Origin of the sequence: Pseudomonas spelaei (assembly GCF_009724245.1) — a bacterium.
Classification (GTDB): Bacteria; Pseudomonadota; Gammaproteobacteria; order Pseudomonadales; family Pseudomonadaceae; genus Aquipseudomonas; species Aquipseudomonas spelaei.
In genome coordinates this window covers 1-57,671 of sequence record NZ_WNNK01000009.1, presented here as the reverse complement: position 1 = coordinate 57,671, position 57,671 = coordinate 1, and the positions used below count along the sequence as shown (strand labels likewise).

At 60.4% G+C, this 57,671-nt stretch carries 47 protein-coding genes (1 of these 47 running past the window's edge); 18 read left to right on the top strand and 29 right to left on the bottom strand.

Annotation, left to right across the window (positions count from 1 at the left end; all coding sequences use genetic code 11):
- From GNF76_RS12435 to lpxC, 11 genes are all read left to right on the top strand, one after another.
- On the top strand, positions 1-779 hold the 3' portion of the coding sequence (locus tag GNF76_RS12435; RefSeq protein ID WP_155583453.1) for a UDP-N-acetylmuramoyl-tripeptide--D-alanyl-D-alanine ligase. Its footprint begins 592 nt before the window's first position; 779 of the gene's 1,371 nt are visible here — the last part of the coding sequence; its start codon lies beyond the left edge, outside the window; its stop codon occupies positions 777-779.
- The gene (mraY, locus tag GNF76_RS12430) at positions 779-1,861 is read left to right on the top strand and encodes a phospho-N-acetylmuramoyl-pentapeptide-transferase (protein ID WP_155583452.1); all 1,083 of its coding nucleotides are present in this window, start codon (positions 779-781) and stop codon (positions 1,859-1,861) included. The genes GNF76_RS12435 and mraY overlap by 1 nt, the downstream gene beginning before the upstream one ends.
- A 6-nt stretch (positions 1,862-1,867) precedes the next feature.
- The gene (gene murD, locus GNF76_RS12425) at positions 1,868-3,214 is read left to right on the top strand and encodes a UDP-N-acetylmuramoyl-L-alanine--D-glutamate ligase (RefSeq protein ID WP_178123306.1); all 1,347 of its coding nucleotides are present in this window, start codon (positions 1,868-1,870) and stop codon (positions 3,212-3,214) included.
- Complete coding sequence (ftsW, locus tag GNF76_RS12420) at positions 3,211-4,434, top strand: putative lipid II flippase FtsW (protein ID WP_155583450.1); 1,224 nt, start codon at positions 3,211-3,213, stop codon at positions 4,432-4,434. Before murD ends, ftsW begins: the two co-directional genes overlap by 4 nt.
- A complete protein-coding gene (gene murG, locus GNF76_RS12415; protein ID WP_155583449.1) occupies positions 4,424-5,494 on the top strand; it encodes an undecaprenyldiphospho-muramoylpentapeptide beta-N-acetylglucosaminyltransferase in 1,071 nt (356 codons plus the stop codon). The genes ftsW and murG overlap by 11 nt, the downstream gene beginning before the upstream one ends.
- Entirely contained in the window at positions 5,487-6,932 is a 1,446-nt protein-coding gene (gene murC / locus GNF76_RS12410) for a UDP-N-acetylmuramate--L-alanine ligase (RefSeq protein WP_155583448.1), read from the top strand. The genes murG and murC overlap by 8 nt, the downstream gene beginning before the upstream one ends.
- Positions 6,929-7,885 (top strand): D-alanine--D-alanine ligase, encoded by a 957-nt coding sequence (locus GNF76_RS12405; RefSeq protein WP_155583447.1) that lies wholly within the window; start codon positions 6,929-6,931, stop codon positions 7,883-7,885. The genes murC and GNF76_RS12405 overlap by 4 nt, the downstream gene beginning before the upstream one ends.
- 4 nt (positions 7,886-7,889) lie before the next feature.
- Positions 7,890-8,759 (top strand): cell division protein FtsQ/DivIB, encoded by an 870-nt coding sequence (locus tag GNF76_RS12400; protein ID WP_155583446.1) that lies wholly within the window; start codon positions 7,890-7,892, stop codon positions 8,757-8,759.
- 15 nt (positions 8,760-8,774) lie between these two features.
- On the top strand, positions 8,775-10,037 hold the full coding sequence (gene ftsA / locus GNF76_RS12395) for a cell division protein FtsA (RefSeq protein ID WP_155583445.1): 1,263 nt from the start codon (positions 8,775-8,777) through the stop codon (positions 10,035-10,037).
- 79 nt (positions 10,038-10,116) lie between these two features.
- Complete coding sequence (gene ftsZ / locus GNF76_RS12390; RefSeq protein WP_155583444.1) at positions 10,117-11,304, top strand: cell division protein FtsZ; 1,188 nt, start codon at positions 10,117-10,119, stop codon at positions 11,302-11,304.
- A 112-nt stretch (positions 11,305-11,416) separates the two neighbouring features.
- Positions 11,417-12,328, top strand: coding sequence for a UDP-3-O-acyl-N-acetylglucosamine deacetylase (gene lpxC / locus GNF76_RS12385; protein ID WP_003216227.1), 912 nt, complete (start codon positions 11,417-11,419; stop codon positions 12,326-12,328).
- A 53-nt stretch (positions 12,329-12,381) separates the two neighbouring features.
- Here the strand turns inward: lpxC and GNF76_RS12380 are convergent, their stop codons facing one another.
- From GNF76_RS12380 to GNF76_RS12350, 7 genes are all read right to left on the bottom strand, one after another.
- Positions 12,382-13,884, bottom strand: coding sequence for a sensor domain-containing diguanylate cyclase (locus GNF76_RS12380; RefSeq protein ID WP_155583443.1), 1,503 nt, complete (start codon positions 13,882-13,884; stop codon positions 12,382-12,384).
- A 51-nt stretch (positions 13,885-13,935) separates the two neighbouring features.
- Positions 13,936-15,429 carry a sensor domain-containing diguanylate cyclase gene (locus GNF76_RS12375; RefSeq protein WP_155583442.1) on the bottom strand — a complete coding sequence of 498 codons (1,494 nt, stop codon included), beginning with the start codon at positions 15,427-15,429 and terminating at the stop codon, positions 13,936-13,938.
- Positions 15,430-15,513: 84 nt separating this feature from the next.
- A complete protein-coding gene (locus GNF76_RS12370) occupies positions 15,514-16,836 on the bottom strand; it encodes an OprD family porin (RefSeq protein ID WP_178123305.1) in 1,323 nt (440 codons plus the stop codon).
- Between the two features lie 404 nt (positions 16,837-17,240).
- The gene (locus GNF76_RS12365) at positions 17,241-18,605 is read right to left on the bottom strand and encodes a heavy metal sensor histidine kinase (RefSeq protein WP_178123304.1); all 1,365 of its coding nucleotides are present in this window, start codon (positions 18,603-18,605) and stop codon (positions 17,241-17,243) included.
- The gene (locus tag GNF76_RS12360) at positions 18,595-19,272 is read right to left on the bottom strand and encodes a heavy metal response regulator transcription factor (RefSeq protein ID WP_155583440.1); all 678 of its coding nucleotides are present in this window, start codon (positions 19,270-19,272) and stop codon (positions 18,595-18,597) included. Before GNF76_RS12360 ends, GNF76_RS12365 begins: the two co-directional genes overlap by 11 nt.
- A gap of 9 nt (positions 19,273-19,281) precedes the next feature.
- Positions 19,282-22,377 carry a multidrug efflux RND transporter permease subunit gene (locus GNF76_RS12355; protein ID WP_155583439.1) on the bottom strand — a complete coding sequence of 1,032 codons (3,096 nt, stop codon included), beginning with the start codon at positions 22,375-22,377 and terminating at the stop codon, positions 19,282-19,284.
- Positions 22,374-23,540 carry an efflux RND transporter periplasmic adaptor subunit gene (locus GNF76_RS12350; protein ID WP_155583438.1) on the bottom strand — a complete coding sequence of 389 codons (1,167 nt, stop codon included), beginning with the start codon at positions 23,538-23,540 and terminating at the stop codon, positions 22,374-22,376. The genes GNF76_RS12355 and GNF76_RS12350 overlap by 4 nt, the downstream gene beginning before the upstream one ends.
- A 215-nt stretch (positions 23,541-23,755) precedes the next feature.
- On the opposite strand from GNF76_RS12350, the gene GNF76_RS12345 reads away from it, so the two are divergent.
- A complete protein-coding gene (locus GNF76_RS12345; RefSeq protein ID WP_155583437.1) occupies positions 23,756-23,998 on the top strand; it encodes a hypothetical protein in 243 nt (80 codons plus the stop codon).
- Positions 23,999-24,181: 183 nt separating this feature from the next.
- Complete coding sequence (locus tag GNF76_RS12340; RefSeq protein WP_155583436.1) at positions 24,182-25,420, top strand: transporter substrate-binding domain-containing protein; 1,239 nt, start codon at positions 24,182-24,184, stop codon at positions 25,418-25,420.
- Here the strand turns inward: GNF76_RS12340 and GNF76_RS12335 are convergent.
- The 5 genes from GNF76_RS12335 to GNF76_RS12315 all read right to left on the bottom strand — a co-directional run bounded on the left by GNF76_RS12335 (position 25,398) and on the right by GNF76_RS12315 (position 29,871).
- Entirely contained in the window at positions 25,398-26,141 is a 744-nt protein-coding gene (locus tag GNF76_RS12335; protein ID WP_155583435.1) for a YkgJ family cysteine cluster protein, read from the bottom strand. The genes GNF76_RS12340 and GNF76_RS12335 overlap by 23 nt on opposite strands.
- Before the next feature lie 106 nt (positions 26,142-26,247).
- On the bottom strand, positions 26,248-26,730 hold the full coding sequence (locus GNF76_RS12330; RefSeq protein ID WP_178123303.1) for a GNAT family N-acetyltransferase: 483 nt from the start codon (positions 26,728-26,730) through the stop codon (positions 26,248-26,250).
- Positions 26,731-26,733: 3 nt separating this feature from the next.
- Positions 26,734-27,636, bottom strand: a complete 903-nt coding sequence (locus GNF76_RS12325; protein ID WP_155583434.1) for a chemotaxis protein CheV — start codon at positions 27,634-27,636, stop codon at positions 26,734-26,736.
- Positions 27,637-27,863: 227 nt separating this feature from the next.
- Positions 27,864-28,838, bottom strand: a complete 975-nt coding sequence (locus tag GNF76_RS12320; protein ID WP_155583433.1) for a 2-hydroxyacid dehydrogenase — start codon at positions 28,836-28,838, stop codon at positions 27,864-27,866.
- A gap of 64 nt (positions 28,839-28,902) precedes the next feature.
- Positions 28,903-29,871, bottom strand: coding sequence for a LysR family transcriptional regulator (locus GNF76_RS12315; RefSeq protein ID WP_155583432.1), 969 nt, complete (start codon positions 29,869-29,871; stop codon positions 28,903-28,905).
- A gap of 181 nt (positions 29,872-30,052) precedes the next feature.
- Here GNF76_RS12315 and GNF76_RS12310 point away from each other — a divergent pair, with 181 nt between their 5' ends.
- From GNF76_RS12310 to GNF76_RS12295, 4 genes are read left to right on the top strand one after another with little or no spacing between them, the layout of a single operon-like run.
- Positions 30,053-31,564 (top strand): efflux transporter outer membrane subunit, encoded by a 1,512-nt coding sequence (locus GNF76_RS12310; protein WP_178123302.1) that lies wholly within the window; start codon positions 30,053-30,055, stop codon positions 31,562-31,564.
- A gap of 10 nt (positions 31,565-31,574) precedes the next feature.
- Complete coding sequence (locus GNF76_RS12305) at positions 31,575-33,758, top strand: FUSC family protein (RefSeq protein WP_155583431.1); 2,184 nt, start codon at positions 31,575-31,577, stop codon at positions 33,756-33,758.
- Positions 33,748-33,948: a DUF1656 domain-containing protein gene (locus GNF76_RS12300; RefSeq protein ID WP_155583430.1), complete on the top strand. Its 201-nt coding sequence runs from the start codon at positions 33,748-33,750 to the stop codon at positions 33,946-33,948. Before GNF76_RS12305 ends, GNF76_RS12300 begins: the two co-directional genes overlap by 11 nt.
- Before the next feature lie 10 nt (positions 33,949-33,958).
- Positions 33,959-34,816: an efflux RND transporter periplasmic adaptor subunit gene (locus tag GNF76_RS12295; RefSeq protein WP_155583429.1), complete on the top strand. Its 858-nt coding sequence runs from the start codon at positions 33,959-33,961 to the stop codon at positions 34,814-34,816.
- Positions 34,817-34,960: 144 nt separating this feature from the next.
- Here the strand turns inward: GNF76_RS12295 and GNF76_RS12290 are convergent, their stop codons facing one another.
- Both GNF76_RS12290 and GNF76_RS12285 read right to left on the bottom strand, forming a co-directional pair.
- Positions 34,961-35,362, bottom strand: a complete 402-nt coding sequence (locus GNF76_RS12290) for a DUF4440 domain-containing protein (protein ID WP_155583428.1) — start codon at positions 35,360-35,362, stop codon at positions 34,961-34,963.
- Complete coding sequence (locus GNF76_RS12285) at positions 35,362-36,558, bottom strand: MFS transporter (protein WP_155583427.1); 1,197 nt, start codon at positions 36,556-36,558, stop codon at positions 35,362-35,364. The genes GNF76_RS12290 and GNF76_RS12285 overlap by 1 nt, the downstream gene beginning before the upstream one ends.
- A 111-nt stretch (positions 36,559-36,669) precedes the next feature.
- Here GNF76_RS12285 and GNF76_RS12280 point away from each other — a divergent pair, with 111 nt between their 5' ends.
- Entirely contained in the window at positions 36,670-37,533 is an 864-nt protein-coding gene (locus tag GNF76_RS12280) for a LysR family transcriptional regulator (RefSeq protein WP_155583596.1), read from the top strand.
- Positions 37,534-37,664: 131 nt separating this feature from the next.
- Here GNF76_RS12280 and GNF76_RS12275 read toward each other — a convergent pair whose 3' ends face one another.
- The 15 genes from GNF76_RS12275 to yaaA form a co-directional block, all read right to left on the bottom strand.
- Positions 37,665-38,477 (bottom strand): SDR family oxidoreductase, encoded by an 813-nt coding sequence (locus tag GNF76_RS12275; RefSeq protein WP_155583426.1) that lies wholly within the window; start codon positions 38,475-38,477, stop codon positions 37,665-37,667.
- A 20-nt stretch (positions 38,478-38,497) separates the two neighbouring features.
- Positions 38,498-38,962, bottom strand: coding sequence for a multidrug transporter (locus tag GNF76_RS12270; protein WP_155583425.1), 465 nt, complete (start codon positions 38,960-38,962; stop codon positions 38,498-38,500).
- A 272-nt stretch (positions 38,963-39,234) separates the two neighbouring features.
- Positions 39,235-40,686 (bottom strand): mannose-1-phosphate guanylyltransferase/mannose-6-phosphate isomerase, encoded by a 1,452-nt coding sequence (locus GNF76_RS12265; RefSeq protein ID WP_155583424.1) that lies wholly within the window; start codon positions 40,684-40,686, stop codon positions 39,235-39,237.
- 224 nt (positions 40,687-40,910) lie between these two features.
- Positions 40,911-41,567 carry an alginate O-acetyltransferase AlgF gene (locus GNF76_RS12260; protein WP_155583423.1) on the bottom strand — a complete coding sequence of 219 codons (657 nt, stop codon included), beginning with the start codon at positions 41,565-41,567 and terminating at the stop codon, positions 40,911-40,913.
- 16 nt (positions 41,568-41,583) lie between these two features.
- Entirely contained in the window at positions 41,584-42,756 is a 1,173-nt protein-coding gene (locus GNF76_RS12255; RefSeq protein WP_155583422.1) for an alginate O-acetyltransferase, read from the bottom strand.
- Between the two features lie 10 nt (positions 42,757-42,766).
- Complete coding sequence (locus GNF76_RS12250) at positions 42,767-44,191, bottom strand: MBOAT family O-acyltransferase (protein ID WP_155583421.1); 1,425 nt, start codon at positions 44,189-44,191, stop codon at positions 42,767-42,769.
- A 229-nt stretch (positions 44,192-44,420) separates the two neighbouring features.
- Positions 44,421-45,530, bottom strand: a complete 1,110-nt coding sequence (locus tag GNF76_RS12245) for a mannuronate-specific alginate lyase (RefSeq protein WP_155583420.1) — start codon at positions 45,528-45,530, stop codon at positions 44,421-44,423.
- 8 nt (positions 45,531-45,538) lie between these two features.
- On the bottom strand, positions 45,539-46,987 hold the full coding sequence (locus GNF76_RS12240; RefSeq protein ID WP_155583419.1) for an alginate O-acetyltransferase: 1,449 nt from the start codon (positions 46,985-46,987) through the stop codon (positions 45,539-45,541).
- 11 nt (positions 46,988-46,998) lie between these two features.
- On the bottom strand, positions 46,999-48,591 hold the full coding sequence (algG, locus tag GNF76_RS12235; protein WP_155583418.1) for a mannuronan 5-epimerase AlgG: 1,593 nt from the start codon (positions 48,589-48,591) through the stop codon (positions 46,999-47,001).
- Positions 48,591-50,072 (bottom strand): alginate export family protein, encoded by a 1,482-nt coding sequence (locus GNF76_RS12230; protein WP_155583417.1) that lies wholly within the window; start codon positions 50,070-50,072, stop codon positions 48,591-48,593. Before GNF76_RS12230 ends, algG begins: the two co-directional genes overlap by 1 nt.
- Positions 50,069-51,487: an alginate biosynthesis TPR repeat lipoprotein AlgK gene (algK, locus tag GNF76_RS12225; protein ID WP_178123318.1), complete on the bottom strand. Its 1,419-nt coding sequence runs from the start codon at positions 51,485-51,487 to the stop codon at positions 50,069-50,071. The genes GNF76_RS12230 and algK overlap by 4 nt, the downstream gene beginning before the upstream one ends.
- Before the next feature lie 123 nt (positions 51,488-51,610).
- On the bottom strand, positions 51,611-52,780 hold the full coding sequence (locus GNF76_RS12220; RefSeq protein WP_155583594.1) for an alginate biosynthesis protein Alg44: 1,170 nt from the start codon (positions 52,778-52,780) through the stop codon (positions 51,611-51,613).
- 46 nt (positions 52,781-52,826) lie between these two features.
- Entirely contained in the window at positions 52,827-54,308 is a 1,482-nt protein-coding gene (gene alg8, locus GNF76_RS12215) for a mannuronan synthase (RefSeq protein ID WP_379652627.1), read from the bottom strand.
- 133 nt (positions 54,309-54,441) lie between these two features.
- Positions 54,442-55,758, bottom strand: a complete 1,317-nt coding sequence (locus tag GNF76_RS12210) for a nucleotide sugar dehydrogenase (protein WP_155583415.1) — start codon at positions 55,756-55,758, stop codon at positions 54,442-54,444.
- A 913-nt stretch (positions 55,759-56,671) separates the two neighbouring features.
- Complete coding sequence (gene yaaA / locus GNF76_RS12205; RefSeq protein ID WP_155583414.1) at positions 56,672-57,451, bottom strand: peroxide stress protein YaaA; 780 nt, start codon at positions 57,449-57,451, stop codon at positions 56,672-56,674.
- Between the last annotated feature and the right edge of the window lie 220 nt (positions 57,452-57,671).

The following is a 57,671-nucleotide window of genomic DNA, read 5'->3' as shown; positions in this document are numbered from 1 at the left end:
AAAAAATCGTCGAAGCCAAGGGTGAAATCCTCGAAGGCCTCGACGCTTCCGGTACGGCGGTGCTGAACCTCGACGACAAGGCCTTCGAAACCTGGCGTGTACGCGCCGCCGGTCGCAAGGTCTTGAGCTTCTCGGTACATAACGCGGCAGCTGATTTCCACGCCTCGGCTATTGCCGTCGACGCCCGTGGCTGCCCGGCGTTCACCCTGCACACCCCACAAGGTGACGAGCGCGTTCAACTGAATTTGCTGGGTAACCATAACGTCGCCAATGCGCTGGCTGCCGCTGCCGCCGCTCATGTTCTGGGTGTGTCGCTGTTCGGCATCGCCACCGGCCTGGGCGCGGTGCAACCGGTCAAGGGCCGCACCGTGGCGCAGTTGGCGACCAATGGCATGCGCGTCATCGACGACACCTACAACGCCAACCAGTCCTCGATCTGTGCCGCCGTCGACCTGCTGACCGGTTTTACCGGTCGCAAGGTGCTGGTGCTGGGCGATATCGCCGAACTGGGTGACTGGGCCGAACAAGCTCACCGTGAAGTCGGTAGCTATGCCGTCGGCAAGGTCGATGCGCTTTACGCCGTGGGCTCGAACATGGTCCACGCGGTGAAAGCGTTCGGCCCCGGCGCGCAGCACTTCGCCAGCCAGGCCGAGCTGATCCAGGCGCTGGGCGCGGCTGAACAAGACAAACACACCACTATTTTGATCAAGGGATCGCGCAGCGCGGTGATGGAAAACGTCGTCGCGGCCTTGTGTGGCTCAAGTACGGAGAAACATTAATGCTGCTGCTGCTGGCTGAGTATCTGCAACAGTTCTACAAAGGCTTCGCGGTCTTTCAGTACCTGACCCTGCGCGGGATTCTGGGTGTGCTGACCGCGCTGTCGTTGTCGCTGTTTCTGGGGCCATGGATGATCCGTACTCTGCAAAACCTGCAGATTGGCCAGTCTGTGCGTAATGACGGCCCGCAGTCGCACCTGTCCAAGTCCGGCACCCCGACCATGGGCGGTGCGCTGATCCTGTCGTCCATCGGCATCAGCACCTTGCTCTGGGCGGACCTGCATAACCGCTATGTCTGGACCGTGCTGCTGGTGACTCTGCTGTTCGGTGCCATCGGCTGGGTCGACGATTACCGCAAAGTGATCGAGAAGAACTCCAAGGGGCTGCCAAGCCGCTGGAAGTATTTCTGGCAATCGGTGTTCGGCCTCGGCGCAGCGATCTTCCTTTATATGACTGCGCCAAGTGCGGTGGAAACCACCCTGATCCTGCCAATGCTCAAGGATGCCAGCATCCCGTTGGGCGTTGGCTTTGTGGTGCTGACCTACTTCGTGATCGTCGGCTCCAGCAACGCGGTCAACCTGACCGATGGCCTCGACGGCCTGGCGATCATGCCAACGGTGATGGTAGGCGGTGCACTGGGCATCTTCTGCTACCTGTCGGGTAACGTGAAGTTCGCGGAATACCTGTTGATCCCATACGTACCGGGCGCAGGTGAGCTGATCGTGTTCTGCGGCGCGCTGATCGGTGCCGGCCTCGGCTTCCTGTGGTTCAACACGTATCCAGCACAAGTTTTCATGGGCGACGTCGGCGCACTGGCGCTCGGCGCGGCTCTGGGCACCATCGCGGTAATCGTCCGTCAGGAAATCGTCCTGTTCATCATGGGCGGTGTGTTCGTGATGGAGACCCTGTCGGTGGTCATCCAAGTGGCCTCCTTCAAGTTGACCGGTCGCCGTGTGTTTCGCATGGCGCCGATTCACCACCACTTTGAACTCAAGGGCTGGCCCGAGCCGCGCGTGATTGTCCGTTTCTGGATCATCACCGTGATTCTGGTCCTGGTCGGCCTTGCCACCCTGAAACTGAGGTAGAAACGAGTGTCCTTGATCGCTTCTGACCACTTCCGCATCGTTGTCGGCCTCGGCAAGAGCGGCATGTCCCTGGTTCGCTTCCTGGCGAACCGGGGCACGTCGTTCGCTGTGGCTGATACGCGGGAAAATCCACCGGAGCTGGTCACGCTGCGCCGTGACTACCCGCATGTGGAAGTGCGTTGTGGCGAGCTGGATGTCGACTTCCTCTGCCGTGCCGATGAGCTCTACGTGAGTCCCGGCCTGGCGTTGGCAACACCGGCCCTGCAAGCCGCGGCTGCTCGTGGTGTGAAACTCTCCGGTGATATCGATCTGTTCGCGCGTAACGCGAAAGCGCCGATTGTGGCTATCAGCGGCTCCAACGCGAAAAGCACCGTCACCACGCTCGTTGGCGAGATGGCGGCGGCTGCCGGCAAACGTGTGGCGGTGGGCGGTAACCTCGGTACCCCGGCGTTGGATCTGCTTCGCGACGACGTCGATCTGTACGTGATGGAGTTGTCGAGCTTCCAGCTGGAAACCACCAACCAACTCAACGCCGAAGTGGCCACCGTATTGAATGTCAGCGAAGACCATATGGATCGCTACAGCGGCCTGCCGGCTTATCACCTGGCCAAGCACCGGATCTTCCGTGGTGCGCGGCAAGTGGTGGTCAATCGCCAGGATGCCCTGAGCCGTCCGCTGATGGGCGAAGGCCTGCCGTGCTGGACCTTCGGCTTGAGCAAGCCAGACTTCAAGGCCTTCGGTATTCGTGAAGAGAACGGCGAGAAATACCTGGCCTTCGAATTCCAGAACCTGATGCCGGTGCGTGAACTGAAAATCCGTGGCGCCCATAACCAGTCCAATGCCCTGGCGGCACTGGCCCTCGGTCATGCTGCGGGCTTGCCGTTCGACGCGATGCTCTCGAGCCTGCGCACTTTTGCCGGCCTTGAACACCGCTGCCAGTGGGTACGTGACCTGGATGGCGTCAGCTATTACAACGACTCCAAGGCCACTAACGTGGGTGCCGCATTGGCTGCTATTGAAGGTCTCGGTGCCGACATCGAAGGCAAGGTAGTGCTGATCGCCGGTGGCGACGGCAAGGGTGCTGACTTCAAGGACCTTAAAGGTCCAGTCGCGGCCAACTGCCGTGCCGTGGTGCTGATGGGGCGTGATTCCGGTTTGATCGCCGATGCCCTGGGCGACTCGGTGCAACAGGTTCGTGCGCAATCGTTGGATGAAGCCATTGCTCAATGCCGGGCCGTGGCCCAGCCAGGTGATGCAGTGCTGCTGTCGCCAGCGTGCGCCAGCTTCGACATGTTCAAGAACTACGAAGAGCGCGGCCAGCTGTTCGCTCGCGCCGTGGAGGCCTTGGCATGAGTATCGACTTCAAAAATATCATCAAGCCTTACCCGTCGCCGATCATTACCGGGCGCGGTATCGACCTCGATTTCCCGATGCTCGCCGGTTGCCTCGCGCTGCTGGGCCTGGGCCTGGTGATGATTACCTCGGCGTCCTCGGAAGTGGCCGCCGTGCAGTCGGGCAACACGCTGTACATGATGATCCGTCACCTGGTTTACCTGGTAATCGGCTTGGGCGCGTGCATCGTCACCATGATGATTCCGATCGCCACCTGGCAGCGCCTGGGTTGGCTGATGCTGATCGGTGCCTTTGGCTTGCTGATCATGGTGATCCTGCCGGGCATCGGCCGTGAGGTGAACGGTTCGATGCGCTGGATTGGCTTCGGTGCATTCAACGTGCAGCCATCGGAAATCGCCAAGGTGTTTGTGGTGATCTACCTCGCGGGTTACCTGGTGCGTCGGCAGAAAGAAGTACGTGAAAGCTGGATGGGCTTCTTCAAGCCGTTCATCGTGCTGCTGCCGATGGCTGGCCTGTTGCTCATGGAACCGGACTTCGGTGCCACCGTTGTGATGATGGGCGCCGCCGCGGCAATGCTATTCCTCGGTGGTGTGGGCTTGTTCCGCTTTGCCTTGATGGTGGGGCTGGCAGTGGCGGCCGTGACGATCCTGGTCCAGGCGCAACCCTACCGGATGGCCCGTCTGATCACCTTTACCGACCCCTGGTCCGACCAGTTCGGTTCCGGCTACCAGTTGACCCAGGCCTTGATCGCCTTCGGTCGTGGTGAGTGGTTGGGTGTGGGCCTGGGCAACAGCGTGCAGAAGCAGTTCTACCTGCCGGAAGCCCACACGGACTTCGTGTTCTCGGTGCTCGCCGAAGAGCTGGGCGTGGTCGGCTCCCTGTGCACCGTCGCACTGTTCGTGTTTGTCTGCGTGCGGGCCATGTATATCGGTTTGTGGGCCGAGAAGGCCAAACAGTTCTTCGCCGCTTATGTGGCTTATGGCTTGGCGTTCCTGTGGATCGGCCAGTTCCTGATCAACATCGGGGTGAACGTCGGCCTGTTGCCGACCAAGGGCCTGACTTTGCCGTTCCTCAGTTACGGCGGCAGTTCGTTGGTGATTTGCTGCGCCTGTCTCGGGTTGCTGCTGCGTATCGAGTGGGAGAGTCGCACCCACCTGGGCAGTGAAGAGATGGAGTTCAGCGAAAGCGACTTCGCCGAGGAGCCGAACCATGGGCGCTAACGTGCTGATCATGGCGGGCGGCACCGGTGGCCACGTGTTCCCGGCGCTGGCCTGTGCCCGTGAATTCCAGGCCCGTGGCTACACGGTGCATTGGTTGGGTACGCCCCGCGGTATTGAAAATGAATTGGTACCGAATGCCGGCTTGCCGCTGCATTTGATCAACGTCACTGGCCTGCGGGGCAAGAGCAAGTTGTCTCTGCTCAAGGCGCCGTTCGTGCTGGTCAAGGCTGTGTTGCAGGCGCGCAAAGTCATTCGTGAACTGAAGCCGGTCTGTGTGTTGGGCTTTGGTGGTTATGTGACAGGTCCCGGTGGTGTCGCCGCCAGGCTCGCGGGCGTGCCGGTGATTGTCCACGAACAGAATGCCGTTGCCGGAACCGCCAATCGCCTGCTGGTACCGTTGGCTGCCCGGGTGTGCGAAGCGTTCCCCAACACGTTTGGCCCGTCGGACAAACTCCGTACCACCGGCAACCCGGTGCGTACCGAACTGTTCATGGCCATCGCGCGCCAGGCGCTGATCGGTCGCAAGCCACACTTGCTGATCCTCGGTGGAAGCCTCGGTGCTGAACCGTTGAACAAGTTGCTGCCTGAAGCCCTGTCGCAGCTTCCTCTGGAACTGCGTCCCGAGGTGTTCCATCAAGCCGGTAAGAACCACGATGAAGTGACCGCCGAACGCTATCGCGCCGCCGGGGTTGAAGCCAACGTGCAGCCCTTCATCAAAGACATGGCCCATGCCTATGGCTGGGCCGACCTGGTGGTCTGTCGCGCAGGTGCGTTGACCGTCAGTGAACTGGCCGCCGCCGGTCTGCCGTCCTTGCTGGTGCCTTTGCCCCACGCCATCGACGATCACCAGACCCGCAACGCCGAATATTTGGCCGGGGAGGGCGCTGCCTTCCTGCTGCCGCAAAGAACGACTGGCGCCGCCGATTTGGCCGCACGCCTGACTGAGGTTTTGATGCAACCGGAACGACTGAACAGCATGGCGAGCACCGCAAGCCGCCTGGCCAAACCTGACGCCACCCGCACCGTGGTCGATATCTGCCTGGAGGTGGCCCATGGTTGAGAATCAGAAAGCCATGCCGCAACCGGAAATGCGCCGCATCCGTCGCATCCACTTTGTCGGGATCGGCGGTGTGGGGATGTGCGGGATTGCCGAAGTGCTGCTGAACCTGGGTTACCAGGTGTCTGGCTCCGACCTGAAAATGTCGCCGGTCACCGAGCGCCTGGAGTCTTTCGGTGCGCAGATCTTTATCGGTCACCGTGCCGAGAACGCCGCTCAGGCCGATGTGCTGGTAGTTTCCAGCGCCGTGAACACGTCCAACCCGGAAGTGGCCACTGCCCTTGAGCGCCGTATTCCTGTGGTACCTCGCGCCGAGATGCTGGCCGAGCTGATGCGCTACCGCCATGGCATTGCCGTCGCCGGTACCCACGGCAAGACCACCACCACCAGCCTGATCGCCTCGGTGTTCGCCGCCGGCGGCCTGGACCCGACGTTCGTGATCGGTGGCCGGCTGAATGCAGCAGGCACCAATGCACAGTTGGGCACCAGCCGCTACCTGATCGCCGAAGCCGATGAAAGCGACGCCAGCTTCCTGCACCTGCAGCCGCTGGTGGCCGTGGTCACCAACATCGACGCCGATCACATGGCGACCTACGACGGTGACTTCAATAAGTTGAAGAAAACCTTCGTCGAATTCCTCCACAACCTGCCGTTCTACGGTCTGGCGGTGGTGTGCCTGGACGATCCGGTGGTGCGTGAGATCCTGCCACTGGTCAAGCGTCCGACCGTGACCTACGGCTTCAGCGAAGACGCCGACGTGCGCGCCATCAATGTTCGCCAGCAAGGCATGCAGACCTTCTTCACCGTGCTGCGCCCTGACCGTGAACCGCTGGACGTCTCGGTGAACATGCCGGGCAACCACAACGTGCTCAACTCCCTGGCGACCATTTGCATTGCCACCGATGAGGGCGTCAGTGATGAAGCCATCGTTGAAGGCCTGTCGGGCTTTGCCGGCGTGGGCCGGCGCTTCCAGGTCTACGGCGAACTGCCGGTGGACGGCGGCAACGTGATGCTGGTGGATGACTACGGTCATCACCCGACTGAAGTCGCCGCCGTGATCAAGGCCGTACGCGGTGGCTGGCCGGAGCGCCGCCTGGTGATGGTTTACCAGCCGCACCGCTACAGCCGCACCCGCGACCTGTACGACGATTTCGTCAATGTACTGGCCGATGCCAACGTCTTGCTGCTGATGGAAGTCTACCCGGCCGGTGAGGAGCCGATCCCGGGCGCCGACAGCCGCAAGCTGTGCAACAGCATCCGTCAGCGCGGTCAATTGGACCCGATCTACATCGAGCGTGGTGTCGACCTCGCGCCCGTGGTCAAGCCATTGCTGCGCGCCGGTGACATCCTGCTGTGCCAGGGCGCCGGCGATATCGGTGGCCTTGCCCCAAAACTGCTGGCAAGCCCGTTGTTTGCCGCACCACAGGGGAAGTCGAAATGACCACTGACTACGGCTCCCTGTTTTCCACGATCAAGCCTGCCGATTTCGGTCGCGTTGCGGTGCTGTTCGGCGGCAAGAGTGCCGAGCGTGAAGTGTCGCTAAAGTCCGGCAATGCCGTGCTGGATGCGCTGCTCAGCGGTGGCGTGAATGCATTCGGCATCGACGTGGGCGATGACTTCCTGTCGCGCTTGCAGGCCGAAAAAATCGATCGTGCCTTCGTCATTCTTCACGGCCGTGGCGGTGAAGACGGCAGCATGCAGGGCCTGCTGGAGTGCCTGGGCATTCCTTATACCGGCAGTGGCATCCTGGCCTCGGCGCTGGCGATGGACAAGCTGCGTACCAAGCAGGTCTGGCACAGCCTGGGCATTCCGACCCCGCGTCATGCCGTGCTGTGCAGCGAAGACGATTGTATTTCTGCAGCCAAGGAACTGGGCTTGCCTTTGATCGTCAAACCAGCCCATGAAGGCTCCAGTATCGGCATGGCCAAAGTGAACTCGGCCGCCGAATTGATTGACGCATGGAAAGCGGCCAGTACCTACGATTCGCAAGTGTTGGTGGAACAGTGGATTTCCGGTCCCGAGTACACCATCGCAACCCTGCGTGGTCAGGTATTACCGCCTATCGCTTTGGGCACGCCCCATACCTTTTATGACTACGACGCCAAGTACCTGGCTTCTGATACCCAGTATCGGATCCCGTGCGGCCTCGACAGTGCCAAGGAACAGGAATTGATGGACCTCACGGCGAAAGCCTGTGAGGCGCTGGGTATCGCCGGTTGGGCGCGGGCAGACGTGATGCAGGATGACCAAGGGAATTTCTGGTTCCTTGAAGTCAACACCGCACCGGGGATGACCGATCACAGCCTGGTACCTATGGCTGCACGCGCAGCCGGATTGGATTTCCAGCAGTTGGTGCTGGCCATTCTGGCAGCCAGTATTGAGCCTCGAGGTTAAGACCATGCAAGGCGCATCGCTTCGTCATCAGCAAACCCCGCCACCCGGCCGCAAGCCGGTGCCACGGGGTGCCAGCCGAATGGTGGCTAAAGAGCCGATGTCGGCGCGCCTGCCGAAAGCCAATTTTGGTTTTCTCAAAGCGTTGTTCTGGCCGGTGTTGTTGGTGGCCTTGGGTTTTGGCACCTACGAAGGTGCCCAGCGTCTGCTGCCTTACGCTGATCGCCCGATTACCAAGATCAGTGTGCAGGGTGATTTGAGCTACATCAGCCAGCAAGCGGTGCAACAGCGAATCAGCCCGTACCTGGCGGCGAGCTTCTTCACCATCGACCTGGCCGGCATGCGTTCCGAACTGGAACAGATGCCGTGGATTGCCCACGCCGAAGTGCGCCGGGTTTGGCCGGATCAGGTGACGATCCGCCTGGAAGAACAGCTGCCCGTAGCCCGCTGGGGTGATGGCGCGTTGTTGAACAACCAGGGCCAGGCATTCGCGCCTCGCGAAGTGGCGAACTACGAACACCTGCCGCAGTTGTTCGGACCACAACGGGCGCAACAGCAAGTGATGCAGCAGTACCAGGCCTTGAGCCAGATGCTGCGGCCACTGGGCTTCTCTATCGCGCGACTGGAATTGCGCGAGCGGGGCAGCTGGTTTTTGACCACCGGGGCCGGCAGTTCTGGGCCGGGCATTGAGTTGTTGCTGGGACGCGGCAACTTGGTGGAGAAGATGCGCCGTTTTATCGCCATCTATGAAAAGACCTTGAAAGAACAGATTACGAACATTGCGAGCATCGACCTGCGTTACGCCAACGGCCTGGCCGTCGGCTGGCGGGCCGCTGCGGCGCCCACGGCAGCGCAGCCCGCTGTCGCGAAGAATTAAGAAGAGGCAGGACCCATGGCAAACGTGCAAAGCGGCAAAATGATCGTCGGTCTCGATATCGGCACCTCCAAGGTGGTGGCGCTGGTAGGTGAGGTCGCGGACGACGGCACGCTGGAAATCGTCGGAATCGGCACGCATCCGTCCCGGGGCCTGAAGAAGGGCGTGGTGGTCAACATCGAATCCACCGTGCAGTCGATCCAGCGCGCGATTGAAGAAGCGCAGCTGATGGCCGGTTGCCGGATTCACTCGGCGTTTGTCGGTGTTGCCGGCAATCACATCCGCAGTCTGAACTCCCACGGCATCGTGGCGATTCGTGACCGTGAAGTCAGCTCGGCTGATCTGGAACGAGTACTGGACGCCGCGCAAGCCGTAGCGATCCCGGCTGACCAGCGGGTGCTGCACACCCTGCCACAGGATTACGTGATCGATAACCAGGAAGGCGTTCGGGAACCTTTGGGCATGTCGGGTGTACGCCTGGAAGCCAAGGTCCACGTGGTGACGTGCGCCGTCAACGCCGCACAGAACATTGAAAAATGCGTGCGCCGCTGTGGCCTGGAAATCGACGACATCATTCTTGAGCAGCTTGCGTCTGCGTATTCGGTACTGACCGACGACGAAAAAGAGCTGGGCGTGTGCCTGGTGGACATCGGCGGCGGCACCACCGACATCGCGATCTTCACTGAAGGTGCGATCCGTCACACCGCCGTGATTCCGATTGCCGGCGACCAGGTAACCAACGACATCGCGATGGCGTTGCGCACACCGACCCAGTACGCCGAAGAAATCAAGATCCGTTACGCCTGCGCCCTGGCCAAGCTGGCCGGTGCCGGTGAAACCATCAAGGTGCCAAGCGTGGGCGACCGTCCACCGCGCGAGCTGTCCCGCCAGGCGTTGGCCGAAGTGGTCGAGCCGCGTTACGACGAGCTGTTCACCCTGATCCAGGCTGAATTGCGCCGCAGCGGCTACGAAGATTTGATCCCGGCCGGCATCGTGCTGACCGGTGGCACCTCGAAGATGGAAGGCGCGGTCGAACTGGCCGAGGAAATCTTCCACATGCCGGTCCGCCTAGGCGTGCCCCATGGTGTCAAAGGCCTGGGCGATGTGGTGCGTAACCCGATTTATTCCACCGGTGTGGGCTTGCTGTTGTACGGGCTGCAAAAGCAGACCGACGGCATTTCCCTGTCGGGCATTGGCAACCGCGAAAGCTACAGAAGCGACGACGAAGCGAAAGCGCCGTTGTTGGAGCGGTTGCAGGCCTGGGTGAAAGGCAATTTCTAAAGATTTACCGCAACACCGTTTCACTGTTGTAGATGCATGTAGTAGGCGAAAAAACTAGAGAAATGAAAGGAGAGGGAAAATGTTCGAACTCGTAGACAACATCCCCGCAAGCCCGGTTATTAAAGTGATCGGTGTCGGCGGTGGCGGCGGCAACGCTGTCAACCATATGGTCAAGAGCAACATTGAAGGCGTTGAGTTCATCTGCGCCAACACTGACGCCCAGGCCCTCAAAAGCATCGGTGCACGCACCATCCTGCAATTGGGCACAGCCGTGACCAAGGGCCTGGGTGCTGGCGCCAATCCGGAAGTCGGCCGTCAAGCCGCGCTGGAAGACCGCGAGCGTATTGCCGAAGTGCTGCAGGGCACCAATATGGTGTTCATCACCACGGGCATGGGCGGTGGTACCGGTACCGGTGCTGCGCCGATCATTGCCGAAGTGGCGAAGGAAATGGGCATTCTCACCGTAGCAGTGGTGACCCGTCCGTTCCCGTTCGAAGGCCGCAAGCGCATGCAGATCGCCGATGAAGGCATCCGTCTGCTGTCGGAAAGCGTCGACTCGTTGATCACCATCCCCAACGAGAAGCTGCTGACCATCCTCGGTAAGGACGCCAGCTTGCTGTCGGCTTTCGCCAAGGCTGACGATGTACTGGCCGGTGCCGTTCGCGGTATCTCCGACATCATCAAGCGTCCGGGCATGATCAACGTCGACTTTGCCGACGTGCGTACCGTGATGAGCGAAATGGGCATGGCAATGATGGGCACTGGCTGCGCCAGCGGTCCGAACCGTGCGCGTGAAGCGACTGAAGCGGCGATCCGCAATCCATTGCTGGAAGACGTGAACCTGCAAGGTGCACGCGGCATCCTGGTGAACATCACCGCCGGTCCTGACCTGTCCCTGGGTGAGTACTCCGACGTGGGTAGCATCATCGAAGCCTTTGCTTCCGAGCACGCGATGGTCAAGGTCGGTACGGTTATCGATCCGGACATGCGTGACGAGCTGCACGTTACGGTCGTGGCTACCGGTCTGGGCGCTAAAATCGAGAAGCCTGTGAAGGTTATCGACAATACCGTTCACACCAGCCAAGTGGCTGCTGCTCCAGCGCCTTCGCGCCAGGAACTGCCGTCGGTGAACTACCGTGACCTGGATCGTCCGACCGTGATGCGCAACCAGGCTCAGGCCGGTGCTGCTGCGTCGACTCGCTTGAATCCGCAAGATGATCTGGACTACCTGGACATCCCGGCTTTCCTGCGTCGTCAGGCCGATTAATGGAATGTATCAGGGCTATGAAGGTGATTGGTGTTCAGCAAAGGTCTGGTCTGCTATTATCGCCAGCCTTTGTTGATACCAGTTCGCAATTTGCGCTGAAGCGGTCCAAGCCATGATTAAACAACGCACCCTGAAGAATATTATCCGTGCCACAGGTGTAGGTCTGCACTCCGGGGAGAAGGTATACCTGACTCTCAAACCTGCACCTGTCGACACCGGCATCGTGTTTGTTCGTGCCGACCTGGACCCTGTGGTGCAGATTCCTGCTCGCGCGGAAAATGTTGGCGAAACCACGATGTCGACCACGTTGGTCAACGGTGACGTCAAAGTGGACACGGTGGAGCACTTGCTCTCGGCCATGGCCGGTCTGGGCATCGATAACGCCTACGTCGAGCTCTCCGCGTCCGAAGTCCCTATCATGGATGGCAGCGCTGGACCCTTCGTATTCTTGATTCAATCTGCCGGCCTGGAAGAACAGGACGCAGCCAAGAAGTTCATTCGCATTCTGCGGGAAGTGACAGTAGAAGACGGCGACAAGCGCGCCACCTTCGTCCCGTTTGAAGGCTTCAAAGTGAGCTTTGAGATCGATTTCGATCACCCGGTATTCCGTGACCGCACCCAAAGTGCAAGCGTGGATTTTTCCAGCACTTCGTTCGTAAAAGAAGTCAGCCGCGCCCGTACCTTTGGTTTCATGAGTGACATCGAGTACCTGCGCAAGCACAACCTCGCACTCGGCGGCAGCGTTGAAAACGCCATTGTGGTCGACGCGGATGGTGTACTGAACGAAGACGGCCTTCGCTATGAAGACGAATTCGTGAAGCACAAGATCCTCGATGCAATCGGTGACCTCTACCTGCTGGGCAATAGCCTGATAGGCGAGTTCAAAGGCTTCAAGTCGGGCCACGCCCTGAACAACCAGCTGCTGCGCAAGTTGATTGCCCAGACAGATGCTTGGGAAGTCGTGACCTTCGAAGATGCCAGCACCGCACCGATCTCTTACATGCGTCCCGTCGCGGCGGTGTAAGTAACAACTCTCTTTCCTTTTGTTTTTAAAGGCTGCCTTCGGGTGGCCTTTTTTTATGCCAGGGATTTAGCGTCAACAATACGATTACGCCCACTGTGTTTGGCCTCATACAGCGCCCGGTCTGCACTGAGCAGCAACTCCTCCAAGGGCGTGCGATTGTTCTTGTCCCAAGTACTCAGACCGATGCTCACCGTAACCGGCATTGTGTCCCCGGCCACCCGTGGCAGGTACTCGACGCTGCTGCGGATGTGCTCAGCGATGACCCAAGCCCCTTTGCTGTCGGTATGGGGCAGCACCACCGCAAACTCTTCTCCACCGTAGCGCGCCGCCAGGTCGGCGGGGCGGCGGATGTTACTGTCGATAACGTTTGCTACGGTGCGCAAGGCCTCATCGCCGCCCTGATGGCCATGTCGGTCGTTGAACGCCTTGAAATGGTCCACGTCGATCATCAGCAGCGTCAGGGGTTCGCTTGAGCGTTGCGCGCGATCCCATTCCAGGCGCAGGCGCTCGTCCAGGGTGCGGCGATTGGCGACGCCGGTCAGGGCATCGGTGGCTGCCAGATCTGACAGCACTTGCTCGGCACGATGACGTCGGCGCAGTTCCATGCAGAGCATCCAGGTCAGCCACAGCAAGCCGATGCACAGGATCCCGGTGGCACCGCTGATCAGCAGGGCGGCGCGCTTCCAGGGTGCGAAGATTTCGTTGGTGGACAAAGCCACGGCGACCATCAGTGGTAATTCACCGACCGTGGAGAAGCTGTAGAGGCGCTCCCGGTTATCCACACTGGAAATTCCTCGGAAGCTACCGTCGCGCTCACGCAACATGCGCGAGACGTTCGGGCGCAGGCTCAGGTCCTTGTCGATCATGTCTCGTTCCAGCAACGGCTGCTGGGCCAGCAGAATGCCTTGTTGGTTGAGCAGGTTGATGGTGCTGTCACTGCCGATGTTCAGGCTTCTGAACAACTGTTGGAAATACGACAGGCGCATGGAGGCGACTGCTACCCCGAGGAACCGTCCGTCTGGCCCGCTCACTCTTCGGCTGAATGCGATGCGCCATTGGTCGTCGCAGATGCAGCGGGCCATGAATGGCCGGCTGATGAAGAGCCCGACGTCAGGGTTTTGCTGATGGGCCAGGAAATAGTCCCGGTCGGCGAAGTTGCCGGGTTTGGGGGTCAGCAGTGATGAGTCGGCAATCACATCGCCAGCCTTGTCCAGCAGCAGGATATCGCCCTTGTACGGGGCTGCCGTGGCGCGGTCGAACAGTATCAGGTGGCGGATGTTGGCCGAGACGTCCTCCAGGTCACTGCGCTCGGCGGCGGCGATCAGGCCCTTGAGGGACAAGTCGTACAGTTCGACGTTACGCAGTACGTCGGCGTCGATCAGTTGGGTGATGTTGTTTGCCGTACGTTTGGCCGCCTCATAGGCGTTGGCATGTTCACGAATCAGCAGCACCGTGACGATCGCCATGATCAACAGAACCGTGAGGCAACTGCCCAGGACCAGCAGGAACTCCGGGCGTCGGGTCGGACGGTGCAGGCGAGCGGGGTTTGGGCTCATCGGGTGTACTTCTGCTTCGAGGATGCCATTAGCGTAGTTCCTGACACCGAGTTATTGCACGCCTTTGGCGTCGACGATACGGTTTCGCCCGCTGCGCTTGGCCTCATACAGCGCCCGGTCGGCGTTGAGCAGCAGTTCTTCCAGGGATCCACGGTTGTTTTTATCCCAAGTGGCGATCCCGATGCTCACCGTGATGGGTGTCGTGTCCCCGACCACAGGTGGCAAGTGCTCGACAGCGCTGCGGATATGCTCGGCAATCAGTCCGGCGCCGTTGCCGTCGGTCTGGGGCAACACCACCGCAAACTCTTCCCCACCGTAGCGTGCCGCCAGGTCGGCAGGGCGGCGGATATTGCTGTCGATAACGTGTGCCACGCTACGCAAGGCTTCATCACCAGACTGATGACCATGACGGTCGTTGAAGTCCTTGAAGTGATCGACATCGATCATCAGCAAGGCCAGCGGCTCACCTGAACGTTGGGTGCGGTCCCACTCCAGGTGCAAGCGTTGATCCAGGGTGCGGCGGTTGGCAAGGCTGGTCAGGGCATCTGTGGCGGCAAGCTCCGACAACACTGCTTCGGCTCGGTAGCGTCGGCGCAACTCCAGGCGCAGCAGCCAGGTCAGCCACAGCAGGCCGATGCACAGCACGCCGGTGGCGCCGCTGATCAGCAGGGCTGCACGTTTCCAGGCAGCGAACACGTTGTCACTGGACAGCGCCACGACGACGATCAGGGGCAGCGTGCCGACGTTGGTGAACGTATACAGACGAGGCATGCCGTCGACGCTGGAGACGCCTCTGAAACTACCGTTGCCTTCGCGTAGCATTCTTTTAAAGTTCGGCCGCGTGCTCAGATCCTTGTCGATCATGTCCCGTTCGAGCAAGGGCTGCTGGGCCAGCAGAATGCCGTTGCTGTTAAGCAGGTTGATGCTGCCACTACCGATCGTGAGACTGTTGAACAACTGGTCGAAATACGCCAGGCGCATAGTCGCTACCGCGACCCCTGCGAACTCGGCATCAGGCCCGCTCACCCTTCGACTGAACGCGATGCGCCATACCTGATCGCAGTCGCAGCGGACCTTGAAGGGACGGCTGATGAACAGCCCGGCATCGGTGTTCTGTTGGTGCACCTGGAAAAAGTCGCGGTTGGCAAAGTTGCGGGGTATTGGCGCCAGCGTCGATGAATCAGCAGTGACCGCGCCTGTCTTGTCCAGCAGCAGGACTTCACCCTTGTAAGGCGCTGCGGTTGCTTGATCGAACTGCACCAGATGCCGAATGTCCGCCGGCACCTGCGGCAAGTCCTTGCGAGTCGCCGCAGCGGTCAGGCCGTGCAGGGCCAAGTCATACAGTTCGACGTTACGCAGCACATCGGCGTTGATCAGTTGGGTGATATTGGTGGTCGAGCGCTTGGCAGCCAGCAGAGCGCTGGCGTGTTCACGGGTCAGCAACACGGTGACGATACCAACGATGAGGATGACGGTGAGGCCACTGCCCAGAATCAGCAAAAACTCTGGGCGTGCAGGGCGGATAAAAGCGGAGCGTGGGCTCATCGGACTGACTTCAGCGTGGGGATGCTGGCAGTTTAGTTCGATGCCGTGTGAATTAAGTGCTTACCTGTAAAAGAAAGATCAGGCTCAAAACACATCAATGGGGTAATCCACAATCACCCGGTATTCATCCACGTCGCGATCCACCGCCGAGTAACCATTCCCACCCCGGTTGGTTGCCCACTGCAGGCGCACGGCCAGGTTCTTGGCTTGCCCACCCTGGACCACGTATTTCAAATCGATATCCCGCTCCCAGTGCTTGGCATTCTTGCCATCGGCGCTGTACCAGGACGAGTAGCCACGGCTGTCGGGATCGACGCTGGTCAGGTCGGTCTTGCCGCTGATATAGGACACGGCCGAGGTCAGTCCCGGCAGGCCGAGGCCGACGAAGTCGTAGGCATACTTGAGCTTCCACGAGCGCTCGTTCGGGCCGTTGAAGTCCGAGTATTGCTGAGAGTTATCCAGGTAGATGCTGTCGCCCTGGGTGATGTAGTCAAACGGTGTGTTGCCGTTCACCCGCTGGTAGGCGGCGGTGACGCTGTGATTGCCGATGCCAACAGTGAAATGCAGGCTGTAGGTGTTGTTGTCGATGTTACCCAGCAGGGCGTTGCCGGTGTCTTGGGTATGGTAGAAGTGCAGGCCCGGATTGAGGCTGATCAGATCGTTGACCGCGTAGGTGTAGTCCAGGTCGTAGTAGTACTGGTTCCAGATGTCCTTGAGTTCGGACGCGTACAGGCTGCTGGTCAACCCCGGGACGCCGCTCCAGGCCACGCCGGCCCAGTTCAAGTGTTGGCTGTTCTCTGAATTGGGCAGGGTGCCGTAGCTGGTGCCGATGCGGCGGTGACCGCTCTGGTTGTACAGCTTGGTGAAACTGGCCTGGCCACCTTCTAGCATCCAGCCGTCAACGCTGTGGTTGGTCAGGCTTACACCACGAAAGGTCTGGGGCAGCATGCGGGTCATGCCACCCGCGATGACCGGGTTGTTGAGAAACAGGTCGCCGGCTTTGAACTCGGTGTCGAAGGCGCGCATTTTCAGAGTGCCGCCTGCGGTGGAAAAAGAACCCGGCGCTTTGCCGTTGCCGGAGCCTACGGGCAGGATGCTGGAACCGTCGGTGCCGCCACCGCCGTCAAGTTTAAGGCCGAGCATGGCGTGGGCGTCGAGGCCGAAACCGACAGGGCCCTCGGTGTAGCCGGATTCAAAAATCCCGAGGAAGCCCTGGCCCCATTCCTTGCTGTCATCAGTGTGGATGTTGCGGCGATCGCGGTTCATGTAGTAGTTGCGGGTGTTGATCTTGAAGCTTGAGCCTTCGACGAAGCCGTCGGTGGGCGCGGGGTCTGCCGCTTGGGCAAGAGGGATGATAGTTGCAGTAATCGCGAGGAATAACGGGGTGAATGTCAGCGAGGTTTTCACCGGGTGGAGCTCCTTTGGAGGGATCGAAACTGGCCAGTGTCGTTAGGTTTGCCTGGCCTTTTTTGGGTCAAAAAAAAGCCGCTGAAGTCAGCGGCTTTAAGACAGATTCCCAGTGTAGAGCCCTGGAAATAAGTCGAGGGAAATAGGGGGAGCGGGTCAGCTGTCTTCGCCGTCACGCTCAACACTGCGACAAATTAGCGCAGGTTAGCGGTGCGATACAGAGTGTAACAAGATAATGACTATTGCCCAAATCGCAACAGTAAGTCAGCTGTAGGGCTCAAATGTGGGAGCGGGCTTGCCCGCGATGGCGGTTTATCAGTTACAGATGTATCAACTGACACATTGTCATCGCGGGCAAGCCCGCTCCCACAGTTTGGGTTTTTTGTGGTTTAAGAGTTGTATTCCTACATCGGCAGGGTAATGCCGAACGTATTGCCACCGGCCTCACTGCGTACAAACACATCGCCGCCGTGCATCAACGCAATCGCCTTGACGATCGCCAACCCCAGCCCGTGGTTGGCGCCGCTGTTGCTGCGGGACGCGTCTACCCGATAGAAGCGTTCAAACAACCGAGGCAAGTGCTCGCCGGCAATCACCTCACCAGGGTTTGTCACACCAATTGCCACGTGATGCTCCAGCACTTCGATCTTCACTTTGATGATTTGCCCCGGCGCTGTGTGTTGCACGGCATTGCTCAGCAAATTGATCAGCGCCCGGCGCAAATGGGCTTTTTCGATCTGCACTTGGGCATCGCCAATGACGTTTACTTGTACCTGAGCGTCTTCGAGGATGAAGTCCAGGTAATCGAGGGTCGTGGCCACTTCATCGGCCAGCGAGCATTCAATCAGCTTGGTGGCCTTGCTGCCCTGGTCGGCGCTGGCCAGGAACAGCATGTCATTGATGATCGAGCGCAGCCGCTCCAACTCTTCCAGATTCGATTGCAGCACCTCGAAGTAGTGCTCTGCCGAACGGCCGCGGGTCAGGGCGACTTGAGTCTGGCCAATCAGGTTGGTCAGGGGCGAGCGCAGTTCATGGGCAACGTCGGCGTTGAATGATTCCAGACGGGAGTAGGCCTGTTCCACTCGGTCCAGGGTGGAGTTGAAGGAGTTGACGAACTGCTTGAGTTCCGGCGGCAACGGCGACAGGTGCAGGCGCCCGGAGAGTTTCGGTGGCGCGAGTTTCTGTGCTTCATCCGACAGCGTGATCAGTGGCTTGAGGCCAATGCGCGCCACCCAGAAACCCAGCAAGGATGCCAGCACCACACCCACCAGCGCGAGACTGATCAGTGCCACCAGCAGATGATGCTGGGTGGTGCGGAAGTTTTCGGTATCGATGGCAATCATGAAGCGCAGTGGCGGGCGCTGATCCTGGGCCGGGAACTGGCTCACCAGCACTTTGAACGGATAGTCGTGGCCGGGCAGGTGTAAGTCGCGCTTGCCGACGGGCCCTTCGGCAAAGGCGCGAATCTGTGCATCGGGATTGCCATATTCGTAGGTGGGGTCACTGCTCACCACCCAGAAACGGATGCGCTTGTCTTCTTCTCCCAGTAATTTGAGTTTGTTGGTGATCTTTGCCCAATGATCCGGCGTACCAAAACGCGTTACCGAAGACTCCAGCACGCTATAGCGCGCATCCAGCTCGGCGCCCGGCAACAAGCCCAGGCCACGGTCCACCTGTTGGTACAACGCACCGCCGATCAACAGGAAGATCAGCATCGCCACCAGAGTGAACATGCCGCTCAGGCGCAGTGCAATGGAATTAGCCGACACTGCGATTCTCCAGCACATAACCCATGCCGCGAATGGTGTGCAGCAGTTTCTGTTCGAACGGCCCATCCAGCTTGGCCCGCAGGCGTTTGATCGCCACTTCCACGACATTGGCGTCGCTGTCGAAATTGATGTCCCAGACCATTTCCGCAATAGAGGTCTTGGACAGAATCTCGCCCTGGCGCCGGGCCAATACGCTGAGCAACGAGAACTCCTTGGCGGTCAGGTCCAGGCGCACGCCGTTGCGACTGGCCTTGCGGCTGATCAAATCGATCCACAGGTCGGCGACGGTCACTTGCACCGGCTCGTGGCCGCCGCTGCGCCGGGTCAGGGCCTGCAGGCGCGCCACCAGTTCGAGGAACGAAAAGGGTTTGCCCAGGTAATCATCGGCGCCTTCACGCAGGCCGCGAATGCGGTCTTCCACCCGCTCCCGTGCGGTGAGCATGATCACCGGCGTCTGTTTGCGGGCTCGCAGCGCCCGCAGCACGCCAAAGCCGTCCAGCCCGGGAAGCATCACATCCAACACGATGACCGCGTAATCGTTTTCGAGGGCCAGGTGTAAACCCTCAACGCCTTCGCGCGCCACGTCGACGGTGTAGCCTTGCTCCGTCAGGCCGCGGTGCAGGTAGTCGGCCGTTTTTTCTTCGTCTTCAATAATCAGAACGCGCATGACCCCGCCTCAGTGTGTGGTCGCCAGCCCAAGGGCCGGTTTGGGTCTATGGAAAAGTTTCTCAAGGTACAAGTATATGACCGGTGTGGTGAACAGCGTCAGCGCCTGGCTCACCAGCAACCCGCCGACCACCGCGATCCCCAGCGGCTGGCGCAGTTCCGCACCGGGGCCGGCGCCCAACATCAGCGGCACGGCACCGAGCAAGGCGGCGAGGGTGGTCATGATAATCGGCCGGAACCGTGTGACGCAGGCTTCATAAATCGCCTCATGGGGCGGTAATCCGCGAACGCGCTGGGCCTCCAGGGCGAAGTCGATCATCAGGATGCCGTTCTTCTTGACGATACCGATCAGCAGCACCAGGCCGATCAACGCCATGATCGAAAAGTCCTGGCCCAATAGCCACAGCATGATCAACGCCCCCAGTCCCGCCGAGGGCAGGGTGGAAATGATGGTCAACGGATGTACAAAGCTCTCATACAACACACCCAGAATAATGTAGACCGCCACCAGCGCCGCGAGAATCAGCCATGGCTGGCTGGCCAGCGAACTCTGGAATGCCTGGGCCGCACCCTGGAAGTTGCCGATGATGGAGGCCGGCATGCCGATCTCGTTCTTCGCCTGGTTGAGCATGATCACCGCATCACCCAGCGCTACGCCCGGCGCCAGGTTGAACGACAGGTTGGCCGCCGGGAACATCCCGTCATGGCTGATGGACAACGGCCCGACGGTGGGCGGATCGACCTTGGCCACCGCCGACAGCGGCACCATCTCGCCACTCAGTGGTGAGCGCAGGTAGAAGTAATTGAGACTTTCGGCCTTGCCGCGCTGTTGGGTATCGAGTTCCAGCACCACCTGGTACTGGTTGATCTCGGTCTGGAACTCGTTGACCTGGCGCTGGCCGAAGGCGTCGTAGAGCGCCTGGTCGACATCGGTGGCGGTCAGGCCAAAGCGGGCGGCGGCCTGTCGGTCGATGCTGATATGGGTGATGCTGCCCCCCAGTTGCAGGTCGTTGGACAGGTCACGGAACGCCGGGTTGGCCCGCAGTTTTTCCGTCAGGCGCTGGGTCCAGGTGTTCAGCGTCGGGCCGTCGTTGCTCTTGAGTACATACTGATACTGGCTGCGGCTGGGGCCGGAACTGAGGTTGATGTCCTGGCCGGCCCGCAGGTAGAGAACGATCCCCGGCACTTTGGCCAGCTTCGGCCGCAGGCGGTCGATAAACTGGCTCGCGGACACATCGCGGTCACCACGATCTTTCAAGGCAATCCAGAATCGGCCGTTGGCGATGGTCTGGTTGCTGCCGGTCACGCCGACGGAATGCGAGAACGCCTCCACCGCCGGGTCGGCCTTGATGATCTCGGCGAGCGCCTGGTGTTTGGCGATCATGTCCGGATAGGACACGTCAGCCGCCGCCTCGCTGGTACCGAGGACAAAACCGGTGTCTTGTACCGGGAAGAACCCCTTGGGAATAAACACGTAACCGGCGATCGCCAGCCCCAGGGTCACGATGAAGACACTCAGCATCAATCGCGGATGAGCCAGGGCCCGGCGCAGGTTTCTGGCGTAGCCAGCCAGCAAGCGTTCGCTGAAACCGGGTTTGTCATGGGGATGATGGGTCGGCGCACGCATGAACAGTGCGGCCAGTGTGGGCGCCAGGGTCAGGGACACTACCACTGAAATCAGAATGGTCGAGGTGGCGGTCAGGGCGAACTCTTTGAACAGCCGTCCTACCACACCGCCCATGAACAACAGCGGAATAAATGCTGCCACCAGCGAGAAGCTGATGGACACCACGGTAAAGCCAATCTCGCCGGCGCCCTTGATCGCCGCGTCGCGCATGCTTTCGCCGGCCTCCAGATGGCGGTGGATGTTCTCCACCACCACGATGGCATCGTCCACCACAAAGCCCACGGCGATCACGATGGCCACCAGGGTCAGGTTGTTCAGGCTGAAGCCCATCACGTACATCAAGGCAAAGCTGGCGATCAGCGACACCCCGAGCACGCTGGACACAATCATCGTCGCCGACCATTGGCGCAGGAACAGCGCCATCACGGCTACCACCAGCAACACGGCGATCAACAGGGTGATTTCCACTTCATGCAGGGAGGCGCGAATGGTCTTGGTCCGGTCAGACAGCACGCTGACATCCACCGAGGCTGGCAGCATGGCCTCCAGGCGCGGTAGCTCGGCCTGGATACGGTCCACGGTCTCGACGATATTGGCGCCGGGCTGGCGGGAAATCACCAGGTTGACCCCAGGCGTATCGCCGGACCAGGCCTGGACGTAGGCGTTTTCCGAGCCATTGACCACGCGGGCCACATCCCGTAGTTGTACGGGCGCGCCATCCTTATAGGAGACGATCAGCTCGCCGTATTCCTCGGGGTGAAACAGCTGGTCGTTGGTCGACAGGGTGGACACGCTGTTCTGCCCGTAGAGCGCACCCTTGGCCAGGTTCAAGCTTGATTGCTGGATGGCCAGGCGAATGTCCGCCAGGGTCAAGCCGATGGCTGCGAGTTTGTCCGGCGAGGCTTGCACGCGAATGGCCGGGCGTTGCTGACCGGTGATGTTGATCTGGCCGACGCCGTCGATCTGGCTGATCTGCCGGGCCAACAGGGTTTCCACATAGTCGCTCAATTCGGTGCCGGGCATGCTGGTGGAACTGACGCTGAGGATCAGTACCGGGCTGTCCGCAGGGTTGACCTTTTTCCAGGTCGGCAGGCTCGGCATATCGCTGGGCAGCTTGCCAGAGGCGGTGTTGATCGCTGCCTGCACTTCTTGGGCGGCGGTGTCGATGCTCTTGTTGAGGGTGAATTGCAGGGTCAACAGGCTGGAGCCCAGCGCACTGCTGGAAGTCATCTGGGTCATGCCGGGGATGGCACTGAATTGCACTTCCAGGGGCGTGGCGACCGACGAAGCCATGGTGTCGGGGCTGGCACCGGGCAGTTGCGCGGTGACCTGGATGGTCGGGAATTCCGCTTCCGGCAACGGGGCGATGGGCAAGCGCGGGAAGGCAATCAGCCCCAGCAGCACCAGGGCGAAGGTCAACAGCAGCGTGGCGACCGGGTGGTCGACACACCAGGCAGACGGTGAGCGACTGCCCTTCATGGTTGCACCTGCGCGTTGGCGGTCTGGATCACTTGCGGCGGTTGCTTGAGGACCTCCACCTGAGCCCCGGCCTTGAGCCGCGACTGGCCATCACTGACCAGAACGTCACCGGCCTGCACGCCCTTGACGATATTCAGGTCGCTGTCCTGATAGACCACCTGCACCGGCACAATGTCCACTTTGTCACCGTTGACCCGGTACACGAAGTGCGAGTCCAGGCCGCGCTGGACTACCGTCGGCGGCACCACCAGGGCGTTTTTATCGAGGGCGGTCTGGATCTTGATGGTCACCAGTTGCCCCGGCCACAATTTCTGCGCGGTATTGCTGAATTCGGCCTTGGCGCGAATGGTGCCGGTGGTGGCGCTGATCTGGTTATCGATCAGGCTCAGTCGGCCTTCGCCGAGCAGGTCACCGGTCTGGCCATCGGTGTTGGCGCCCATGTAGGCGTTGACGTCAGCGGGGTGCTGGGCGGCGATCAAGCCCTGCAAGGTCGGAAGCATTTGCTGCGGCAGGGAGAATTCGACGGCGATCGGATCGATCTGGGTGACCGAGAACAAGCCTTGGGTGTCGCTCATACGCAGGAAGTTGCCTTCATCCACCGTACGAATACCGACGCGCCCGGTGACCGGCGAGCGAATCTGTGTGTACGACAACTGCACCTGCGCCGAATCAATGGCGGCCTGGTTACCCTGGGCCGTCGCCTTGAGTTGGTTGACCAGGGCTTGTTGCTGGTCGTAGGTCTGCTTGGACACGCCGTCGTCGACACTCAATTCCTTGTAGCGCTTGAGGTTGACCTGAGCCACTTGCAGTTGCGCCTGGCTTTCCCCCAGTTGCGCCCGGGCCTGGTCCAGGCTGGCACGGATCGAGCGGTCGTCGATGGTCGCCAGCAGGTCACCGGCCTTGACCAGTTGGCCTTCCTTGACCAGCAACTGGGTGAGGATGCCGTCGATCTGCGGCCGGATGATCACGCTGTGCAACGACAACACCGAACCGATACCACTGACGAAACGCGGAATGTCCTGCTCGGAAACACTGACCACCCGCACCGGAATTGCCGTCGATGCAGCCAGTTTGGTCTTGGCCGGTCGGGTCAATGCCCAGGCGGCAATGGCCAGTAGCAGCAGGACGCCGACGATCACGGCGGATTTTCGTGGAATGTGCATGGGGTGACGGCGCCCGGACAGAGAAGCGGAAGAATGAGGGTTCTTTATAGACTGTGAACCGGGTCAGCAAAGTGACTGCTAACTGACGGCGCTGTCAGCAAACACCGACCATTCGTACGGGCAGAGGTTAAAGATCCGAGGCGCGCAGGTATACTGCGCGCCAGTGTGGTCCGCAAGGCGGTCCCGCGTCATTTTTTGCACTCCCCGGAGCTCCCATGAATTCCCCGACACAACCCCCTGTTGAAGCTGTCGAGATTGACGAACAGGTCAACCCTGAAGGCGTCGAAAGCGCAGCCAAAACCGAGATCCCGGCGTTCAAGTTTCCATTCAAACCGGGCGAACTGGCCGGGGAAAAAAATGCCAGCCAACCCTGGTACAAAAACGGCGCCAGGAACGGCCACACCAAGAGCCCGGGCATGGCTCCTCCAGGCACCCGCCGCTCGATGGGCAAGCGCTGACCGCTCTGGCGTATACCGGTAATAAATCGCCTGTACGGGTTAGTTGTGCCTACAGCAACTACTGACCTTTCGCCTTGCCCGCCAACGACCATTTCTTGAAAGCTTGCATGCCATCCGCTCCCTGATTCTGCCTGACAGAGTCGGGAACTGATGAAGCTGATCTTTCAGGAAAAGGACGTCCCCATGGCTGTGACACAGATTTGCGCTGCGCTCATCTTCTTGATGGTAATGGGTGGCTTTTTCACTGTCGCTGCAGATGATCAGGCACGCAGCGAGATCCGCTTCGCCGTCGCCGCCCAGTTTCCCCCCTATGAAAGCCGCAATGAGAAAGGCCAACTGGTGGGCCTGAATATTGAGCTGGGCAACGCCTTGTGCGCGCAACTCAAGGTCCGCTGCACCTGGGTCGATCAAGTGTTTGCCGGCAGTATCGTGGCCCTTGAGCAGCGGCGTTTCGACGCGATCATGGGCATGGCATCGACCCCGCAACGACGGCAGTTGATCGACTTTACCGAGGATCTTTACCCGCTCACCACCCATCTGGTGGCGCGCAAGGATTCGGGCCTGGTGCCCACGGTGCGGTCATTGAGGGGCAAGCGTATCGGCGTCTTGGCCGGCAGCAATCGCGAGGCGTTTGCGCAAGCCCAATGGGCGCCGGCGGGGGTGATCGTCAAGAGTTTCTGGCTTAATGACCAACTGATCCGCAGCTTGGTGGAGGGAGATATCGATGCAACATTGCAAGGTACGATCGAGATTCGTGAGGCATTGCTTGATACTCCCTACGGGCAGGATTTCAAATTCTCCGGGCCTGCTGTGGTAGGTGAGCAACTGGGCAACGGCGTGGCTATTGGCTTGCGCAAGTCTGGCGCGGCCTTGCGCGATGAACTCAACCGCGCGCTTGAGCAGCTCAAGCAAAACGGTGAGTACCTGCGGATTACCCAACGTTATCTGATGGAAGAGAAGCCTTCTGCAATGTCGGGCAGAGGCGATGGCCCGCAGTTCCATTCGGGTGCTTCAGGGTTATCATTTTCCGAGGTCGTCAGGGTCGGCAACACCCTTTACCTATCGGATGTCCTGGGACTTGATGAGCGCCGAAATCCGGTGAAAGGCGGTGCGCCGGCGCAGATGAAGCAAGCGATGAGCATCTTGCGTGAAACACTTGAGCGTCATCAGTCTTCCTTGGCGCATGTCGTCAAATGCACACTGTTGCTGACTGACCTGGATGACCTGAGCCAGGTCAACGAAGTGTACCTGAGCTACTTTCTGTCGGATCGTTTGCCCGCCCGCAGTGTTCTTTCGGTGCGGCGGCTGCCACGCAGAGCCTTGGTCGCGATTGAATGCATCGCGGTGACCCATGATCAGGAAGAGCCCCGCAGTCAGGCCATCAGCCTTGAAGAAAGCACTAAGCCGCCCGCAACGAAATAAACGCGTAGTTGGCCGGCACCTCGGTCGCAATCCTCGCTCCGGCATCCAGCAATTGCTCGGCAATATCCAGCCCGGACACATGAAACACCCACTCATTGGCAATCGACGGCTGCTCCGTGGCCTGTTCGATCGCCGCCGCAAAGGCGTTCATGTCCGGCAGGTACGCCGTAAACCCATCCCCCTTGAGGGCGGTGGTATGAATCCCCAACAGCCCGCATACCGCTTCCTTGGTCTGGATATCATCGCGGTCGGCTTGCCGTGAACGGCGAATCAGCTCGGCCAGCTCCTGGTCTACACACTCACCACCGACAATCAGCGCCGGGCCCTGCTCCCAGGATTCCGGCGGGCAGTCTTTGGCGGCGGGGTTCAGCGGGATATGTGGATTGATCTCCATGGGGTAGATCCGGCACACCAAGGGGCGGCGCTCATAGATGCGGCATAACTGGTCTTCGTCAAGATTCCGGCAGGGCCCGGCGTTGTAGGCGGCAAAGGTGATTGCCACATAGGCCTCGGTATTGCCGCTAGGCACGATGGCGGAGCGCCGCTCGGCGTGTTCACGTTGCAACGCAGGCAGGCCGATCCCGTTGCCCAGGAAACCCTCCACCAGAACGATGACGTTACCGCCGTCCGCTGCCCACTGCCGGGCTTCGTCAAGGGTCAGGGGCACATGATGGTCGGAGCAGCATTTGCCGCAACCCACGCAGGAAAATTGGGTATTCATGGAGGATCTGTCACCAGGCAAGGTCAGAGGGCTCACACGTGCGGTGACGGATTTACACCTCTTTGCACCGCGCAGGCTTTGTGCAAAGCAAGTTATGCGCCAGTGCTTATTCCTCGGGAACAAGGTCCCTGAGTACAAACACCATCCCGGTACTTTCATACAACTGGCGGGCGCGCAGATTGGACTCGCGCACCTTGAGGTCGACAAATGCCTCGCCGCGCTGCTGGAACACCTGGAAAGTGTGTAGCAACAACGCCCGTCCCAAACCCTGGCCCTGGGCAGCGGGGTGGATGGCGAGGTTCTTGATGAAGGCACTGGTCCAGCATTGAGCGACGCCGAGGATACCGTCGGCATTGCTGGCGACCAGGCACAGGGTCGGGTCGAACTCAGCGTCGGTGACGAACTGTTGGCGCCACTGATCAAGGGCGCCCACACGACCGCCGCCTTGGTTCTGGGCCAGGCGCAACACCGCGTGAATCGCCGGGGCGAGTTCGTCGCGATAGTGATCCAGGCGAACATCTGTCGGCCATTGCGGTGCGGGCAGGGTGCGGGTGAGGTCGCGGCGCAGCAGTTGAAAATACTCGCCCACGCGTTAGAGGCCTTGTTGAGCCACAGTTTGGGCGGCAACCACCAGGCACTTGGTCAGTTCCGGTGAGGAGAACTTGGTCAGCACCGCGTTGGCACCGGCCAGGCGGGCCTTTTCGCTGTTCATCGCACTGTCCAGAGAGGTGTGCAGCAGCACGTACAGATCCTGGAAGTCCGGGGTTTCCCGCAGGGTGCGGGTGAAGGCGTAACCGTCCATTTCGGACATTTCGATGTCCGAGACCACCACATTGATCTGCTCGACGGTGCCTTGCAGCTCCAGCAGGCGGTCGATGGCTTCCTTGGCGCTGCGTGCGGTGTGGCATTGCAGGCCAAGGTTACGCAGGGTGTGCACCGATTGCTGCAAGGCAACCTGGCTGTCGTCCACTACCAGGATGCGCGCGTTACCCAGGACTTCGGCTTCTTCCATGGTCAAGTCGGTAGGCGCTGCTTCAACTTGTGCCGGGGCGATACCGTGGATGACTTTTTCTATATCCAGCACTTGCACCAACACGCCGTCGACCTGGGTCACACCGGTAATAAACGAACGGTTACCCCCCGAACCAAAAGGCGGTGGGCGGATGTCGGTGGTCAGGCAGTGGACGATCTTGCTCACCGCTTGCACATGCAAGCCCTGCTTGGACCGGCTGACATCGGTGACAATCAGGCAGCCACCATCCGGGTCCTGCAGCGGCATTTCCCCCAGTGCCCGGCTCAGGTCGATCACCGATAACGCCGCACCGCGCAGGGTGGCGATGCCTTTGACGTGAGGGTGGGACTCCGGCAGCTTGGTCAGCGGCGGGCAGGGGATGATTTCACTGACTTTCAGCAGGTTGATCGCCATCAGCTTACCGCTGCGCAAGGTAAAGAGCAGGAGCGAGAGCGAGTCTGCGCGGGCTTTGTTGACGGACATAAAAACCTTCTGTGGATCACGGATGACAATCTATAGAGGGTTATCGACTTGCACGCCCCAGGCTTTAGCGTCAATCAGCGCCGAAGGTCGGGTTTCTGTAGCCGCTGACGAGGTACGAGGCTGGGATGGGCTGCGTCGCGGGCCCCTACGGCGGTCCTGCGGACCGCATCGCAGCCTCGTACCTCGGCAGCGGCTACAGGGATTTCGGCGAGTCATGCCCTGGGAGTCTAGCCTTTCCACACCTGCGGGTTGACCAGATCCTGCGGCCGCTCGCCCAACAACGCGCTGCGCAGGTTGTCCAGGGCGCGGTTGGCCATGGCTTCGCGAGTTTCATGGGTGGCCGAGCCGATGTGCGGCAAGGTCACCGCATTGCTCAGTTGGAACAAAGGCGATTCGGCCAGTGGCTCCTGCTCGTACACATCCAATCCTGCGCCACGAATCCGTTGGTTTTGCAGGGCTTGGATCAGGGCGGGTTCGTCCACCACCGGGCCTCGGGAGATATTCACCAGGATGGCGCTGGATTTCATCAAACCCAGCTCGCGGTGGCTGATCAGGTGTTTGGTCTTCTCGCTCAACGGCACCACCAGGCAGACGAAATCCGCCTCGGCCAGCAATTGGTCCAGGCTGCGAAATTGTGCGCCCAGCTCTTGTTCCAACGCGGTCTTGCGACTGTTGCCGCTGTAGAGGATCGGCATATTGAAGCCCAACCGGCCCCGACGAGCGATGGCCGCGCCGATATTGCCCATGCCGACGATGCCGAGAGTCTTGCCGTGCACGTCACCGCCAAACAACGGCGCGCCAACGCTGGCTTTCCATTGGCCGGCCTTGGTCCAGGCGTCCAGTTCGGCGACGCGGCGAGCGCTGCTCATCAGCAGGGCGAAGGCCAGGTCGGCGGTGCTCTCGGTCAGTACATCCGGGGTGTTGGTGAGCATGATCCCGCGTTCGTTGAAGTACGCCAGGTCATAGTTGTCGTAGCCCACCGAGACGCTGGAGACCACTTCCAGCTTGCTCGCGCCTTCCAGTTGTGCCCGGCCCAGCTTGCGCCCGACCCCAATCAGCCCGTGGGCGTGGGGCAGGGCTTCATTGAACTGGGCGTTGATATCGCCGAGCTTGGGGTTGGGGGCAATGACGTCGAAATCCTGTTGCAGGCGTTCGATCATTTCCGGGGTGACGCGGCTGAAGGCAAGGACGGTCTTTTTCATCGCAGGGAAGGCTCATCGACACGGCTGGGAATGCCAAGCAAGCTAACATTCCTGGTGGCGCTTGTCAGTTGCCTGGCCGTGCCACACCCAGGCTGCTGCTCAACTCATACGCCGCCAGTTCCGCCTGATGGGCCGCCAGAATCTCCGGCAATGAGCCACGCAAGTACTCCACCCATGTCTTGATCTTCGCGTCCAGGTACTGGCGCGACGGGTAAATGGCGTACAGGTTCAGTTCCTGGGAGCGATAAGTAGGCATGAGCCGCACCAGAGAACCATTGCGCAGGCCTTCGATGGCCGCGTACACCGGCAACAGGCCGACGCCCATGCCGCTGATGATCGCGGTTTTCATTGCATCAGCCGAGTTCACCAGGAACGGTGAGGTGTTGATCGCCACGCTTTCCTGGCCTTCCGGGCCGTTGAACGACCATTTGTCCAGCTGAATCACCGGGCTTACCAGACGCAGGCAGGCATGGTTGAGCAAGTCACTGGGCCGTTGCGCGCAGCCGTTGGCTTTGACGTAGGCCGGCGAGGCACAAACGATGCTGTAGGTGATTCCCAGGCGTTGGGACACAAACCCTGAATCCGGCAGTTCGCTGGCGAGCACGATGGACACGTCGTAGCCTTCGTCGAGCAAATCCGGCACGCGGTTGGCGAGGGTCAGGTCGAAGGTCACGTCCGGGTGGGTGCGGCGATAGCGGGCAATGGCGTCGATCACAAAATGCTGACCGATACCGGTCATGGTATGCACTTTTAGCTGCCCGGCAGGCCGCGCATGGGCGTCGCTGGCCTCGGCTTCGGCCTCTTCGACATAGGCCAGGATCTGCTCGCAGCGCAATAAATAGCGCTTTCCGGCTTCGGTCAAGGCGATACGGCGGGTGGTGCGGTTGAGCAAGCGGGTTTGCAGATGGGCTTCCAGATTGGAGACCGCGCGCGAGACGTTGGCGGTGGTGGTATCCAGTTGCACGGCGGCGGCGGTGAAGCTGCCGGCTTCGGCGACGCAACTGAAGGCGCGCATGTTTTGCAAAGTGTCCATGGGGTGCTCTCAAGGGAGATGGCAAATTGTGACACGAAGTTGCAGGATCCAGTGATCCCTACTAACGGATTATCGCCTGAACGGTAATAAAGATTCACAGGAATCCCACCTTATCGCCGCTTGAGCGGCCCCCTAGAATTGCGCCACCTTCCCCGCAAGACCACCTCAGGAATTCGCAGCAGTGCCGCGTCGCATCAGCAGAGAGCTGAAGACTCTCAGTGTTTGGGCCTTATCGTTAGCAATCAGCGGCTGCATCGGAACCGGAGGAATCGCCCCTCAAGGCAAGACGCTCGCCGTCAATACTCTGGCCACCGACGCCGCGATAAAAAGCGCCGCCCAGGACGCCCATTGGCCCACCGCAAAATGGTGGCAAGCCTATGGCGATCCGCAACTCAACCGGTGGATCGACCTCGCCCTGCAAGGCAGCCCGAGCATGGCGATGGCCGCCGCACGGGTTCGCGAAGCGCGGGCGATGGCCGGTGTTGCCGAGTCTGCCGAATCGGTGCAGATCAATGGCGATGCGAGCCTCAAGCGCCACAACTGGCCCAGCGACCAGTTCTATGGCCCCGGCAAACTGGATAACTCCACCACTTGGGACAATAACGCCTCCCTGGGCTTCAGCTATGCCCTCGACCTGTGGGGTCGAGAAAGCAACGCCACCGAACGCGCCGTGGACCTGGCCCATATGAGCGCTGCTGAAGCACGTCAGGCTGAGCTGGAGTTGCAGAACAACATGGTGCGCGCCTATATCCAGCTGTCCTTGCACTACGCCCAGCGCGATATCGTCGCCGCGACCCTGGCCCAGCAACAGCAGATCCTCGACCTGGCGCAAAAGCGCCTGGCCGGTGGCATCGGCACCCACTTTGAAGTCAGCCAGGCCGAGACGCCGTTGCCGGAAACCCATCGGCAACTGGACGCCCTCGATGAAGAGATCGCCCTGAGCCGCAACCAGCTTGCGGCTTTAGCGGGCAAAGGTCCGGGGGAGGGCGCAACCTTGCAGCGCCCGACGTTGTCCCTCGGCGCGCCCTTGAAGTTGCCCTCGACCTTGCCTGCCGAACTGCTCGGCCAGCGTCCTGACGTGGTCGCCAGTCGCTGGCGCGTGGCGGCCCAGGCTCGTGGCATCGACGTGGCTCACGCAGGGTTTTACCCCAACGTCGATCTGGTGGGCAGCCTTGGCTACGTCGCTACCGGCGGCGGGATGCTGGAGTTCCTGACCGGTAAAAAACTCAACTACACCGCCGGCCCGGCCATCTCCTTGCCGATCTTTGACGGTGGTCGCTTGCGCTCGCAACTGGGCGAGGCCAGCGCCGGTTATGACATTGCCGTTGCCCAGTACAACCAGACATTGGTCAACGCGCTCAAGGGCATCAGTGACCAATTGATTCGCCGTGAGTCGATGAACAAACAACAGGCCTTCGCCGCTGAATCGGTGGCCTCGGCACAGAAAACCTATGACATCGCCATGATCGCCTACCAGCGCGGCCTCACCGATTACCTCAACGTGCTGAACGCCCAGAGTTTGTTATTCCGCCAGCAGCAGGTCGAGCAACAGGTCCAGGCGGCGCGTCTGAGTGCCCATGCTGAACTGGTGACCGCTTTGGGCGGCGGTCTGGGCGCCGGCAATGATGTGCCTGCCGTCGGCGAGACGTTACCGAGCAAGACCCCGGCGGCCCTGGCCGTCTTCGATCACTGAGTAGGACGTCATGACTCCCTTGCCTGCACCCCTGCGCTGGTTGCATTCCCTTGAGTGGCGCCGTGGTTTCTTCGACTGGGCGCGCAGTGATGGCGTGACCTGGGTTTACATCTTCAAGGTGCTGATCGCTGCATTCCTGACCCTGTGGTTGGCGATGCGCCTGGAGTTGCCGCAACCGCGAACGGCGATGATCACGGTCTTTATCGTCATGCAGCCACAAAGTGGCCAGGTGTTTGCCAAGAGCTTCTATCGCTTCCTCGGCACCTTGGCGGGCTCGGCGGTGATGGTGTTGCTGATCGCCTTGTTTGCGCAGAACACTGAACTGTTCCTCGGCTCTCTGGCGATCTGGGTCGGCCTGTGCACGGCGGGCGCTGCGCGCTATCGCAACTTTCGCGCCTATGGGTTTGTGCTGGCCGGTTATACGGCGGCGATGGTTGGCTTGCCGGCCCTGGCCCACCCGGACGGTGCCTTTATGGCGGCGGTGTGGCGGGTGCTGGAAATCTCCCTGGGGATTGTGTGCGCCACGGTGGTCAGCGCCGCGATCTTGCCGCAAACCGCCAGCGCCGCTATGCGCAATGCCTTGTACCAGCGCTTCGGCACCTTTGCGCTGTTTGTCACCGACGGCCTGCGGGGGCGCAGCCAGCGCGAAGGTTTTGAAAGCAGCAACGTGCGCTTTATCGCCCAAGCTGTGGGCCTGGAAGGGCTGCGCAGCGTCACCGTGTTTGAAGACCCGCACATGCGTCGACGCAACGGTCGCCTGAGTCGGTTGAACAGTGAGTTCATGGGCATCACCACGCGCTTCAACGCGCTGCATCAGTTACTCGAGCGCCTGCGCGGCCACGAGGCTGATCATGTGGTAGACGCCATCAAGCCGGGCCTGCAAGACCTGGCCGAGTTGCTCGATGGCTTCAGTAGTCGCGCCCTTACCAGCCCGGATGCCGCGCGCCTTGTGACTCAACTGACGGCCTACAAGCAAGACTTGCCCGCCAGGGTGCGCAGCCTGCGAGCGCAGTTCCAGGAAAGTGACCCGAGTGATACCGAGCAGCTGGATTTTCATACGGCCTATGAGTTGCTGTACCGCTTCGTCGATGACCTGCACAGTTATGCACAGACCCACGCGTCCCTGGCCGACCATAGCCATGAACGCGAACATTGGGACGAACCGTTCACCCCCAAAACCAACGGGCTGGCCTGCGCTGCCTCGGGCATTCGTGCTGCCTTCATTCTAGTGATTCTGGGCAGCTACTGGGTTGCCACCGCGTGGCCCAGCGGCGCCACCATGACCCTGATCGCAGCTGCCACGGTGGGTTTATCTGCCGCCACGCCGAACCCGAAACGCATGGCGTTCCAGATGGCCTGCGGCACCCTGATCGGTGCGCTGGTAGGGTTTGTCGAGATGTTCTTCGTGTTCCCGTGGATCGACGGTTTCCCGCTGCTGTGCGTGATGCTCGCGCCGGTGATCGTACTGGGCGCGTTCCTCACCTCGCGGCCGCAATACGCCGGAGTCGGTCTGGGATTGCTGATCTTCTTCAGTACCGGCTCGGTGCCGGATAACCTGACGATCTACAACCCCTACACCTTCATCAATGACTACCTCGCGATGATCATCGGCATGCTGGTGTGTGCGGCGGCGGGCGCGATCATTCTGCCGCCCAACAGCCGCTGGTTGTGGCGCCGGCTGGAGCAGGACCTGCGTGAGCAAGTGGTGTACGCCATCAGCGGCAAACTCAAAGGCCTGGCTTCACGGTTTGAAAGTCGCACCCGTGACTTGCTGCACCAAGCGTACGGCCTGGCTGCCGGCCAACCGCACGTGCAACGGGACTTGTTGCGCTGGATGTTCGTGGTGCTGGAAGTCGGTCACGCCATCATCGAGTTACGCAAGGAACAGGCGATCTTGCCGGTGCATCCGGCGTACGCCGAATCCCAGCCGTGGCGCCAGGCCATCCGGGTGATGGGGCGTTCGTTGGTGCGGTTATTCCTGCAACCCAGCGCGAGCAATCTGGAGCGTGGCCTGATCGCGGTGGACCACGCCATCAGCCGGGTCCAGGCCACCGATGAACCGTTCGCCCCGCACTTCGATACCTCGGCCCTGCGCCGGGTGAAAAGCTACCTGCACTTTATCCGTACGTCCTTGCTGGACCCGCAATCGCCCCTGGCTGCTCTTACGCTTGAAGGACCCGCCCATGCCACGTGAAATCGCCTTCCACGGCATCTATATGCCGACCATGACCCTGATGTTTTTCATCGCAGCGGGACTGGCCTGGGCCCTGGATCGCTTCCTGGCCGGCTTTGATCTGTACCGCTTTTTCTGGCACCCGGCGTTGCTGCGCCTGAGCCTGTTCACTTGTCTTTTCGGCGCCTTGTCGCTGACCGTCTACCGTTGAGAATGCCCTGATGAAAAAGTTTTTCAGCCTGCTCGCGACCCTGCTGGTATTGGCCCTGGCGATCTGGATGGGTCGCACGTTGTGGGTCCACTACATGGAAACCCCATGGACCCGGGACGGCCGGGTGCGCGCCGACATCATCAACGTGGCCGCCGACGTCACCGGAGAGGTGGTCAACGTCCCGGTGCGCGACAACCAGTTGGTGAAAAAGGGCGACCTGCTGATGCAGATCGACCCTGAGCATTACCAGATCGCGGTGAAACAGGCGCAGTCCCTGGTAGCGTCACGCAAGGCCACGTGGGAGATGCGCAAGGTCAACGCCCACCGACGTGCGGATCTCGATGCGCTGGTGATCTCCAAGGAAAACCGCGACGACGCCAGCAACATCGCCGACTCGGCCCTGGCCGACTATCAACAGGCCTTGGCCCAGCTGGAGGCTGCCGAGCTGAACCTCAAGCGCACCCAAGTAGTGGCTGCGGTGGACGGCTATGTCACCAACCTCAACGTTCATCGCGGCGACTATGCGCGTATTGGCGAGGCGAAGATGGCGGTGGTGGATATGCACTCGTTCTGGGTCTATGGCTTCTTCGAAGAAACCAAGCTGCCCCATGTGAAAGTCGGTGATAAAGCCGATATGCAACTGATGAGCGGCGAAACCCTCAAGGGCCACGTGGAAAGTATTTCCCGGGGGATCTACGACCGCGACAACCCTGAGAGTCGGGAGCTGATCGCCGATGTGAACCCGACCTTCAACTGGGTGCGCCTGGCACAGCGGGTGCCGGTGCGGATTCACATTGATGAAGTGCCTGAGGGCGTACTGCTGGCGGCGGGGATTACCTGCACGGTGATCGTTAACGACTCTTTCTGAATGACCAAAAATGCTGGGTAGGAACCGGGTCAATGTGGGAGCTGGCTTGCCTGCGATTGAGGAGTGTCAAACGACACCTCTCTAGCTGAGCCACCGCTATCGCAGGCAAGCCAGCTCCCACATTTGATTGTGTTGTACCTGAGATCAGGCTTGGCAATAGGTCTCGTGCAAGTGCCGCCACAGCAGCGCACCGCTGGCCTGCTTTTCAAACACCACCGTAGCGCGCCGATCGGTCTGGGTGCCGCTGTTATCAACCTGGTGTTCGCGGTAGCTCACCGTGGCGCCACGCGCATGACGGTCGATGCCGGTGAGCTCGCTCAAGGTGATTTTCAGCCCCGGGCGCATGCCGCCCAGGCGAGTGAACAGAGCATTGACCCCGGCGGCATTCACCCTTGCACCGGTAGCCGGTGCGATCATGCTGAACTCCGGCGAGAAGCGCGCCAGCAGACTCTCCAGCGTCCCTTCAGGCGCGACGCCGGCAAACCATTGTTCGATCTCGACGTGGGTCTGGATCACTTCTTCGAAAAAATCGCTGTAGTCGATCATCAGCTGTACTCGGGTTGAGGGTGGAGAAGCGCCCGCACCCTGGACGCATCCAGGCGCAGTACGGCAAACAGGGGAAACAAGGTCAGCGCGGCAGCTATCACAAAGGTCACGGTAAAGGAGTCCAGCGCCGCCAGCAATGCACTGAGCAACGCGGCCCCCAGGCAAAAACTCAATTGCCGATTGATATTCCACAAAGCGCTGGCATGGCCCATGCGGTCGGCCGGAATGTCGAGAAACGCCAACGTCTGCGCGGTGCTGCTGCACAGGCTGCCACCCAGGCCCATCAAGGCATAAGCGAGGATCGCGAGCAGCGGTTGCGCCGGTTGGACGGTGATCAGCAGCAGGATACCGATGCACTGCAACGTCATACCCGCCAGCAACAATGGCCTGGGCCCACAGCGGTTGAACAGTTTTTTGCTTAAGGCAATCGCCAGCGCCGAGGCGAGTGCCCAAGGTAGCATCAGGGCTCCCGTATGGGCGGCGTCAAACCCCAAGTCTCGCAGGTACAAAATGGCGATCAGGCTGGTGCCGATAAACACCCCGGGGATGAACAGGTACACCAACATCGCGATCCGCAGCATCGGGCTGCCAATCTGTCCGAACACGCCATGCAGATCCAACGGAGGGCGAACGGAGGAGGGCGTGTCTGCGTGTAACCACACCAGGGTCAACAGCAAAGTGATCAGCGCCAACGGCACATTGGCGTAAAAGATCCAGCGCCAGGAAACGCTGTCGACCACCAGGCCGCCCAATGCCGGCGACAGCGCCGGAACCAGCAGCGCCACCGACATGACCTTGGCCGTCAGTTGGCTGCGCTCGGCTGGCGGAAAGTGCCGATAAGCCAAGGCTTGCCCCACCGGAATCAGTAATCCGCCGCCGAGCCCTTGCAGCAGGCGCCAGCCGATCAGCGCCTCAATCGACCCCGCCTGGCCTACCAGCACCGAGGCGATACCGAACAGCAACAGACTCGCGGCAATCAAACGCCGTTCACCCAGCGCCGCCGCCAACCACACACTCAACGGAATAATCAGCGTCAGGCCGAGCATATAGGCATTGCTGATCCACGCCAGTTGGGTGACCGAGGCGTGCAACTCCCGGGCGATATCCGGGTAGGCGATGGTGGCGACAAACATGTTCACCAGATCCAGGGCGAAGCCCAGTAAGAAGATCCAGGTGACTTTCGAACGGTAGGTCATCGGGGCGTTCCTGCGTTAAGTCCCGGCAGGGTAGACCCCTGGAAGCACTTGGGAAACGCCGCTTTGACTGTTAGTTTGTCAAAATTATTTTGACAAATGAGTACGCTGCCCATGGTCAGCCTGGACCGATTCGAGACCTTCAAGGCTGTGGTGGAAGCCGGTTCCCTGACGGCGGCGGCCGATAGAATGGGGCAGACTCGAGCCGTGGTCAGCTTCAACCTCAAGCGCCTGGAAGCTGAACTGGGCGTCACTTTGCTGACCCGCAGCACCCGGCAATTGGCCCTGACCGATGCCGGTGAACGCTTCTACCTGCGCTGTACGCGGATGCTGGAAGAGGCGCGGTTGGCGGTGGAGGAGGCACGTTCCGAACACGCGCAGCTCAAGGGCACGTTACGTGTCACCACCACAGTGGAATATGCCCTGGCCGTGGTCGCTCCGGCGCTGGAAGCCTTCCGGCGCCTGCATCCGGAGCTGAATATCCACTTATCCACATCCTCGACCCATGCGGACCTGATTTCCGAGCGCTTCGACGTGGCCATCCGCCTCGGGCGTATCCTCGATTCCAATCATCGCGCCGTGCAATTATCGAGCTTCCAGGTGTTTGCTGTGGCAGCGCCGGAGTTTGCCAAGGTCAGCACGCTGGATGAGTTGGAGCAGTTGCCGAAGTTGGGGCACGGCCGGTTGACCGATTTGTCCGTAATGGACCCTTCAGGAACCGAACACCTTTATCGACCGGGCCCCGGCAAAACTTCCCTGGTCGCCGACAGCGCCGCCATTCTCCAGGCCTTTGCCGTGCGCGGACATGGCGTGGCGATTCTGCCGCAGTGGTTGGTGCAAGAGGATCTTGAGGCGGGGCGCCTGGTGAGGCTATTGGCGGATCATCGCTTTGCGCCGCAGGGGGTGTATGCCTTGTACCCGGATACAAGGCATTTACCGCTGAAGGTGCGGGCGTTTATTGATTTTATGAAGGGGTAGTGCGTTGCCTGGGCAGGCCCTTTCGCGAGCAAGCCCGCTCCCACATTTTGACCGTGTTTCAACGGGGGTACTCGGTCAAAGTGTGGGAGCGGGCTTGCTCGCGAAGCAGGCTCCTCGGTCCATCAGAAAAACTACAATACCCCACTCAACCCAAACCGTTTCATCAACCCCTTCTCCAACAACCCCTTGGGCAATAGCGCCGCCATCCACGGCAACGCCCGACTACCATTGCCCGAGCGCAACAGGCGTGGTGGCGTGCGCTGCTGCACCGCCTTGAGCACATCCGCCGCAAAGGCACTGGCGGGTGTTGGCCGGTCCTGAGACGCCTTGGCGCGTGCGCGAATGCTGTCGCGCAACGGCCACCAAGGCGACTGCTCGTTGATCAACAGCTCAGCCTGAGTTCCGGCATTTTTCGCAAAGCTGGTATCGATGGCGCCGGGCTGGACTTCCATGATCCGCACACCGAACGGCGCCAGTTCCATGCGCAGTGCATCACTCAAGGCATGCACGGCCGCTTTCGACGCGCAGTAAGCACCGGCAAATGGCGTCACCAGCACACCGGAAACGCTGCCGATATTCACCACCAGCCCTTTGCTGCGGCGAATCGCCGGGAAAAACGCCTGGGTCACGCCCACTATGGCAAATACGTTGGTCTCGAATTGGTGCTGCATCGCTTCGGTGCCGCCGTCGAGCAGCGGGCCCATGGCGCCGTAGCCGGCATTGTTGATCAGCACATCCAATTCGCCCACGTTCTCGGCCAACGCTTTGAGCGCAGCCCCGTCGTTGACGTCCAGTTGCACGGCGGTAAAGCCGGCTGCGGCCAGCGCCGTAACGTCTTCGGTGCGACGAGCCGTGGCCCACACGTTATAGCCGGCCGTTTTGAAAGCATCGGCCAGGGCACGGCCAATGCCGCTGGAGCAACCGGTGATGAGCACGTTGGGCATGGATGAATCCTTTGTCGTTATTAGTCGGAGAAGCTGCCTTGCAGGTGCTCGGCACGGAACTCCAGGGTTTGCGGGCGATAACCGGGGCGCAGTGGCGGGACTGGCAGGCAATCGTCCCACGTGGCGCCGGCCTGTAGTTCGCCTGGGCCGCGATAGCGTGGTGCGGCGTAGACGTTATCGGCCAGGTTGACCGTGTCGCCCGGCGCATAGGCAGCGACGCGCCAGCGCAGTTCGGTCAGCGGTACGTTGTTGCCGTTGTTCAAGGTCAGCTTCAGCGGACGATCCGCCGGGCAGGTTTTCGGTTCATAGCTGATCCGCAGCTCCAGCCGCGCCAGTTGCTGGGCTTCGCGGTTATCCAGCCAGACCACCCACACCGCCACCAATCCCAGGCCGACTGCGGCCGCCAGGGATACCGGCAACGCCTTCGCCGGGTAGCGCAGTAGCAGGATCAGCCAGGTGATGATCAGTAAAACGCCGAAGAACATGATGGCAACCTCGTGAGCGGATAAACCATCCTACTGTGGGGGAGCCGGATTGACTATCCGAGGTTCTGTGGTGTGTTTTCGGGCGCCATCGCAGGCAAGCCAGCTCCCACATTTTGAGCGCATGCCAAATGATGTACGCGGTCGAAGGTGGGAGCTGGCTTGCCTGCGATGAGGGTTTCACATTCACCAAAGAATCCCAAGAAAAAGCCCCCGCCCAACCGGCTGCGGATAGGGGACGCAGTCGGCTGGACGAGGGCTTCTTTTTTTACCGGTTACTGGGCGATGGTTTTCACCGAAACCCCACGCTCAATCGGCGTGGAGCGCCCGTAGATATCTTCAAACCGCTCGATATCGTCTTCACCCAGATAGCTGCCCGACTGCACTTCGATGATCTCCAACGGGATCTTGCCGGGGTTACGCAGACGGTGTACCGAGGCAATCGGGATGTAGGTGGACTGGTTTTCCGTGAGCAGGAACACGTTCTCGTCACAGGTGACTTCGGCGGTGCCGCTGACCACGATCCAGTGTTCGGCGCGGTGGTGGTGCATCTGCAACGACAGGCACGCCCCCGGCTTGACCGAGATGTGCTTGACCTGGAACCGGCCGCCCATGTCCACCGAGTCGTAGGAACCCCACGGACGGTAGACCTCGCAGTGATTCTGGGTTTCGCTGCGACCCTGGTCGTTGAGGGTGTTGACCATCTGCTTGACGCCCTGGACCTTGTCCTTGTGGGCAATCATCATCGCGTCCTTGGTTTCCACCACCACGATATTGTCCAGGCCGATCACCGACACCAGTTTGCCGTTGCCGTGGATCATGCAGTTGCGGCTGTCCTGAATCACGACGTCACCCTTGCTGACGTTGCCGTTGGCGTCTTTTTCATTGACGCTCCACAGCGATGCCCAGCAACCCACGTCACTCCAGCCGGCACTCAGCGGCACCACGCAGGCGCGTTGGGTTTTTTCCATCACCGCGTAGTCGATGGAGTTGTCCGGGCAGCAGGCAAACGTGGCTTCGTCGAAGGTTACGGTGTCGGCGGTTTGTTCGCTGCGTTCCAGGGTCAGCAGGCAGGTGTCGTAGATGTCCGGGTCGTGTTTTTTCAACTCTTCGAGGAAGCGGCTGGCACGGAACAGAAACATGCCGCTGTTCCAGAAATAGCCACCGCTTTTGACGAACTCGGTGGCGCGTTTCTCATCGGGTTTCTCGACGAACTGCGACACGCGGCTGACGCCTTCGGGCAGCAGCGAATCATTGGTCGACTTGATGTAGCCGTAGCCGGTTTCCGGACGGGTGGCCGGTACGCCGAACAGCACCATCTCGCCGCGCTCGGCTGCCACGGTGGCCAGGGCCAGGGCGCGTTGCAGGGCTTTCTGGTCGTCCAGTACGTGGTCAGCCGGCAGCACCAGCATCAACTCGTCACGGCCTTCATTGACCAGCATCATCGCGGTCAGGGCCACGGCTGGCGCGGTGTTACGGCCGAAGGGCTCCATCAGGATGCGCTGGGTTTCCAGTTTTCGAGCGCTCAGTTGCTCGTTGACGATAAAACGGTGGTCTTTGTTGCAGACCACGATGGGCGCGTCCATGCCTTCGAATACCAGGCGCTCCAGGGTTTGCTGGAACAGCGTGTGTTCGCCGGTCAAGGCGAGGAATTGCTTGGGAAACTGTTTACGGGAAAGCGGCCAAAGACGTGAGCCGCTACCACCGGAAAGGATGACTGGAATCATGGTGTTTCTCCTTGAATCGATATGGGTTAGAGCTACTGCGTTCTGTCGTTTCACTCTTGTTTTTGTCTCGGTTCGAATTGACGCCTCGGTCCTTGTGGGAACTGGCTTATGTGGGAGCCGGGCTTGCCCGCGATAGCATCACCTCGGTATGTCTGAAATACCCAGTCGCCTGCATCGCAGGCAAGCCAGCTCCCACAGGGGAACGCGTCAATTTGAAAATTGGATCAGCGAGTCGATACCGGGCGTTTTACCCACACTGGCGACAGGCTCGAACCGGAACCGGTGACATACAGCACTGCCGCTTCACCACGCTCCAGCGCAACCGGCTTCACGTCGCCGACTTTCTGGTCGCCGTCATACAGCGCCAGGGTGACCTTCACCGGGTTGATCTCGCGTTCGCCACGGCTTTTCGCGGCCACGGTGTCGACGACCTTGGTCTTGCCGTCAGCGGTTTTCAGGGTCAGGGCCTTGTCGCTGAGGTTCTGTACCCGCACCAGGGATTTCTGCTTGTTCTTGAACGGCGGTTCTTCGATCAGCTGCGGTTGGCCGCTGCCGCTGTTGACCAGGGTGTAGTAGTGATCGGCGGCCAGCTTGACCGGCAACGACTGGCTGCCGACCTTGGCGCTGTAGTCGCCGCCCGGCATGAAGCTGAAGTCACTGCTGGCCAGCGGTGCGACGTCGCTCAAGTTGGTGCTGCCAACGGTGGCGCTGACTTCCTGGTTGCTGGCGTTGTAGACCCGCACAAAGCTGGAGCCTTTCGGGGCGACAGGGCCGTAGAGGGCGGCGTCGCCACCGGCGAAGGCGGACATTGATACAACGCTCATGCCGGCAACCAGTGCAAAGGTCTTGGCGAGATGGCGCGCATTCGTAGTGAAAGTCATGTGAGTTACCTCTCTTTCAGTTTTGCGCCCGGTTGGGCGTCTCGGGTGTTTGGGCATTAAGTGCCATGTTCTGTTGGCGCGTACCGGCTTGTTTAAGCTGCGCGACCCACTGCGGGTCGGCATCGCCGATTTCGTTGTTTACGGGCAGATAACGTTCAGGGAACTCCCAGATCAGCACCTGGGGCGGGCTGTTCTTGAAGTCGTCGCTTTTCAGGTAGCTGAGCATCGGCAGGATCGGGCCGTGGCCGTCTTCGGAGTAGTTGATGACGTCACTGCCCAGGGCTTGCTTGAGGGCCCCGACAAAGTTCCAGTTGGGGTTGGCGCTGTAGCTGGTGCCCACCAACGCGACCGGTACTTCGCTGTCGGCGAACAAGGCGTCATCCCCTTTGTTTTCCGCTGCATGGGTGACGCGTTTTTGCAGTGGTTCCTTGGGCGGCATCAGGTCTTCGAACAGCGGGTCCAGAGGCAAGAACAGGCGCAGGTCGCCGTTGTGCGGCGAGGTGGTCTCGGCCTCGGTGATAAAGCGCTGGGGCTCACCACTGAGCGGGGTCTTGTCAGCAATGAACTTGGCCAACTGCTGGGCGGCCACTTCGGCGCCATCCGGAGTCCAGTGGGTATCGGTGCGCAGGAACACTTGCTGGCCGTGAAGCTTGGCCTGTTGCAGCGGGCCCATCAGGTCCGGGGCGAGGATCTTGTCGGCGGCCATGTGCGCATGGAAGTCCTGGTAGAGGCCGGCATGGATACTCGCCGGTTGCACTTCACCCAAGTGTTCCGGATACAGGCGCACCTTGGCCGGCACAATCGCCATCACCAACTGAATGCCCTGGGCCTGGAGCTTCTGGCGCACACCTTCCACCAGCGCGTAGTTGCCTTGCAGGTTCTGGTCTTCGTTGGCGGCGGGGTTGAACTCCTCGTCGCTGTACAACCAGTGATCGCGGCCCAGCACCACACCGGGGCGGCCCTCATTGAACAGCTTGTAGTCCAGCGCCGCCCAGAGGTTGGTGCCCAGGCGCTTGATCGGGAACTGGTCGTCGTAGTGGGTCTCGATGGCCTTGGTCCAGCGACCGTTGAGCACCGTGGCATCGGCGTTGGTGCTGAAGCCGAAGAAACTGCGCATCGACCATAGGCCCAGTACCAGCAGCAAGGCCAGGAACAGGGCGATATAGAGCACGCGGAATGAACGGGTCATGTCGGCTCCCTCAAAATTGGAAGTAAAGGAACGGCGAGAAACTCTGCGCCGACAGTTTGAGAATCGAGGCGGCAAACAACAGCAGCACAGAAGCCCGCATGGCGTAGCCCGGTACGGACTTGACCAGGCCAGGGGCGCTTGGGTGATCGCGGTAGAAATCCCGCAACCCGAAGAACGCCAACGTTGCATACGCCACCACCAGGGTTGCCACTTGCAGGCCGGTAAGGCTGGCGCGGTTGAGTTCCGACAGCGACCAGTCGCCAAAGCTGAACATCGCGCCGTACATACGGCCGGCGACGTGCAGGTTTTCGGCGCGGAAGATCACCCAGCCCATCACCACCAGCAAGAACGTCAGGGCCCAGCGGATCGGGTTGAAGCGGCGTGGCGAGGTGTTGAGGCCGATGGCTTTTTCAATCGCCAGCCACATGCCGTGCCAGGCACCCCAGACGATGTAGGTGATGTTCGCGCCGTGCCACAGACCGCCCAGCAACATGGTCAGGAACAGATTGCGGTAAGTGGTGAGTGTGCCTTTGCGGTTGCCGCCCAACGTGATGTACAGGTAATCGCGCAACCAGGTGGACAGGCTGATGTGCCAGCGCCGCCAGAACTCGGTGATCGACTGGCTGATGTAGGGCTGCTTGAAGTTTTCCATGAAACGGAAACCCATCATCAGGCCCAAACCGATTGCCATGTCGCTGTAGCCGGAGAAGTCGAAGTACAGCTGCGCGGTGTAGGCCAGCGCACCGAGCCAGGCATCGCCGGTGGTGGGGTTTTGCAGGGCGAAGCAATGGTCGGCAACCACCGCCAGGGTGTCGGCGATGAACACCTTCTTGATGAAACCCTGCATGAAGCGCGTGCAGCCCTCGGAGAATTTGTCGAGGGTGTGGGTGCGGTTATTGAACTGGTCCGCCAGGTCACGAAAGCGCAGCACCGGGCCTGCGATCAGGTGCGGGAAGATCGCCACGAACGCCGCAAAGTCGATGAGGTTGCGGGTGGCCGGGGTGTCGCCGCGATACACGTCGATGATGTAGCTGATGGACTCGAAGATGTAGAACGAAATCCCGATCGGCAACAGCACATGGGTGAGGATGAACGGCTCCAGGCCCGCTGACTTCATCATCAGGTTGATGCTGTCGACCCCGAAGTTGGCGTACTTGAAGTAGCCGAGGATGCACAGGTCGACGGCCACGCCTAACAACAGCCAGCGCTGGGCCGGCTTGGTGCGCACGCCTGCCGCACCGACCTTGAGGCCGATCCAGTAATTCCACAGGGTGACGGCGGCGAACAGCGCCAGGAAGTCCACCCGCCACCAGGCGTAGAACACGTAGCTGGCAATCAGCAGCAGCAGATTGCGATAGCGTTGCCCGCTCAAGTAGTACAAGCCGAGAAAGATCGGCAAGAACAGAAACAGGAACACATTGGACGAGAAAACCATCCCGATCTCTCCATGTTTAACCAACAGTCAAGGGCCAACGGCCCCCCCCAAACCCCCCACGGAAATGCGTGGGGGGCGGTATTACATTTCACGGTTAGAACCGAATCAGTGTGGGAGCTGGCTTGCCTGCGATGGCGGTGTATCTGCCGACATCAATGCTGAATGTCGTATCGTTATCGCAGGCAAGCCAGCTCCCACATTTGGACCGAGTCCAACCGCAAGTTTTGTATCAGATACCCTTGTTACCTTTCTCATGCGCCGGGTCGTAGACCTTGGTCAGGTCACCCCCAAGCCGGAACGTCTTGAACGGCTGCATCTGATGCTTGCGCTCGATCACCTCCGGTGCACAGGTGTAGAGGGTGCAGAAGGGTTCGAGCCAGGCGAATTTCATGTCTTCCTTCAGGTCTTTCATGTCCTGTTCTTTGCCGTTCTTCTGCTCGAAGATGTTCGGGTCCTTGACCCCGGCCAGTACCTTGTCGCCCAGGCGCTTGAGCGCGCTGTTGTTTTCCTGGCGCAGGTCCACACCGTTGACCAGGGCAAAGCTGGCGATCATCGCCAGCGGCGGCAGGGCGTAGTTGTGGTACGACAAGGCGCGTTGCTGGCGCTTCAATTCGTTAGGCAAAAAGCCCTGGTCGTCGACCTGATTGGCGCCGACCTTGTATTCCTTCACCGCCCAATCAAACAGGTCACGACGGTTGGTGGCGATGGAGGTTGCCATCACCGACCAGGCGGCCCAGTAAGAGTGGTTGTTGGTTTTTTCCAGCGGCAGGTTGTCCCAGTCGCTGACGACCTGATCAGCCAACTGGTTGAACCAGGCCTCGATCACCTGCGACTCCTGCTGATGGTTGGCCAGCGGGTGGGAGTCGGAGAACTTCAAGCGGATGTAGGCCGACGCCATGCTGCCCAGCGCCCATTTGCGCATGGACTTGCCGGTGTGGTTGAAGTCCTTGGACATCAATGCGTCGGCCTTGGCCCAGCCGGTGAGCCAGTTCAGGGTGCATTCCAACTGTTCCGGGCGACCGTCACGCATGAACTGCATCACCCGTTTGCTGGTGTCTTTTTCCAGGGTGGTGATGTCGGCAGTGGTGTCGCGAAAGGCTTTTTCCGACTGCACATTCAGCGTCGAACGGGCCTTGTCGGAACCTTCGTATTTGCTGCGAAATTGCAGTGGGCCGGTGTAAGGCGTCGGCATTGAATCGCAGCCGTCCTTGGCGTCACCGCTCTTGAACTTTTCCACTGGTGCGAAGTAACCCTGGGGCGGACGCAGTGGCGCGGCGGCGTTGACCGAACCGGCGAAAATCGCCAGGCCGAGTAACGTAGGTATCAATAACTTCTGCATAAGTAACCTCATTGCCCAAGCTGAGCGGTCTGTTGACCACCGCGTGGGAATACGTTGCGTGTGCAAATTTTCGCTTCGACTTTTTGCGCGGCAGTGCCCGCCTCGGGGCCCTGCACTTCCACGGCCAGCAGGTTTTGCGAGGCCCAGTCTTCATCGGTGCGCAGTTCAAAGGCGAAACGCCCGTCTGTATCGGATGTTGAGGGTTTGTCGATCTTGATGTCCTCGTGGCGACCGTTCATGTACCAGAGGGTGGCTTGCAAGGTTTTCACCGAAGGGTCGGCGAAGCGAATGTCGACCTGATGACTGCTGTTGCGCAGGTCCATGTTCTTGCTGTTGACCATCAACTCATTCTTGCCGGGTTTCAACGTGGTGCTGGCGCTCATCTGTGCAGGTTTGCCTTCACAGCCGTTGTCCAGCAACGCCATCATCTGGCGGTAGATGGTTTCCTGGTCCAGGCGATACAGCGGCGAGAACTCCCAGATCAGGATCTTCGGTGGGGTCTTCTGGAATTCGTCACTGCCCAGGTACTGCAGCATCGAACCTTCCAGACCACCGCCGGGGAACGCGACGTTGAGGATGTCGGCACCGATTTCCTGCTCGAGGAAGCCGGCGAAGTTGTAGTTCTTGCCGCTGTGGCTGGTGCCCACCAGGGTGATCTGCGGGTTGCCGGTGTCACCAAACAGGTCGCCGTCGGCTGCCTCACCCTTGGGCTCGGTGGTGAACTGGTCCATGTACTGGATCGCGTAGCTGGTGCCGCACAGTTGCCCGGCCATGTTGTGCAGGGTGCCGGTCTTGCCCATGCGTCCGGAGCGTTTGGTCTCGAATTCGCGCTTGGGAATGTCGGCAAATTCCGGCATTTGCTTGACCTTGGCGGCGACGATTTTCGCCGTGCGTTGGGCGCCATACGGCGTCCAGTGCTGGTCGCCACGGAAGTAGAAATCATGGGCCGGTAGCTCTTCCGGCAATTGCTCATTGGTCAACGGCGACAGGTCCGGCACCACATAGCCCATCTTGGCGAAGCGGCCGAGCATGCTCTTGTAGTTGCCCAGCGCCTTGTCGAAATCGAACCTGGCTTTCTCCTCGGGGTTGAGCTTGTTGCGGTTCACCAGGCCACGGGTCGGCTGGTACACCACCACCAGTTCCACGCCCTTGCTCTTGAACGCATCGTGCAGTTGTTGCATGCGCTTGTAGCCGGCGGGAGATGTGTCGAATTCGGTGCGCAGGTCTTCCTGGGTGCGGAACAGCCAGTCGCCCTGGGCTTGCACCAGGGTGGTGAAGTTCTGCTGGTAGCGCGTGGTGTAGTTCTTCGCGTCATGCGCCTCGGGGCACAGGTTGCAGCACGGGGCGGCGGTGAACGTCGGGGCCTGCGCTTCATCGGCACGTACGCCGCTGCTGGCCGCCAGAATGCCGAGGGTCAAACCCGAGAGGCTGAGCAGTTTGATCATGTGTGGGTGCATAAAGGTCATCCTCAGTCCTGCATTTGGGTCTGGCGTTCGACAGGGTCGATCAGCACGGCTTTCTGCTGGCGTACCAGCAAGTCGAGAATTTCATCCTGGCGATCGCCGAGAATTCCCGAGAAGCTGATGCCGCTGGATTTGGTCGGGGCAAGCATCGACACGCGATACAGTTCGATGCTCAACGGCGAGTCGATGGACAGCGGCCCGCTGCCATTGGCCGCCAATTCACCACCGACCACGATCAGCGACACCTGGGCGTCGAACGGGTCGAGGGCGATGTCACGGTCGGTGTCGGTCAGGTCCTTGATGTGGCCGTAGACCCCGGTCAAGCCGTTGGCCATGGCGACGTTCTCGTACAGGCGAATGTTCACGCTGTTACGCACGCGGATGCCGTGGCGACGGTTGCTGATCACCTTGTTGCCCCACAACAGGTTGTCGCCGCTCTCATAGAGGGTGATGCCGTCGGTGTGGTTGCGGTAGATCTCGTTGTCGGCGATCAGGTTGTTGACGCTGTTACGGTCGATCACCAGGCCCGAAAGCTTGTTGTCGTAGCTGCGGTTGTTGAAGATGAAGCTGTCGTTCACTTCCCGGGAAATGATGATGCCGTGCTTCTTCTTCGTCCCGTAGACGGTGTTGTCGGTGATGATCAAACCATGTGAACGGTCGTGGGGGTCAATGCCGTAGACGATGTTGTCTTTGTAGGTGTTGCCCTTGATCACAAAGCCGGTGGTCTCGTAGCAGTAGAAGCCGTACCACATGTCCGAGAACTCGGAACCGATGATCCAGCCGGTGGGTTCCGGGCGCTTGAGGACCTTGGCCATGTTCGGCGTGTACTGGGAAATACTCACCCCGTAGGACTTACTGTTGGCGTAGCCGAAGCTGGCCATCTGGCTGTTGACGATGTAAGTCTCGGTGCCGCCCCAGGCCAGCAGGAACGGGCGGAATTCCTTGGGCGACTGGAAGGTCGCCGGGCCGTTGGTCTTCTCGCGCCAGCCGGTGATCTTGGTGTCGCGCACAAACAGCTGGCCGTCGTTGATCAGGAACGAACCGGCTTCCTGGGACAGGCGCAGCTCTTGAGTCTGCTTGTCGATTTCCAGGATGCCCTTGCGTCCGACCACGATCGGCAACTTGGCCAGGAACACACCCGGCGAGGTTTCGCTCAGGTACTGCTGGGGCACTTTTTTCAGCAGGTCCTTGAGGTTCATATAACCGTCGTCGACAAAGATCGCCTGGGGAATCCCGTGTTGGCGTACCACCCATTCGGCCATCTTGTTGTCGCCGCCGATAAAGTCCTTGAGGGCGTCTTCCTGCATCATCCGGCGGATGCTGACTTTGCCGGCCTTGGTGCGGACAATCTTTTTCGCGGCAGCCTCGGCGGTGTAGCCCGAGACATCCGGCAGCGTAGGCTTGGTCAGTTCCAGCGGCGCGGTGGGCGGGCTGCTGATGGTGTAGGTCTTGGCCTGTTGCAGTTCCTTGGCGATGGTGGGCGCCTTGACCGCCGCCGCGCCATCGGCCATGGCCGCAGTGCTGGCCAGCAGCATGGCTGCGACCAGCAGGCTGACCGGGCCTTTGAGGGCTTGAGGATTCATTGCGCAGGCTCCCATCAGAATCGCCAGATCACGTCGACAAAGGCGCGGTGCATGTACGAGTCGACTTGTTTGCCATAGGCATCGCCCGGTTTGAACACGCCGCCACGAAAGCGCACCAGGGCCGACGGTTCGTCGATCGACTGGCTGAGCGCGGCCGGCAGCAGGCCTTTCTTGAAGTACTTGGTGACCACCAGGTCCATCTCCTGGCCGAGGTCTTTCTTGCCGTCTGCCAGGGGCAGGGAAGTACTGGAAAGCACGGCGCCGGTGACGTCATCGGTATTGTTCTGCACGGCATCGATGCCGTTGCTGCCCACCGGCTTGTTGCCGTCGACGCGCCAGAACTTGTGGTACACAAGGCTTGCGTCGTAGTCCTCGCGCAACTGCCAGGAACCGAACAGGCTGATGGATTGCATGTTGTTCATCTCGCCGCGAAACGCTTCGCCGAAACGATGGACCCGCGATTGGGTGCCGGTCCAGTTCGAGCGGTTGCTTTGCAGGCCGTTCTGCTCGTAGTCGGCGCTGGCGCGGGCATAAGCCGCACCCACTTGCCACTGCGGGTCGAGGCGCAGGCGTACGCCGAGGTCGGTGGCCCAGCCGTCGACGTCGTCGCTGCGCTTGGCGTTGGCCGGGCGGGTGCCATCGGCGTTCAGGGCATTGACGGTGTCACGGTCGCCCTTCATGCCGGTGATGCTCGCCCAGTAGTTGACGGTGTTGGTGTTGCGCCAGTTATAGGCGTCGCTGTTGGCTTCGATACCGAGCCAGGTCAGGTCGCCGTTTTCGCGCTTGTCCAGGGAGTCGGCGGGTACACCCGGCTGCGGGTAGTCGAGCTTGCCGTCGTCATGGGTGTGATGACCGCGCAGGCCGATCCACTGCCCCGGCGTCCACTGGTAGGCCACGTCACCGTAGAAGTGCTGGCGGTCTTTGTCCTTGGGCGCCAGTTCCTTGAGGTCGGTGCGGTATTCGCTGAAGCGTTCGGCGGCGCCGATATTGGCCTTGAGCAGGGTGGTGTCGAAGGTCCAGTTCAGCGCTTCGATATTGGTGTCGCGCCATTGGCCGTCGTCGTTGTGCAGGCGTTGGCGACCAAACTTCAATTGCTCGCCGGGGTAGGGCGTGAAGCCGCTGTAGCCAATCCAGAACTCGCGCAGGGCCAGGTAGTTTTTCTTGGTCTTGCGGTCGTCGTTGCTCGATTGCTCGGTGCCGTCGGACTGTTGCAGGGTGTCGGTTTCGATGATGTCGCTGGCAGCCACCGCCTGGCCCATGGCGTAGGCGCTCCAGTTGCCGCTTTCACCGTAGATCCACGGGCGCAGGTCGAGACCGATGCCGTTGACGTCGCCGCCCGATTTGGTGCCCAGGTCGCGGTCGTCTTCGGACTGGCCGGTGACTTTGACTTCCAGGCCGAAGTTCTTTTCTTCGGTCAGGGCCGCCAGGGTCGGGCACGACCACAACAGCGCGAAGGTCAGGCCAATACCGGCCTTGACGAATGGATTGAGTTTCATAGGGATTCCTCGCCGTCTTCTTCTTGCAGGGCGTGCAGTTGCAGCGTGCTTTGGCTCAAGGCGCCACGGGTGGCCAGCTCTTGTTGCACCAGGCGTTGGCCTTCGGCACGTTGGGCGGGCGGTAACTGTTCTTCAATCTGCGTGGCCAGCTCGGTGGCTTCTGGCGTGTCCTGCGCCTTGGCCAGTTGGCTGAAGACATAGGCGTTCAGTGGGTTGGGCTGGGTGCCCTTGCCTTGGGAAAACAGCTGGGCGATGGCGAAGTCGGCGCTGTTCTGGCCGTTGCGCGCAGCGGTCAGCAAGTGGTCCAGGGCTTTTTGCGGGTAGACCTTGCCCAGGTAGCCACGGCGGTAGATCTGGCCGAGGTAGTAATCGGCGGCCACTTCGCGGCCTTGGGCTTTCTGGAAGTGTGCTTCGGCCGCCTTGGCATCGGCCGGCACCCACTTGCCTTCGTAGTAGAGCTTGCCCAGCAGCAGTTCGGCGCGGGGCTGGTCGGCGGCACGACCGTTGTCCAGGTACTTCATCATCTGGTCGACATCGCCCAGTTCGGGGAAGTCGTAGAGCAATTGCGCCAGGCTGACCCAGGAGGCCGGGTAGCCGGGAGCGATTTTTTCCAGCAACGCCTGGGCGGTTTTTTCGTCAGGTTTGCCCAGGCTCGCATCGCCCAGCACACGGGCCACGCTGTCGACCCGTTGGGCGGTGACGGTGCCACGACTGTAGCCTGCCTCCAGTTGCTTGAGCAGCTCGGCTTGTTGCTCTGGTTGACCGCGTTTCTGGTACACGGTGGCCAGCTCGACGTAGCAGATATCAGTGGTGTTCAGCGCGGCCTTGCAGATGCTTTCGACTTCACCCAGGTGTTGGTCGTAAGTGTCCTGGGTGCGGTACAGCAACACCTGGGCCAGGCCGGCTTCCGGGTAACCGGCGGTGCGCCATTTGCTGATCTGCTGCTGGGCGTTGATGTTCGGGAAGTCGTGCGGGTATTGCAGGTACAGCATCGCCAGCGGGATCAGGGTGTTGCCTTCGCCATTGGCAAAGGCTTTTTTCAACAGGCCTTCGGCTTCGTGGTGCTCGGCTTCGGTTGCGCCGGGCTTGGCCACCAGCAAGCGGCCCAGGCGAGCCTGGGCGCGCGGCGAGGTGTCAGCGGCCGCGCGGTAAGTCGCTTCGGCTTGTTTGATTTGCTCAGGATCGCGGGTGCCGACCTGGATGTCTGCCAGGCCTACTTGGGCCTCGCTGTAACCCAGGTCCGCCAGTTGCTGATAGTTCTGCGCAGCTGTCGCCGTGTCGCCGCGCTTGAGGGCTTCGTTGGCCAGGCGCTGGTCTGGCAGGCCGGCACAGCCCGAAAGGCTGATGGCCAGGGCCAGTGCACAGTATGAGGCGGCATGCGAACGGCTTTGTGTGGGAGCTGGCTTGCCTGCGATGCGGGCGATTCGGTCTGACTGAAGCACCGAGTCGATGCAATCGCGGGCAAGCCCGGCTCCCACAGAAGCCCGTCCCCATAGAGAAAGCGTTGTTTTAGGCGTGTTCACAGGCATGTCCTCCGCTTAAAGACCGGCAGCCATGGCTTTGTCGATCAGCCAGTTCAGGGACGGGCCACGATCGCTGGTCACTTCCACCGGGCGACCGGCATAGGTGCTGTCCAGCGGTGCATCGGGTTTGATCTGCACACGGATGTCGGAAGACAGGTCGGTGCTGTTGAGGCTGGTGCTGCTGACGATGGTGCCGGTGCGGACTTGTTCTTCATCGGCGACCTGGAAGTTCACAGGCGTACCCGGACGCACATCGGCGAACTGGCGATAGGAGAAGCGTGCTTCGACATTAGCCTGGCTGCCGCGCGGCACCAGTTCGAAGATCACATCGCCTTTGCTGGCGTACTGGCCGTCAGCGACCATTTGCCGGGCTACCACACAGTCGCACGGCGAGGTCAGGGTGCCGGTCATTTGCTTGCCGAACAGCTCTTCGACCTTGGCCGGTTGCAGCTGGTCTTCGTCCAGATGGCCCTTGAGCACATCAAGCATGCTGGTGCTGAAGGTCGCCAGTGGCGCGCCCTTGGCGGCGACTGCATTGTCTTTGATCAGACTCTGCACGGTGCCATCGCGAGGCATGGTGACGTTCATCCCCGGTACGCTGACCACGCCAGCCTGGGCATGGCTGACGAAGTACATGCCGTACACCGATTTGAAAATGAAGCCGAAAGCCGCGAGACCCACGAGGAAAATCGCCAGGCTGAAGGTCACCGCTTTTAGGCGACCGAACGCGCTCATGCCGCTGCCGCCGTCCTTGACCTTGCGCGCCTTGGTGAAGTTGTCGCGTTGCAGAGTCGCCAGCACGTCGCCCATGGTCACGATATCGCCAGACAGGTGCGAGGTGATCAGGTGGCGCAGGGTGGAGATGTCCTGGGCGTCGAGGTTCTGGAATTGGCAACCGGTACGGCCGGTCTGGCGGTCGTAGGAGCGGACCAACAGCTCAACGTCCATCGCCAGGCCGAGGTTGTCGATGACGAACTGCAGGCGGCCTTTGTGCACATCGCCAACTTTCAGCGGCTGTTGGGGTGCATTGAACGCCAGGCCCCCGGCGGACAGGTCGATGACCCGTACTTCCATGGGCGTGCGGTCGGTACCGAAGAAGCGCAATTTGGCCGGAATTTTTACACGGGCGTGTTGGCGCTGGGCTTCGGATTCATGGACGACGTTGGCGTTGACGGGGGCATTCATTGGGCTATTCATGTGTGCAATTCCTAGTTAATTCAGGCGAGGTGAGTCAGACCATCATCAGCAACACGGCGACGAAAATGCTGCCGGCGGAGAAGGTCATGGTCCGAGACGACCAGGTGTTGAACCAACGTTGAAAGCTGGCCAAATCGCGGGTCAGTTTGGTGTCCTGGCGGGTCCAGGACTGTTGATCGAGGCGGAAGAACACGTAGATTTTCACCAGCGCGCCGACGATCTGGTTGTAATAGAGAATCACGGGGTAGGCCGGGCCGATCTTGTGGCCAGAGCACGACAACAGCAGGGTCAAGATCAGGCGGGTGATACCGATCCACAACAGGTAGGCGAGGATGAACGCACCGCCGTATTTGAAGCTGGCGATGATCGCTACGGTCAGGCCCAGCAACGAGGTCCACATCGACACGCGCTGGTCGAACAGCACCACGCTGGTGAACGCACCCAGGCGTTTTACCCCCAGGCCCAGGGCCCGGGAGTTCTGCCGCAGGTTGTTGCCATACCAGCGGAACATCAGCTTGCGGCTGGCCTTGATAAAGCTCTTTTCCGGTGGATGCTCCACGGTGTTGATCGCCGCATCCGGCACGTAGAAGGTGTCGTAGCCCAGGCGCATCAGGCTGAACCAGCTGGACTTGTCGTCGCCGGTAAGGAATTTGAAACGACCCAGGCGCCAGTGTTGCAGCGAGTCACTTTCCACGTCGGCGATAAAGCCCGGGTCGGTAACGACACTGGCGCGGAACACCGACATGCGCCCGGTCATGGTCAGTACGCGCTTGGACAGAGCCATGGAGCACATGTTGATGTGGCGCTGGGCGAAGCGCAGCTTGTGCCACTCGCTCATGATGTAGCCGCCGCGCACTTCGCAGAATTCGTTGGTGGTCAGGCCGCCGACATTGCCGAACAGCTGGAACCACGGCACGGTTTTGCGCACGACGCCCTCTGCGAGCACGGTGTCGCCGTCGATCACCGCCACCACGGCACGGTCGTCCGGCAGGTGGCGGGAGATGGCGCGAAAACCGAAGGCCAGGCCGTCACGCTTGCCGGTACCGGCGATGCGCACGAAGTCCAGTTTGACGTGGGCGGGCGGGTTCATTTTGGTCCACAGGCTCTTGACCAGCAGCTCATCGGACATCTCCACCAGGGAGCAGACCACGGTGGTGGGGAAGCCACATTCGATGGCCTCGCGGATCACCGAGCTGTACACCTGGGCGGTGGTCAGCGCGTCGATGCGGAAGCTGGTGACCATCAGGAACACGTGGGACGGATCCGCAGCCTTGCCCAGCTTGCGCACTTTGCGCCGCAGGTGCGGATAGACCACATAGAGAAACAGCATGCCGCGAATAAAATGCGTGGCACCCATCGAGTAACGCCAGATGCCTACGGCGCCAATCAGGAATATGAAGTCCTTGGACTGGGAGTCGAAGATGGTCGCCGGCAATGCCAGGGCGAGACACATCAGCAGGCTTAAAAACAACAGCCAACCGGAGGCCTGAAGAAGGCCGTTCTTTAGCCTGTGCATAATCTGCATCCGTAAGTGAAGAAAACGTGTAGCCGCTGCCGAGGTACGAGGCTGCGATGCGTGTCCGCAGGACCGCCCTCGGGGGGCAAACCCATCGCAGCCTCGTGCCTCGGCAGCGGCTACACGGGCAGGGTTACCAGCAAATACCTTCGGTACGGCCACTCACGCTGGTGGCCTTGGACATGAAGCCCACCAGGTCCACCACTTGCTTGCCGTGAGGGGCAACCTGGGCCAGGGCGCGGAACTTCTCGTCGCGGTTGCCGAGGATGATCACGTCGCAGTTGTTGATCACCGCGTCGAAGTCCGAGTTGAGCAGGGACGACACGTGCGGGATTTTCGACTCGATGTAGTCCTTGTTGGCGCCGTGGACACGGGCGTACTCGACGTTGCTGTCGTAGATACTCAGGTCGAAGCCCTTGCCGATCAGCATCTCCGCCAGTTCCACCAACGGGCTTTCACGCAGGTCATCGGTGCCGGCCTTGAAGCTCAGGCCCAACAGGGCGACTTTGCGTTTGTCGTGGCCGGAGATGATGTCGAAGGCGTTCTGCACCTGGGACTCGTTGCTGCGCATCAGCGAATTGAGCAGCGGTGCTTCCACGTCCAGGGAGCCGGCGCGGTAGGTCAGGGCACGCACATCCTTGGGCAGGCAGGAACCGCCGAAGGCGAAGCCCGGGCGCATGTAGTACTGGGACAGGTTGAGGGTCTTGTCCTGGCAGACCACTTCCATCACTTCACGGCCATCGACACCCACCGCCTTGGCGATGTTGCCGATCTCGTTGGCGAAGGTCACTTTGGTCGCATGCCAGACGTTGCAGGTGTACTTGATCATTTCGGCGACGGCGATGTCCTTGCGGATAATCGGTGCGTCGAGCTCTTCGTACAGCGACTGCAGGACATCGCCGGAAGCGGTGTCGAACTCACCGATGACGGTCATCGGTGGCAAGTCGTAGTCGGCGATGGCGGTACTTTCCCGCAGGAATTCCGGGTTCACCGCAACGCCGAAGTCGACCCCGGCTTTCTTGCCCGAGCAGTCTTCGAGAATCGGGATTACCACGTTGGCCACGGTGCCGGGCAACACGGTACTGCGCACCACGATGGTGTGGCGGGTGGTCTTGTCACGCAGCACAAAACCGATCTCGCGGCACACCGATTCGATGTAATTGAGTTCCAGGTCACCGTTCTTCTTGCTCGGCGTACCCACGCAAATCATCGACAGGTCGGTGTCGCGGATGGCTTCGGCGAAGTTGGTGGTGCCACGCAGTCGGCCGGTGTGAATGCCCTGACTCAACAGTTCGCCCAGACCCGGTTCAACGATGGGAGATTTACCCGCGTTGATCAGGTCGATCTTTTCCTTGGAGATGTCTACGCCAACCACTTCGTGGCCCCGTGCAGACAGGCAACCGGCACAGACTGCGCCAACGTAACCCAAACCGAATATGCTGATGCGCATCGCATTTACCTCTGTGTTTAATCATGCCATTAGATGGCCGGAGTTCATGTTTTAGGCGTCACTCATGCACTAGCAAGTGCGGCGAATAGACGCCGAGCTGCCATGTACAGGCATACTAAAAGTCGAGTGAATAACTAATGCACTCAAGTTGTGCGCAACTTGGCCTTGTTGTTGGGGCTTGCCCTGAAATGCAGCCAGCCTTCCTTTTGGAAGGGCTTGGCGCCAGTGCCGCAAGGGCTTGATATTCGCCATAGTGTTAGCAATATCAATAACTTGGGATATGTCACTGGCCCATATAGGGGCGCTCAGCCTTGGCCTTATAGGAGATAGCAATGAAGCGTTATCACCTGTCCTCAACTAAACAGCTGGTTATTCGACCGTTGAGTCAAAGTTGATATGACAACTTTGTTGCTGTTCTTCGGTCGCCGTGTAAGTCATCTCGTACAAGAACAGAGATAATCGTTACCGGTGGTATGAGCGGCACTTGGGAACATAGTTCCTGGCCGCTCATCCTGTTTCCTGAAATTTCTTGAAATATTGGGAAAGATGGCACTGGTACTATATTGATAGCACTTGCTATTTGAGTGAGTAGTTATGGGGAGTTGAGCGAGGGGTATAGTTTTGTGCCACTACCGTTTGAAAAAAGTGGTGCCACTACGAAAAAAAACGACGAATGTCGAGTGAAAGAATAGTCATGAATTCTGAAGAATAATTTTTGGCGTCAAATAAATGACTTTTTTGCGGGTGGATGCGGAATAAAATGTGGGAGCGCCGGTGCGACGATTCGACCTGCTCGCGAATGCAGTCGTAGCCGCTGCCGAGGTACGAGGCTGCGATGGGCTGCGTAGCGGCCCCAAAGCGGCGGTCCTGCGGACACGCATCGCAGCCTCGTACCTCGGCAGCGGCTACAGCCTTATTCCGGTGCGTGATCGCGCAAAAAAACCAGGTTATCCGGCTTGGACTGCTCAGCATTGAAGCGGTAGCCCTGCACATCAAATTGCTTGAGCTGGGCCGGATCGTTGATGCGTTCATCAATCACGAAGCGGCTCATCATGCCCCGGGCCTTTTTGGCGTAGAAGCTGATGATCTTGTACTGGCCGTTTTTCAGGTCCTTGAACTCTGTATTGATGATCCGAGCGTTCAGGGCTGGGCGCTTGACCGCCGAGAAGTACTCGTTGGACGCCAGGTTGAGCAGTACGTCATCGCCTTGTTCGGCCAGGGCTTCATTGAGCCACTCGCTGATACGGGTGCCCCAGAAGGCGTATAGGTCCTTGCCACGGGCGTTGGCCAACTTGGTGCCCATCTCCAGACGGTACGGCATCATCAGGTCCAGCGGGCGCAGCAGGCCATAAAGGCCGGAGAGCATGCGCAGGTGTTCCTGGGCGTAGGTGAAGTCGGCGTCCTTGAGGGTCTGGGCATTGAGCCCGGTGTAGACGTCGCCCTTGAAGGCCAGCAGCGCTTGCTTGGCATTGGCCTGTGTGAAGGCAGGGGTCCAGCTGCCGAAGCGTGCTGCGTTGAGGCCGCCGATCTTGTCGGAGACATGCATCAGCTCGCTGATCTGCGCCGGGCTTAGGTCGCGCAGTTGTTCGATCAGTTCCTGGGAGTGGTCCAGGTATTGGGGCTGGGTGAAGCGCTGGGTCACCGGCGGGGTGTCGAAATCGAGGGTTTTGGCTGGGGAAATCACCATCAGCATGAAGTCGTCTCCTGTAATCGTGGGGGGATTCTAGGGGGTAGGGCGGTTTGACTCCACCTATGATGGTGATAGATGGTTGTGTACATATCCGTTATTTCGGTTATGGCGGCTTATGGTTCCGCCCTTACGGCGGGTCACTTTTGAAAAGAGCCCAAAAGTAACCAAAAGGCTCTTGCCCCACCACTCGGTGCCTCGCCTAGGCTCGGCATGCCCTCACTCC

Excerpts from the sequence above, each read along its gene's own strand:
- mraY (WP_155583452.1), top strand. The coding sequence starts at position 779 with ATGCTGCTGCTGCTGGCTGAGTATCTGCAACAGTTCTACAAAGGCTTC.
- ftsW (WP_155583450.1), top strand. The coding sequence starts at position 3,211 with ATGAGTATCGACTTCAAAAATATCATCAAGCCTTACCCGTCGCCGATC.
- murG (WP_155583449.1), top strand. The coding sequence starts at position 4,424 with ATGGGCGCTAACGTGCTGATCATGGCGGGCGGCACCGGTGGCCACGTG.
- murC (WP_155583448.1), top strand. The coding sequence starts at position 5,487 with ATGGTTGAGAATCAGAAAGCCATGCCGCAACCGGAAATGCGCCGCATC.
- GNF76_RS12405 (WP_155583447.1), top strand. The coding sequence starts at position 6,929 with ATGACCACTGACTACGGCTCCCTGTTTTCCACGATCAAGCCTGCCGAT.
- GNF76_RS12400 (WP_155583446.1), top strand. The coding sequence starts at position 7,890 with ATGCAAGGCGCATCGCTTCGTCATCAGCAAACCCCGCCACCCGGCCGC.
- ftsA (WP_155583445.1), top strand. The coding sequence starts at position 8,775 with ATGGCAAACGTGCAAAGCGGCAAAATGATCGTCGGTCTCGATATCGGC.
- ftsZ (WP_155583444.1), top strand. The coding sequence starts at position 10,117 with ATGTTCGAACTCGTAGACAACATCCCCGCAAGCCCGGTTATTAAAGTG.
- lpxC (WP_003216227.1), top strand. The coding sequence starts at position 11,417 with ATGATTAAACAACGCACCCTGAAGAATATTATCCGTGCCACAGGTGTA.
- GNF76_RS12380 (WP_155583443.1), bottom strand. The coding sequence starts at position 13,884 with ATGAGCCCAAACCCCGCTCGCCTGCACCGTCCGACCCGACGCCCGGAG.
- GNF76_RS12375 (WP_155583442.1), bottom strand. The coding sequence starts at position 15,429 with ATGAGCCCACGCTCCGCTTTTATCCGCCCTGCACGCCCAGAGTTTTTG.
- GNF76_RS12360 (WP_155583440.1), bottom strand. The coding sequence starts at position 19,272 with ATGCGCGTTCTGATTATTGAAGACGAAGAAAAAACGGCCGACTACCTG.
- GNF76_RS12355 (WP_155583439.1), bottom strand. The coding sequence starts at position 22,377 with ATGAAGGGCAGTCGCTCACCGTCTGCCTGGTGTGTCGACCACCCGGTC.
- GNF76_RS12350 (WP_155583438.1), bottom strand. The coding sequence starts at position 23,540 with ATGCACATTCCACGAAAATCCGCCGTGATCGTCGGCGTCCTGCTGCTA.
- GNF76_RS12345 (WP_155583437.1), top strand. The coding sequence starts at position 23,756 with ATGAATTCCCCGACACAACCCCCTGTTGAAGCTGTCGAGATTGACGAA.
- GNF76_RS12340 (WP_155583436.1), top strand. The coding sequence starts at position 24,182 with ATGGCTGTGACACAGATTTGCGCTGCGCTCATCTTCTTGATGGTAATG.
- GNF76_RS12335 (WP_155583435.1), bottom strand. The coding sequence starts at position 26,141 with ATGAATACCCAATTTTCCTGCGTGGGTTGCGGCAAATGCTGCTCCGAC.
- GNF76_RS12325 (WP_155583434.1), bottom strand. The coding sequence starts at position 27,636 with ATGTCCGTCAACAAAGCCCGCGCAGACTCGCTCTCGCTCCTGCTCTTT.
- GNF76_RS12320 (WP_155583433.1), bottom strand. The coding sequence starts at position 28,838 with ATGAAAAAGACCGTCCTTGCCTTCAGCCGCGTCACCCCGGAAATGATC.
- GNF76_RS12315 (WP_155583432.1), bottom strand. The coding sequence starts at position 29,871 with ATGGACACTTTGCAAAACATGCGCGCCTTCAGTTGCGTCGCCGAAGCC.
- GNF76_RS12305 (WP_155583431.1), top strand. The coding sequence starts at position 31,575 with ATGACTCCCTTGCCTGCACCCCTGCGCTGGTTGCATTCCCTTGAGTGG.
- GNF76_RS12300 (WP_155583430.1), top strand. The coding sequence starts at position 33,748 with ATGCCACGTGAAATCGCCTTCCACGGCATCTATATGCCGACCATGACC.
- GNF76_RS12295 (WP_155583429.1), top strand. The coding sequence starts at position 33,959 with ATGAAAAAGTTTTTCAGCCTGCTCGCGACCCTGCTGGTATTGGCCCTG.
- GNF76_RS12290 (WP_155583428.1), bottom strand. The coding sequence starts at position 35,362 with ATGATCGACTACAGCGATTTTTTCGAAGAAGTGATCCAGACCCACGTC.
- GNF76_RS12285 (WP_155583427.1), bottom strand. The coding sequence starts at position 36,558 with ATGACCTACCGTTCGAAAGTCACCTGGATCTTCTTACTGGGCTTCGCC.
- GNF76_RS12280 (WP_155583596.1), top strand. The coding sequence starts at position 36,670 with ATGGTCAGCCTGGACCGATTCGAGACCTTCAAGGCTGTGGTGGAAGCC.
- GNF76_RS12275 (WP_155583426.1), bottom strand. The coding sequence starts at position 38,477 with ATGCCCAACGTGCTCATCACCGGTTGCTCCAGCGGCATTGGCCGTGCC.
- GNF76_RS12270 (WP_155583425.1), bottom strand. The coding sequence starts at position 38,962 with ATGTTCTTCGGCGTTTTACTGATCATCACCTGGCTGATCCTGCTACTG.
- GNF76_RS12265 (WP_155583424.1), bottom strand. The coding sequence starts at position 40,686 with ATGATTCCAGTCATCCTTTCCGGTGGTAGCGGCTCACGTCTTTGGCCG.
- GNF76_RS12260 (WP_155583423.1), bottom strand. The coding sequence starts at position 41,567 with ATGACTTTCACTACGAATGCGCGCCATCTCGCCAAGACCTTTGCACTG.
- GNF76_RS12255 (WP_155583422.1), bottom strand. The coding sequence starts at position 42,756 with ATGACCCGTTCATTCCGCGTGCTCTATATCGCCCTGTTCCTGGCCTTG.
- GNF76_RS12250 (WP_155583421.1), bottom strand. The coding sequence starts at position 44,191 with ATGGTTTTCTCGTCCAATGTGTTCCTGTTTCTGTTCTTGCCGATCTTT.
- GNF76_RS12245 (WP_155583420.1), bottom strand. The coding sequence starts at position 45,530 with ATGCAGAAGTTATTGATACCTACGTTACTCGGCCTGGCGATTTTCGCC.
- GNF76_RS12240 (WP_155583419.1), bottom strand. The coding sequence starts at position 46,987 with ATGCACCCACACATGATCAAACTGCTCAGCCTCTCGGGTTTGACCCTC.
- algG (WP_155583418.1), bottom strand. The coding sequence starts at position 48,591 with ATGGGAGCCTGCGCAATGAATCCTCAAGCCCTCAAAGGCCCGGTCAGC.
- GNF76_RS12230 (WP_155583417.1), bottom strand. The coding sequence starts at position 50,072 with ATGAAACTCAATCCATTCGTCAAGGCCGGTATTGGCCTGACCTTCGCG.
- GNF76_RS12220 (WP_155583594.1), bottom strand. The coding sequence starts at position 52,780 with ATGAATGCCCCCGTCAACGCCAACGTCGTCCATGAATCCGAAGCCCAG.
- alg8 (WP_379652627.1), bottom strand. The coding sequence starts at position 54,308 with ATGCACAGGCTAAAGAACGGCCTTCTTCAGGCCTCCGGTTGGCTGTTG.
- GNF76_RS12210 (WP_155583415.1), bottom strand. The coding sequence starts at position 55,758 with ATGCGCATCAGCATATTCGGTTTGGGTTACGTTGGCGCAGTCTGTGCC.
- yaaA (WP_155583414.1), bottom strand. The coding sequence starts at position 57,451 with ATGCTGATGGTGATTTCCCCAGCCAAAACCCTCGATTTCGACACCCCG.